At 71.1% G+C, this 55,881-nt stretch carries 51 protein-coding genes and 1 tRNA gene (2 of these 52 only partly in view); 14 read left to right on the top strand and 38 right to left on the bottom strand.

What is annotated here, in order from left to right; all coding sequences use genetic code 11:
- Positions 1 to 297, top strand: partial view of a MarR family winged helix-turn-helix transcriptional regulator gene (locus tag ACIQM3_RS33300; RefSeq protein WP_401631003.1) — the 3' portion only. Its footprint begins 201 nt before the window's first position; the window shows 297 of its 498 coding nt (coding positions 202-498); the start codon falls outside the window, past its left edge; its stop codon occupies positions 295 to 297.
- Here ACIQM3_RS33300 and ACIQM3_RS33295 read toward each other — a convergent pair.
- The 4 genes from ACIQM3_RS33295 to galT all read right to left on the bottom strand — a co-directional run bounded on the left by ACIQM3_RS33295 (position 256) and on the right by galT (position 4,639).
- A complete protein-coding gene (locus tag ACIQM3_RS33295; protein WP_401631002.1) occupies positions 256 to 1,050 on the bottom strand; it encodes a LuxR C-terminal-related transcriptional regulator in 795 nt (264 codons plus the stop codon). The two genes, ACIQM3_RS33300 and ACIQM3_RS33295, sit on opposite strands and share 42 nt — an antisense overlap.
- Positions 1,051 to 1,446: 396 nt before the next feature.
- Positions 1,447 to 2,622 (bottom strand): galactokinase, encoded by a 1,176-nt coding sequence (gene galK / locus ACIQM3_RS33290; RefSeq protein ID WP_401631000.1) that lies wholly within the window; start codon positions 2,620 to 2,622, stop codon positions 1,447 to 1,449.
- Positions 2,619 to 3,599, bottom strand: coding sequence for a UDP-glucose 4-epimerase GalE (galE, locus tag ACIQM3_RS33285; protein ID WP_401630998.1), 981 nt, complete (start codon positions 3,597 to 3,599; stop codon positions 2,619 to 2,621). The genes galK and galE overlap by 4 nt, the downstream gene beginning before the upstream one ends.
- Positions 3,596 to 4,639, bottom strand: a complete 1,044-nt coding sequence (gene galT, locus ACIQM3_RS33280) for a galactose-1-phosphate uridylyltransferase (protein WP_401630996.1) — start codon at positions 4,637 to 4,639, stop codon at positions 3,596 to 3,598. The genes galE and galT overlap by 4 nt, the downstream gene beginning before the upstream one ends.
- 238 nt (positions 4,640 to 4,877) lie before the next feature.
- On the opposite strand from galT, the gene ACIQM3_RS33275 reads away from it, so the two are divergent.
- Positions 4,878 to 6,548 (top strand): sodium:solute symporter family protein, encoded by a 1,671-nt coding sequence (locus ACIQM3_RS33275; RefSeq protein ID WP_401630994.1) that lies wholly within the window; start codon positions 4,878 to 4,880, stop codon positions 6,546 to 6,548.
- Between the two features lie 15 nt (positions 6,549 to 6,563).
- On the top strand, positions 6,564 to 6,851 hold the full coding sequence (locus ACIQM3_RS33270; RefSeq protein WP_393758707.1) for a hypothetical protein: 288 nt from the start codon (positions 6,564 to 6,566) through the stop codon (positions 6,849 to 6,851).
- 35 nt (positions 6,852 to 6,886) lie between these two features.
- Here ACIQM3_RS33270 and ACIQM3_RS33265 read toward each other — a convergent pair whose 3' ends face one another.
- The 4 genes from ACIQM3_RS33265 to ACIQM3_RS33250 form a co-directional block, all read right to left on the bottom strand.
- Positions 6,887 to 7,582 (bottom strand): LuxR C-terminal-related transcriptional regulator, encoded by a 696-nt coding sequence (locus tag ACIQM3_RS33265; RefSeq protein WP_401631270.1) that lies wholly within the window; start codon positions 7,580 to 7,582, stop codon positions 6,887 to 6,889.
- 249 nt (positions 7,583 to 7,831) lie between these two features.
- Entirely contained in the window at positions 7,832 to 9,703 is a 1,872-nt protein-coding gene (locus ACIQM3_RS33260) for a PQQ-binding-like beta-propeller repeat protein (RefSeq protein WP_401630992.1), read from the bottom strand.
- 58 nt (positions 9,704 to 9,761) lie between these two features.
- Entirely contained in the window at positions 9,762 to 11,609 is a 1,848-nt protein-coding gene (locus ACIQM3_RS33255) for a PQQ-binding-like beta-propeller repeat protein (protein ID WP_401630990.1), read from the bottom strand.
- Positions 11,610 to 11,999: 390 nt separating this feature from the next.
- A complete protein-coding gene (locus ACIQM3_RS33250; RefSeq protein ID WP_401630988.1) occupies positions 12,000 to 13,817 on the bottom strand; it encodes an ABC-F family ATP-binding cassette domain-containing protein in 1,818 nt (605 codons plus the stop codon).
- Between the two features lie 147 nt (positions 13,818 to 13,964).
- Between ACIQM3_RS33250 and ACIQM3_RS33245 the strand changes: the two genes are divergently transcribed.
- Positions 13,965 to 14,615: a lipoprotein gene (locus tag ACIQM3_RS33245; RefSeq protein WP_401630986.1), complete on the top strand. Its 651-nt coding sequence runs from the start codon at positions 13,965 to 13,967 to the stop codon at positions 14,613 to 14,615.
- Positions 14,616 to 14,628: 13 nt separating this feature from the next.
- Here the strand turns inward: ACIQM3_RS33245 and ACIQM3_RS33240 are convergent, their stop codons facing one another.
- The 7 genes from ACIQM3_RS33240 to rsmI all read right to left on the bottom strand — a co-directional run bounded on the left by ACIQM3_RS33240 (position 14,629) and on the right by rsmI (position 20,870).
- Entirely contained in the window at positions 14,629 to 15,942 is a 1,314-nt protein-coding gene (locus ACIQM3_RS33240) for an acyltransferase (protein WP_401630984.1), read from the bottom strand.
- Between the two features lie 73 nt (positions 15,943 to 16,015).
- On the bottom strand, positions 16,016 to 16,915 hold the full coding sequence (locus tag ACIQM3_RS33235) for a 4-(cytidine 5'-diphospho)-2-C-methyl-D-erythritol kinase (RefSeq protein ID WP_401630982.1): 900 nt from the start codon (positions 16,913 to 16,915) through the stop codon (positions 16,016 to 16,018).
- Complete coding sequence (gene rsmA / locus ACIQM3_RS33230) at positions 16,912 to 17,784, bottom strand: 16S rRNA (adenine(1518)-N(6)/adenine(1519)-N(6))-dimethyltransferase RsmA (RefSeq protein WP_104786588.1); 873 nt, start codon at positions 17,782 to 17,784, stop codon at positions 16,912 to 16,914. Before rsmA ends, ACIQM3_RS33235 begins: the two co-directional genes overlap by 4 nt.
- Positions 17,785 to 17,793: 9 nt before the next feature.
- Positions 17,794 to 18,375, bottom strand: a complete 582-nt coding sequence (locus ACIQM3_RS33225; protein ID WP_401630980.1) for a ubiquitin-like domain-containing protein — start codon at positions 18,373 to 18,375, stop codon at positions 17,794 to 17,796.
- A gap of 132 nt (positions 18,376 to 18,507) precedes the next feature.
- The gene (locus ACIQM3_RS33220; protein ID WP_401630978.1) at positions 18,508 to 19,374 is read right to left on the bottom strand and encodes a TatD family hydrolase; all 867 of its coding nucleotides are present in this window, start codon (positions 19,372 to 19,374) and stop codon (positions 18,508 to 18,510) included.
- Between the two features lie 31 nt (positions 19,375 to 19,405).
- On the bottom strand, positions 19,406 to 19,801 hold the full coding sequence (locus ACIQM3_RS33215; protein ID WP_401630976.1) for a hypothetical protein: 396 nt from the start codon (positions 19,799 to 19,801) through the stop codon (positions 19,406 to 19,408).
- A gap of 172 nt (positions 19,802 to 19,973) precedes the next feature.
- Positions 19,974 to 20,870, bottom strand: a complete 897-nt coding sequence (gene rsmI, locus ACIQM3_RS33210) for a 16S rRNA (cytidine(1402)-2'-O)-methyltransferase (protein ID WP_401630974.1) — start codon at positions 20,868 to 20,870, stop codon at positions 19,974 to 19,976.
- A 53-nt stretch (positions 20,871 to 20,923) separates the two neighbouring features.
- Here rsmI and ACIQM3_RS33205 point away from each other — a divergent pair, with 53 nt between their 5' ends.
- Together ACIQM3_RS33205 and ACIQM3_RS33200 are read left to right on the top strand one after the other, a co-directional pair.
- Complete coding sequence (locus tag ACIQM3_RS33205; protein ID WP_401630972.1) at positions 20,924 to 22,690, top strand: dolichyl-phosphate-mannose--protein mannosyltransferase; 1,767 nt, start codon at positions 20,924 to 20,926, stop codon at positions 22,688 to 22,690.
- A 62-nt stretch (positions 22,691 to 22,752) separates the two neighbouring features.
- Complete coding sequence (locus ACIQM3_RS33200) at positions 22,753 to 23,961, top strand: TetR/AcrR family transcriptional regulator (RefSeq protein WP_401630970.1); 1,209 nt, start codon at positions 22,753 to 22,755, stop codon at positions 23,959 to 23,961.
- Positions 23,962 to 24,042: 81 nt separating this feature from the next.
- Here ACIQM3_RS33200 and ACIQM3_RS33195 read toward each other — a convergent pair whose 3' ends face one another.
- Complete coding sequence (locus ACIQM3_RS33195) at positions 24,043 to 25,251, bottom strand: oxygenase MpaB family protein (RefSeq protein WP_401630968.1); 1,209 nt, start codon at positions 25,249 to 25,251, stop codon at positions 24,043 to 24,045.
- A 335-nt stretch (positions 25,252 to 25,586) separates the two neighbouring features.
- Here ACIQM3_RS33195 and ACIQM3_RS33190 point away from each other — a divergent pair, with 335 nt between their 5' ends.
- From ACIQM3_RS33190 to ACIQM3_RS33180, 3 genes are all read left to right on the top strand, one after another.
- Positions 25,587 to 27,221 carry a penicillin-binding transpeptidase domain-containing protein gene (locus tag ACIQM3_RS33190; RefSeq protein WP_401630966.1) on the top strand — a complete coding sequence of 545 codons (1,635 nt, stop codon included), beginning with the start codon at positions 25,587 to 25,589 and terminating at the stop codon, positions 27,219 to 27,221.
- Positions 27,222 to 27,431: 210 nt separating this feature from the next.
- Positions 27,432 to 27,941 carry a YbaK/EbsC family protein gene (locus tag ACIQM3_RS33185; protein ID WP_401630964.1) on the top strand — a complete coding sequence of 170 codons (510 nt, stop codon included), beginning with the start codon at positions 27,432 to 27,434 and terminating at the stop codon, positions 27,939 to 27,941.
- Positions 27,938 to 28,789: an EamA family transporter gene (locus tag ACIQM3_RS33180; protein WP_401630962.1), complete on the top strand. Its 852-nt coding sequence runs from the start codon at positions 27,938 to 27,940 to the stop codon at positions 28,787 to 28,789. The genes ACIQM3_RS33185 and ACIQM3_RS33180 overlap by 4 nt, the downstream gene beginning before the upstream one ends.
- A 21-nt stretch (positions 28,790 to 28,810) precedes the next feature.
- Here ACIQM3_RS33180 and ACIQM3_RS33175 read toward each other — a convergent pair whose 3' ends face one another.
- The 6 genes from ACIQM3_RS33175 to ACIQM3_RS33150 all read right to left on the bottom strand — a co-directional run bounded on the left by ACIQM3_RS33175 (position 28,811) and on the right by ACIQM3_RS33150 (position 33,941).
- Positions 28,811 to 29,293, bottom strand: coding sequence for a GNAT family N-acetyltransferase (locus ACIQM3_RS33175; RefSeq protein ID WP_401630960.1), 483 nt, complete (start codon positions 29,291 to 29,293; stop codon positions 28,811 to 28,813).
- Between the two features lie 33 nt (positions 29,294 to 29,326).
- Positions 29,327 to 30,121: an SDR family NAD(P)-dependent oxidoreductase gene (locus ACIQM3_RS33170; protein ID WP_401630958.1), complete on the bottom strand. Its 795-nt coding sequence runs from the start codon at positions 30,119 to 30,121 to the stop codon at positions 29,327 to 29,329.
- Entirely contained in the window at positions 30,118 to 31,278 is a 1,161-nt protein-coding gene (locus tag ACIQM3_RS33165) for a serine hydrolase domain-containing protein (RefSeq protein ID WP_401631267.1), read from the bottom strand. Before ACIQM3_RS33165 ends, ACIQM3_RS33170 begins: the two co-directional genes overlap by 4 nt.
- Before the next feature lie 77 nt (positions 31,279 to 31,355).
- Entirely contained in the window at positions 31,356 to 32,126 is a 771-nt protein-coding gene (locus ACIQM3_RS33160; RefSeq protein ID WP_401630956.1) for an energy-coupling factor ABC transporter ATP-binding protein, read from the bottom strand.
- Positions 32,123 to 32,884 (bottom strand): cobalt ECF transporter T component CbiQ, encoded by a 762-nt coding sequence (gene cbiQ, locus ACIQM3_RS33155; protein ID WP_401630954.1) that lies wholly within the window; start codon positions 32,882 to 32,884, stop codon positions 32,123 to 32,125. Before cbiQ ends, ACIQM3_RS33160 begins: the two co-directional genes overlap by 4 nt.
- A 1-nt stretch (position 32,885) precedes the next feature.
- Entirely contained in the window at positions 32,886 to 33,941 is a 1,056-nt protein-coding gene (locus ACIQM3_RS33150) for an energy-coupling factor ABC transporter permease (protein ID WP_401630952.1), read from the bottom strand.
- A gap of 177 nt (positions 33,942 to 34,118) precedes the next feature.
- Between ACIQM3_RS33150 and ACIQM3_RS33145 the strand changes: the two genes are divergently transcribed.
- The gene (locus tag ACIQM3_RS33145) at positions 34,119 to 34,481 is read left to right on the top strand and encodes an SsgA family sporulation/cell division regulator (RefSeq protein ID WP_401630950.1); all 363 of its coding nucleotides are present in this window, start codon (positions 34,119 to 34,121) and stop codon (positions 34,479 to 34,481) included.
- Positions 34,482 to 34,606: 125 nt separating this feature from the next.
- Here ACIQM3_RS33145 and ACIQM3_RS33140 read toward each other — a convergent pair whose 3' ends face one another.
- Both ACIQM3_RS33140 and ACIQM3_RS33135 read right to left on the bottom strand, forming a co-directional pair.
- Positions 34,607 to 36,823 (bottom strand): MMPL family transporter, encoded by a 2,217-nt coding sequence (locus ACIQM3_RS33140; RefSeq protein ID WP_401630948.1) that lies wholly within the window; start codon positions 36,821 to 36,823, stop codon positions 34,607 to 34,609.
- A 118-nt stretch (positions 36,824 to 36,941) separates the two neighbouring features.
- The gene (locus tag ACIQM3_RS33135) at positions 36,942 to 37,514 is read right to left on the bottom strand and encodes a TetR/AcrR family transcriptional regulator (protein ID WP_401630946.1); all 573 of its coding nucleotides are present in this window, start codon (positions 37,512 to 37,514) and stop codon (positions 36,942 to 36,944) included.
- A 178-nt stretch (positions 37,515 to 37,692) separates the two neighbouring features.
- Here ACIQM3_RS33135 and ACIQM3_RS33130 point away from each other — a divergent pair, with 178 nt between their 5' ends.
- Positions 37,693 to 41,085, top strand: a complete 3,393-nt coding sequence (locus ACIQM3_RS33130) for a S41 family peptidase (protein ID WP_401630944.1) — start codon at positions 37,693 to 37,695, stop codon at positions 41,083 to 41,085.
- Between the two features lie 210 nt (positions 41,086 to 41,295).
- Here the strand turns inward: ACIQM3_RS33130 and ACIQM3_RS33125 are convergent, their stop codons facing one another.
- From ACIQM3_RS33125 to ACIQM3_RS33110, 4 genes are all read right to left on the bottom strand, one after another.
- Positions 41,296 to 41,517: a hypothetical protein gene (locus ACIQM3_RS33125; RefSeq protein WP_401630942.1), complete on the bottom strand. Its 222-nt coding sequence runs from the start codon at positions 41,515 to 41,517 to the stop codon at positions 41,296 to 41,298.
- A gap of 86 nt (positions 41,518 to 41,603) precedes the next feature.
- On the bottom strand, positions 41,604 to 42,488 hold the full coding sequence (locus ACIQM3_RS33120) for an SDR family oxidoreductase (protein WP_401630940.1): 885 nt from the start codon (positions 42,486 to 42,488) through the stop codon (positions 41,604 to 41,606).
- On the bottom strand, positions 42,485 to 43,441 hold the full coding sequence (locus ACIQM3_RS33115) for an alpha/beta fold hydrolase (RefSeq protein ID WP_401630938.1): 957 nt from the start codon (positions 43,439 to 43,441) through the stop codon (positions 42,485 to 42,487). The genes ACIQM3_RS33120 and ACIQM3_RS33115 overlap by 4 nt, the downstream gene beginning before the upstream one ends.
- A complete protein-coding gene (locus ACIQM3_RS33110; RefSeq protein ID WP_401630936.1) occupies positions 43,438 to 44,958 on the bottom strand; it encodes a flavin-containing monooxygenase in 1,521 nt (506 codons plus the stop codon). Before ACIQM3_RS33110 ends, ACIQM3_RS33115 begins: the two co-directional genes overlap by 4 nt.
- 169 nt (positions 44,959 to 45,127) lie before the next feature.
- Here ACIQM3_RS33110 and ACIQM3_RS33105 point away from each other — a divergent pair, with 169 nt between their 5' ends.
- A complete protein-coding gene (locus ACIQM3_RS33105; RefSeq protein WP_401631264.1) occupies positions 45,128 to 45,757 on the top strand; it encodes a MerR family transcriptional regulator in 630 nt (209 codons plus the stop codon).
- A gap of 25 nt (positions 45,758 to 45,782) precedes the next feature.
- Here the strand turns inward: ACIQM3_RS33105 and ACIQM3_RS33100 are convergent, their stop codons facing one another.
- The gene (locus tag ACIQM3_RS33100) at positions 45,783 to 46,598 is read right to left on the bottom strand and encodes an exodeoxyribonuclease III (protein WP_401630934.1); all 816 of its coding nucleotides are present in this window, start codon (positions 46,596 to 46,598) and stop codon (positions 45,783 to 45,785) included.
- Positions 46,599 to 46,648: 50 nt separating this feature from the next.
- Here ACIQM3_RS33100 and ACIQM3_RS33095 point away from each other — a divergent pair, with 50 nt between their 5' ends.
- The gene (locus tag ACIQM3_RS33095) at positions 46,649 to 47,137 is read left to right on the top strand and encodes a GNAT family N-acetyltransferase (protein WP_401630932.1); all 489 of its coding nucleotides are present in this window, start codon (positions 46,649 to 46,651) and stop codon (positions 47,135 to 47,137) included.
- Here the strand turns inward: ACIQM3_RS33095 and ACIQM3_RS33090 are convergent.
- From ACIQM3_RS33090 to galU, 8 genes are all read right to left on the bottom strand, one after another.
- Positions 47,134 to 47,919, bottom strand: a complete 786-nt coding sequence (locus ACIQM3_RS33090; RefSeq protein ID WP_401630930.1) for an SAM-dependent methyltransferase — start codon at positions 47,917 to 47,919, stop codon at positions 47,134 to 47,136. The two genes, ACIQM3_RS33095 and ACIQM3_RS33090, sit on opposite strands and share 4 nt — an antisense overlap.
- A gap of 240 nt (positions 47,920 to 48,159) precedes the next feature.
- Positions 48,160 to 48,233, bottom strand: a tRNA-Ala gene (locus ACIQM3_RS33085).
- Positions 48,234 to 48,320: 87 nt separating this feature from the next.
- Positions 48,321 to 49,472 (bottom strand): gephyrin-like molybdotransferase receptor GlpR, encoded by a 1,152-nt coding sequence (glpR, locus tag ACIQM3_RS33080; RefSeq protein WP_401630928.1) that lies wholly within the window; start codon positions 49,470 to 49,472, stop codon positions 48,321 to 48,323.
- A 124-nt stretch (positions 49,473 to 49,596) separates the two neighbouring features.
- Entirely contained in the window at positions 49,597 to 50,226 is a 630-nt protein-coding gene (locus tag ACIQM3_RS33075) for a GNAT family N-acetyltransferase (RefSeq protein WP_401630926.1), read from the bottom strand.
- A gap of 17 nt (positions 50,227 to 50,243) precedes the next feature.
- Complete coding sequence (locus ACIQM3_RS33070) at positions 50,244 to 50,768, bottom strand: molybdenum cofactor biosynthesis protein B (RefSeq protein ID WP_401630924.1); 525 nt, start codon at positions 50,766 to 50,768, stop codon at positions 50,244 to 50,246.
- Positions 50,765 to 51,265 carry a cyclic pyranopterin monophosphate synthase MoaC gene (gene moaC, locus ACIQM3_RS33065; protein ID WP_362927882.1) on the bottom strand — a complete coding sequence of 167 codons (501 nt, stop codon included), beginning with the start codon at positions 51,263 to 51,265 and terminating at the stop codon, positions 50,765 to 50,767. The genes ACIQM3_RS33070 and moaC overlap by 4 nt, the downstream gene beginning before the upstream one ends.
- A gap of 126 nt (positions 51,266 to 51,391) precedes the next feature.
- On the bottom strand, positions 51,392 to 52,702 hold the full coding sequence (glp, locus tag ACIQM3_RS33060) for a gephyrin-like molybdotransferase Glp (protein WP_401630923.1): 1,311 nt from the start codon (positions 52,700 to 52,702) through the stop codon (positions 51,392 to 51,394).
- A 4-nt stretch (positions 52,703 to 52,706) separates the two neighbouring features.
- Positions 52,707 to 53,609, bottom strand: a complete 903-nt coding sequence (gene galU / locus ACIQM3_RS33055; protein ID WP_401630921.1) for a UTP--glucose-1-phosphate uridylyltransferase GalU — start codon at positions 53,607 to 53,609, stop codon at positions 52,707 to 52,709.
- Between the two features lie 106 nt (positions 53,610 to 53,715).
- On the opposite strand from galU, the gene ACIQM3_RS33050 reads away from it, so the two are divergent.
- A complete protein-coding gene (locus ACIQM3_RS33050) occupies positions 53,716 to 54,309 on the top strand; it encodes a 5-formyltetrahydrofolate cyclo-ligase (RefSeq protein ID WP_401630919.1) in 594 nt (197 codons plus the stop codon).
- On the opposite strand, the gene ACIQM3_RS33045 is transcribed toward ACIQM3_RS33050, so the two are convergent.
- Positions 54,306 to 55,881, bottom strand: partial view of a penicillin acylase family protein gene (locus ACIQM3_RS33045; protein ID WP_401630917.1) — the 3' portion only. It continues 1,169 nt past the right edge of the window; only the last 1,576 of its 2,745 coding nucleotides appear in the window; its start codon lies off the right edge, out of view; the stop codon is at positions 54,306 to 54,308. The genes ACIQM3_RS33050 and ACIQM3_RS33045 overlap by 4 nt on opposite strands.

The raw sequence follows: 55,881 nt of genomic DNA, 5'->3' as shown, positions 1-55,881 counted from the left end.
TACCAGCTCTCCCCCGGCCAGCTACTGACCCAGACCCTGGTCACCTCGGGCACGATGACGAACCGCATCGACCGGCTGACCAAGAAGAATCTGGTGGAGCGGCTGCCCGACCCGAGCGACCGCCGCGGTGTCCTCGTCCGGCTCACCGACCTCGGACGCGACAAGGCCGACCAGTCGCTGGCCGGGCTGCTCGACCAGGAGCGGGCCATCCTGGGCGAGCTCTCCCGCCGGCAGCGGTCCGAACTGGCCGGACTGCTACGCCAGCTGACCGCCCCGTTCGACAACATCCCCGGTTAGCGCGGCCGGGCCCACCCCGGCCCGCCGGGCCAGCGCCACGGCTGCCAGCGTCGAGTGCACGCCCAGCTTCCCCAGCACGTTCTGCATGTGCGTACGCACCGTGTGCGGGGAGAGGAAGAGCCGCTCCGCGACCGCCTTACGGCCCAGGCCCGCCACCATGCAGCGCAGCACCTCGCGCTCGCGTGGCGTCAGCGACTCGACGAGCTGCTCGCTCTCGGTGCGGTGCTTGCGGGTCGCGGTCAGCTCCCGCAGGACACCGGTGAGCAGCGCGGCAGGCAGATGCGTCTCGTCGCGCAGCACACCCCGTATGACCGTCAGCAGCCGTTGCAGCGAGCAGTCCTTGGCGACCCAGCCCGAGGCACCGGCCTGCAGGGCCATCGCGGCCCGGCGCGGGTCGTCCTTCTCGGCGAGCACCACCGTACGGATCTGGGGCTGGCCCGAACGCACCCCCGCCACCAGCGATATGCCGTCCACCGGAGCGGTGGCGGGCGCGCCCTCCGGTGTGCCGCGCGGCGCGGGAACGGTGCGGGTGCCGCCTGTGGCGAGGATGCCCAGTTCGGCGTCGACCAGCATCACGTCGTAGCGGCGCCCCTCGGCGGCCGCACGCTCCAGACACCGCAGCGCGGCGGGGCCGCTGCCCGCCGCGGACACGTCGACGTCCGGTTCGGCCGCCAGGGCCGCCGCGAGGGACTCGGCAAAGATGCGGTGGTCGTCGACCACCAGAACCCGGATACGAGCCACAGACACCCCCATGCTGTGTGAGCTCCTGGGGCGCCCCGTTCATGGCCGGCCCCGACGGGGACGGACCACGGCGGATACGGCGCCCGGAGCACTCCGGTGGACCGTCGGCGCACGGCCGCCGCCGTGTGCCGGCCGGCCACCCGCTCCGGGCGCCGTACCCGACTGTCTCGTCCCCTGAAACGGCACCGGCCCCCACCGGTGCTGCGCATCAGCCTACGGCGGGCGGTGGGCGGCGGAAGGCGATTCGCAGAACTGACCGCCCCAGGTGTTCAGGGTGTTGTTCATGTTCCGTGTCGAGACCGAAGCAGACAGAGAACGTCGTATTCTGCCGGATCGTCGGCCTCGGCCTCGGCGCGCGGCTGCTCGCCGAGGCGGAGCGCCTCCCGGGTCTCGTGGATTTCATCCTGCTCAGGCAGCTGGAGCGATCCGCCTGCCCCCCGCCGAGGGAACCGCCGGGAAGATCCCCGGGGCGGCGTGACCGGCCGAGGTGAAGGCCTCGGAGACGGCCTTGGCGACGGTGTCCTCCATCGCCTCCTCCACCAGCACGATCGCCGAGCCGCCGAAGCCGCCCCCGGTCATCCTGGCTCCGAGCGCCCCGGCGTCGTTCGCCGCGGAGACCACGAGGTCCAGCTCCGGGCAGGAGACCCGCAGGTCGTCGCGGAGCGAGGCATGGCCCTCGTTGAGGACCGGGCCCGCCGCGCGCACCTCGCCCGCGTCGAGCAGCGCGATGACCTGCTCCACCCGGTGGTTGTCGCTCACCACATGGCGGACGTAGCGCACGACCGACTCGTCCTCACCGGCCGCCACGAGGGTCTCCAGCGCGGCGTCCAGGTCCTCGTAGGGAAGGTCGCGGAGGGTTCCGATGCCGAGCGCGCGGGCTCCCGCCTCGCAGCCGGCCCGGCGTTCGGCGTACGCGCCGTCGCCCAGGGCGTGCTTGACGCGGGTGTCGACGACCAGCAGCTTCAGTCCGTGCGCGGCCAGGTCGAAGGGGACCTGGCGCAGGGTGAGGTCGCGTGTGTCGAGGTGCAGCGCGTGGCCCTCGGTGCAGCACGCGGAGGCCATCTGGTCCATGACGCCGCAGGGCACACCGACGAACGCGTTCTCGGCCCGCTGTCCGAGCACGGCGATCTCGGGGGCGCTCAGGCCCAGCTGGAAGACGTCGTTCAGGGCGAGCGCGGTGACGACCTCCAGGGCGGCCGAGGAGGAGAGGCCCGCGCCGACCGGGACGGTGGAGGTGAGCTGTATGTCCGCGCCGGTGACGTCGTGGCCGGCCTCGCGGAGAGCCCAGACGACGCCGGCGGGGTAGGCGGCCCAGCCGTGGCCCGAGTGCGGGGTCAGTTCGTCGACGCGCAGGGAGACGACTCCGCCCGGTACGTCGGTTGAGTGCAGGCGCAGCAGTCCGTCGGTGCGGCGGGCGACGGCCGCGCGTGCGGTGTGGGGGAGGGCGAGCGGCATGACGAAGCCGTCGTTGAAGTCGGTGTACTCACCGATCAGGTTCACTCGTCCGGGTGCGGCCCAGATCCCTTCGGGGGCGGTCCCGTAGAGCTCGGTGAAGGAGGCGGTGAGCTCGGCGTTGTCGGTCATGGCGCGGTGGGCTCCTCTCGGCGGGCGAACGTCCACGCGTCGGCGACGATGGCGGCCAGGTCGGCGCGCGACGGCTGCCAGCCGAGCCGCTCCCTGGCGGTGGCGGCGGAGGCGACGAGGACGGCCGGGTCGCCGCCGCGCCGGGGTGCGGCGGTCTCCGGGACGGGGTGGCCGGTGACCTGGCGGACGGTCTCGATCACCTCGCGTACGGAGAAGCCGTTGCCGTTGCCGAGGTTGCAGATGAGGTGTTCGCCCGCGGCGGCCGCTTCGAGGGCCAGCAGGTGGGCCTCGGCGAGGTCGGCGACGTGGATGTAGTCGCGTACGCAGGTGCCGTCGGGGGTCGGGTAGTCGTCGCCGTAGACGGAGATCGACTCGCGCTGCCCGAGGGCGACCTGGAGGACCAGCGGGATGAGGTGCGACTCGGGGTCGTGGCGTTCGCCGTGGCTGCCGTAGGCCCCGGCGACGTTGAAGTAGCGCAGGGAGACCGCCGCCAGGCCGTGCGCGGCGGCCTCACCGGTGATCATGTGGTCGACGGCGAGCTTGGACGCGCCGTACGGGTTGGTGGGCGCGGTGGGGTCCGACTCGGTGATGGGGCTGGAGACGGGTTCCCCGTACGTCGCCGCGGTGGAGGAGAAGACGAGGGTGCGCACCCCGGCGTCGCGCATGGCGGCGAGGAGGGCGGTGGTGCCGCCGACGTTGTTGACCCAGTACTTCTCCGGGTCGACGACGGACTCGCCGACCTGGGAGAAGGCCGCGAAGTGCAGCACTCCGTCGTAGCTGGCGTCCAGCCACTTCGCGGCGTCCTGGATGCGGCCCCTGATGAACTCGGCGCCCTGCGGGACTCCCTCGCGGAAGCCGGTCGACAGGTCGTCGAGGACGGTCACGGTGTGACCGGCCTCCAGCAGATGTGCGGCGACGACACCGCCGACATATCCCGCGCCGCCCGTCACCAGGTACTTCTTGCCGGTGTTACTCACTCGCTCGCTACCTCTCGCAGTCGCTGGGCCGCGGCCTCCGGCGGCACGTCGTTGATGAAGACGCCCATGCCGGACTCGGAGCCCGCGAGGAACTTCAGCTTGCCGGTGGTCCGCCTGATGGTGAAAAGCTCGAGGTGCAGCCCGAACTCCTCACGCCCGGGGACCCTGAAGGGTGCCTGGTGCCAGGCGGAGATGTACGGGGTCGGCGGCTCGCCGGGGCCGAAGATCCGGTCGAATCGCCTCAAGAGTTCCAGATAGAGCTGTGGGAATTCCGTGCGTGCGGCCTCGTCGAGTTCCCGCAGGTCGGGGACGCGGCAGCGCGGGTGGAGGTGGACCTCGTACGGCCAGTGGGCTGCGTACGGCACGAAGGCGACCCAGTGCTCGCCCTCCAGGACGATGCGGTCGCCGTCGGCCAGCTCGCGGGCGACGACGTCGTCGAAGAGGTTGCGGCCGGTCTCGGCGCGGTGGGTCTCCATCGAGCGGAGCATCTGCTCGGTGCGCGGGGTGACGAAGGGGTAGCCGTAGATCTGCCCGTGCGGGTGGCCGAGGGTGACGCCGATCTCGGCGCCCCGGTTCTCGAAGCAGAACACCTGGGTGACCTGCGGGAGCTCGGCGAGGTCGGCGGTGCGGTCGGTCCAGGCCTCCAGGACCAGGGCGGCCTGTTCCTCGGTGAGGCCGGCGAAGGAGACGTCGTGGTCGGAGGTGAAGCAGACGACCTCGCACCGGCCGGAGTCACCGGCGAGGGAGGGGAAGCGGTTCTCGAAGACGGCGACGTCGTAGTCGGTGTCGGGGATCTCGCTGAGCCTGCCCTCCTGCGAGGGGCAGAGCGGGCACTCGTCGGCCGGCGGGTGGTAGGTGCGCCCCTGCCGGTGCGAGGCGATGGCGACCGAGTCACCGAGCAGCGGGTCGCGGCGGATCTCCGAGGACGTCGAGACGGCATCCAGCGGCCGCAGGTCGACGGCGTCGCGGACGGTGTCGTCCGCGGAGTCGTAGTAGATCAGCTCACGGCCGTCGGCGAGGGTCGTAACCGTCTTCTTCACCAGGCTCCTCCATGTAACGCCCTCCAAACATAACCGCACATAACAAATCACAACTCAACACGCCAGTCAATGCTGACGAGCCCTGTGGGCAGCCTGTGCGCGAAGGTCGGCCAGACCCGGACATTTCATACTGCGCGATCACGATCAAACAAAGAACGTCATGTGACCTGTTCATTTTCTGAACACATAGGCGTAGGTTCCGACGGGTTCAGTTCGCGCAACGAAGCGAGTACCCCCCATGCAATATCTGGCCGAAGGGCTCCGGCTCCCTACGAACGGGCTCGATTACACAATCCTGGCGATCTACTTCGTCGTGGTGCTCGGCATCGGCTTCGCCGCCCGGGCCAGTGTGAAGACGAGCCTCGACTTCTTCCTGTCCGGACGGTCCCTGCCTGCCTGGGTGACCGGCCTGGCCTTCGTCGCGGCGAATCTCGGGGCGACCGAGATCCTCGGAATGGCGGCGACCGGCGCGCAGTACGGCGTCGCGGTCGTCCACTGGTACTGGATCGGCGCCATCCCCGCCATGGTCTTCCTCGGCCTGGTGATGATGCCGTTCTACTACCGGTCGAAGGTCCGCTCCGTACCGGAGTTCCTGCTGCACCGCTTCGACAAGTCGGCGCACCTGCTGAGCTCCATACTCTTCGCCTTCTCGGCGATCCTGATCGCGGGCGTGAACCTCTACGCCCTGTCGATCGTCGTGGAGGCGCTCCTCGGCTGGCCGCAGTGGGTCGCGATCGTGGTCGCGGGCCTCTTCGTGCTGATCTACATCACCATCGGCGGTCTCTCCTCGGCGATCTACAACGAGGTGCTGCAGTTCTTCGTCATCCTCGCCGCGCTGATCCCGATCACCCTGCTGGGCCTCAAGCGCGTCGGCGGCTGGGACGGCCTGAGCGGCTCGCTGGAGAAGCAGCACGGCGCCGACTTCATGACCGCCTGGGGCGGTACCGGCATCGGTGACGCCAACCCGCTCGGCGCCAACTGGCTGACGATCATCCTCGGCCTCGGCTTCGTGCTCTCCTTCGGCTACTGGACCACCAACTTCGCCGAGGTGCAGCGCGCCCTGTCCGCGAAGAACCTCTCGGCCGCCAAGCGCACCCCGCTGATCGCCGCCTTCCCGAAGATCTTCATCGTCTTCGTGGTGATGATCCCGGGTCTGGTCGCCGCCGTGATCGTGCCCAAGATCGGCACACCCGGCTCGGACCTCACGTACAACGACGCCATTCCGCTGCTGATGCAGGAGCTCCTGCCCAACGGTGTGCTCGGCATCGCGGTGACCGGTCTGCTGGCCGCGTTCATGGCCGGTATGGCCGCCAACGTGTCGTCGTTCAACACGGTGTTCACCACGGACATCTGGCAGCGGTACGTGAAGAAGGACCAGCCGGACGCGTACTACCTGAAGTTCGGGCGGCTGATCACCGCGGTGGGTGTGCTCGCCTCGATCGGCACGGCGTTCATCGCGGCCAGCTTCTCCAACATCATGACGTACCTGCAGACGCTGTTCTCCTTCTTCAACGTCCCGCTGTTCGTCGTCTTCATCATCGGCATGTTCTGGAAGCGCGCCTCGATGAAGTCGGGTGTCTGGGGCCTGCTGGCGGGCACCACCGCCGCGATGGTCAACTACTTCGTGATCTACAAGCAGGGCATCATCGACATCCCGTCCGACCAGGGCGCCAACTTCGTCTCCGCCATCGTCGGATTCGTCGCCGGTGCGGTCGTCATGGTCGCCGTCACCCTGTTCACGGCCCCCAAGCCGGAGGCCCAACTGGCCGGTCTGGTCTACGGCACGGAGTCCCCGGATGCCGACGAGGCGCCGGACGAGGGCGACAACGCCTGGTACCGCAAGCCCGCGCTGCTCGGCTGGGGCGCCATCGTCCTCGCCACCCTCTGCTACCTGCCCTACTCGCTCTGATCGGAGGCACTCACCATGTCCGACCTGCACAAGGAAGTCTCCGAGCTGGAGCGCAAGTCCGCGACCGCGGCCCGGCTCTTCGACATCCGGCGGATCATCGGCGGTCTCTTCGTGGTCTACGGAGTGATCGTCACCATCGCCGGCATCAGCCCGTCCGACGCCGACCTGAAGAAGGCCGAGGGCGTCCACATCAACCTCTGGACCGGCCTCGCCATGCTGGCGCTCGGGCTCTTCTTCCTGATCTGGATGAAGCTGCGCCCGACCCAGGTGCCCGACGAGGCACCCGGCACGCCGGAGAGCTGACCTCGGCAACCCGCGGGGGCCGGACGATCACGCGTTCACGCGAGGCCGTCCGGCCCCTGCGGCGTTCCCGCCGCGGCTCGGTCGAGCAGCCCCGTGCGGGCCGCCAGCGCGGCGGCCTCCAGCCGGGACCCGACGCCGAGCTTCATCAGCACCCGCTGCACATGGGTCCGCGCGGTGCTCGGCGCGATCCTCATCCCGGCCGCGATCAGCCGGGTGTCCTCGCCCTCGGCGACCCGCACCAGCACCTCGATCTCGCGCGGGGTCAGCATCCGCAGCAGCCGCTGGCCCTCGTCGTCCGGCTGGGCCGCCGGATGCAGCAGCTCCGCGAAGGCGCCCCGCAGCAGCTGGGGGGCGACCGCGACCTCTCCCGCCCGGGCCTTGATCATGGCGCGCTCGACGCCCTCTATGCGCTCGTCGTGCCGGACGTAACCGGCCGCTCCCGCCGCGAAGGCGGCGGCGATCCCCCGCGGGCTCGGCACCGGGCCCAGCACCACCACGGCCACCTGCGGGCGCTCCCGTCCGATCCGCACGATCGGGTCGAAGGCCCCGGGCTCGGCGGGCGCAGCCGTGCCGAACAGGCAGACCTCCGGCGCCCTGCTGACGACCAGTTCCGCGGCCCCGGACGTCGGCGCGGCTGCCGCGAGCACGCGGTGCCCACGCAGTTTCAGTGCCGAGGCGAGTGCCTCGGCGAGCAGTCGGTGGTCATCGACCACCATGAGCCGCACGCCCATCGAGATAGCCCCCATGTGTGCAGCGCACCGGCGCTGCGTAACCCTGAACAGGCCCCCCGGCCCCTCTGACCCGGCAAGTTACACGCTTGTTCGACGCCGCGCGCCCTCTACCGGGCAGAAGCCCCCCAGAATGCCGAATTCTGCGTCATTCGGGGCCGCTTGCCCGTCGGAAAACGATCGGCCCTGCCGGTCGGATGATCAACCGGCAGGGCCGTCACAGCCGGTCCGTGAACGGGCCGGGCGGGTGGGTCAGTCGGTGCTGAAGGAGACGACGAGGTACTGCTTGTCGTCCAGCGAGCTGGACTTGCTGGGCTCACTGACCATCTGCTCGGAGATGAACAGCCGGCCCTTCTCGTAGATGAACTCGGCGTAATCGACGGAGAAGCTCGTCTCCGCGTCGCGGACCGACTCCTCGTCCGGGTTGACCATCAGCACGGTCTGCTCGAAGGTCGAGCCGTTGATGGAGACGATCTGGCCGCCCTTGTCGTAGGGGGGCTCCTTGTACGCGATGACGTTGGAGCCGTCCATGCGCAGCGGGGTCAGCGTGTAGCGGTCACCCGCGTCCGCCCTGCCGCCGACGAGCTTTCCGGTGGTGAGGTCGAAGGCCACGATCTCGTTGGTCTCGCCGTACTCGCCGCCGCCCTCGTGCCTCTCGGTCGGCACGTAGAGCTTGTTGTTGCCGACGGCCAGGGCGGAGCACTCCTCGACCTCGGTGGAACCGCAGTCCCCGGCGTACTTCTCCGCGTCGGCCGAGATCCGGACGATGAGTTTGCCGGTGGCCGCGTCGATGGAGAAGAAGTCCGAGATGCTGCTGCCGTCGCCGGCGGTGTCGCCGACGTCGGCCGCGACGACGAGCGGCTTGGTGGAGACGATGCTCGCGTACTCGACGCCGGCCGGCATGTTGTACGAGGAGAGCGGTGCGCCGGTGGTCGGGTTCAGCGCCTGGATGGTCAGCTGCGGTTCGTCGTAGCTGCCGCACTTGCGGACCACGGCGAGGGCCTCGCCGCCGCCGTAGCCCATGTCGTAGCAGTTGTTGGTGTCGGCCTTCGGCTTCCAGAGCTCGGCGCCGTTCGCGAGGTTGAAGGCGGCGCCGCCGCTGGTGCCGCCCGCGGCGACCGTGGTTCCGCTGAGCGTGACCTCGTTGAACCTGACGGCCTCGTCACCGCTGGACGCGGAGGTGACGGACTTGCTCCACATGAGCTTTCCGGTGGCCAGGTCGAGCGCGCCGATCTGGGTGCAGGAGGGGTACTTGTCCTCGGCGCTCGGCTTGCCGTCCTCGAAGGCGATGGCCGCCTTGTAGTCCTTGCTCATGTGCCGGGAAGCGGCGCAGACCTGGCCGGTCAGCGGGATCGTCCAGAGCTTGGTGCCGTGTACGAGGTCGTAACCGACGACCTCGTACACGCCGGTCTTGACGTACACCTTGTCCGTCACCCAGGAGCCGGCGACGTTCGTGGTGTCGGTGACCTTCGGGTGGGGAAGCTGGAAGCCGACCTTGGACTTGGTGTCGGCCGGGGCCTTCTCGGTGCCGCCGGCCAGGCCGCCGCCCTCGCCGCCCTTGCCCTCGCCGTCCTTGCCCTCGGTTCCGGCCGAGGACGCCTCGTCCTGCTTGCCGTCGTCACCGCTGCTGGAGGCGTAGAAGACGCCACCGCCGACGATCAGCACCACGGCGACGACCGCGGCGACGATGATCTGCATCTGGGTGTTGAACTTCTTGCTGCCGCCCGGCTGGGGTGCGACGTACTGCGGCTGCATCGGGGCGGTCGGGTAGCCGTACCCCTGCTGCGGGGGCATGCCGGGCTGCCCGGGCGGGGGCCCCTGCGGGAAGCCGTAGCCGGGCTGGGCCGGCGGCTGGCCTGGGGGCGGCGCCTGCGGATAGCCGTACGCGGGATTCTGCGGCGGCTGCTGCCCGGGCGGGGGCGGGCTGCCGTAGCCACCGGCGGGCGGGGTGGGCGGGCTGCCGTAGCCGCCCGCGGGCGGGGTGGGCGGCGCGGGCGGGGGCTGCTTGCCGAACGGGTCGGCGGGCGGCGGGGTGGGCGCGCCGAATCCGCCGGGCGGCGGGTCCTGCGGGGCGCCGAACCCGCCCTGGGGCGGTTCGTTGGGCGGCTGGGGCGGCTGGCTCATGGCGTACGTACCTCTGCGGGGTCTGAGAAGGAAGGGCTGGGGATGCCGTCGTCGGCCGTCACTTGCCGAAGGCCATGATGGTCGTCTCGCCCTCCGAGTCGTCGTTGCCGCTGACGCGGTCGCTGACGACGAAGGAACGGCCGCCCGCGTAGACGGTCTTGGACGAGTAGAAGTTCTCGATCTGCGCGGTCGAGTCCAGGTGCTGGAGCAGCACCTTCGGCGCGCCTCCGGTGGGTGCGATCGTCGCGATCGCCCCGCCCTCCTCGTACGAGGGCTCCACGTAGACGAGGACGTTGCCGCCCTCCATGCGGAGCGGCTTCATGGTGTGCTCGGCGGGGGCGGGGGCCTTCCACTTGACCTTGCCGGTGTTCAGGTCGAACGCGACGACCTTGTTGGTACGGGCGGCGCCGCTGGTGTCGTCCCCGGTCATCATGTAGAAGCTGTTCGCGTCGGCGGCGAGGCCACCGCAGCCCTCCATCGTGTCGGCGAAGTCGATGAGGCCGCCACCGCACTCGACGCTGATCTTGTCCTCGTCGTCACCGGCCAGCTGGGAGCGGAGTGTTCCGTTCTCCTTGAGCGCGACGACGCCCCACTTCTTCTCCTCCTGCTGCTTCAGCGAGACGACCAGGGGGCTGACCGAGTAGACCTTGTCGACCTCCCAGCCACGCTTGACCTGGTAGGTCCACTTGGCCTTGCCGGTGGTCGGGTCGAGCTCCTGGACCTGCTGCTGCGGGTTCTCCACGTCGCCGGTGCTGCAGTTGACCGCGGCGATCAGCTTGGGGCCGCCGGCGAACGAGTACGGCTTGCAGTTGCCCGACGGGTTGCCGAACAGCTCCTTGCCGTCGCTGACCCGGTAGGCGCTGGAGTAGCTCGTACGGCCGACGGTGACGGTGTCACCGCTGACCGCCAGGCCGATGTTGGACAACAGGTCCCAGATGCCCTTCTTCGTGACCGTCTTCTTCCATCCGGCCTTGCCGGTGTTGAGGTCGATCATCTGGAGTACGGAGCAGTCGGCCTTGTCCGTGGTGCCGCTCATCACGCCGACGACGATCTTGCCGTCGGCCGTGGTCGTCGCGGGTGCCGCGCAGATGTCCGCGGGCAGCGGGAGGCTCCACTTCTGCTTGCCGTCGCCCACCGAGAGGCCGACGACCGAGCGGTACATGCCCTTGACGAGGGTGTCCCCGACGATCCACGGGCCGTAGACGTCCGCGCCGTTGCGCGGCAGGTCGATGTCGTTCGTCGTGGTCCAGAGGACCTTCGCCTCGCCGTCCTTGCGTCCGGCGTTCAGGTCGTCGTTCGCCTCACGCCCGTCGCCCTTGCCGTCGCCCTGGTCGACGCCGGTCGAGCCGCTCGGGTCCGGGGCGCCGCTGCTGGACTTGGCGACGGGCTTCTCCGGGTCGTCGTCGCCACCGCTCGTGGCGAAGAAGATGCCGCCGCCGACGACGAGGAGCACGGCGAGCGCCGCACCGATGATGACGGCGGGCTTGCCCTTGAAGGGACTGCCGCCGGAGCCGCCGGGCGTGGGCGCGGGAGCGCCGGGGTACTGCTGCTGCGGGTAGCCGTAACCGGGCTGCTGACCGTAGGGGCCGGGCTGCTGGCCGTACGGACCGGACGGGGCGCCGTAGGGGCCGGGCTGCTGGGCGTACGGGCCGGGGGCCGCCTGGCCGGGTGCCTGCCCGGGTGCCTGGGGGTAGCCGTAGCCGGGCTGCGCCCCGGGGGCCTGCGGGTAGCCGTAGCCCGGCTGCGCGGGCGGAGGCGTCTGCGGTGCCCCCGGCGGCGGGGTCTGCGGTGGTGCGGGCGGCATCTGCGGTGGGGCCGCCGGTGGCGGCGGCTGAGGAGTGCCCTGCGGATCCTGCGGAGCCCCGAAGCCCCCCTGCGGCGGTTGCTGGCTGGGCGGCTGGGTCATCAGCACGTCCCCCTTCGTGCGGTCCGGTGCCCGGTCCGGTCTCCCCCGCGATTCCGCTGGGCTCAGAGGATCAGGTACAAGAAATCTCTGAATTCCCCCCGGAAAGGAGCGAATCGGGCATGGCTTCCGCGGCGTTACGACAGTCGAGCGGGGCTTCTTTGTACCACCCGCACCACACCGGGTACCGGATCGGTCCACCCCCTGTTCCCAAGGGAGAACCGGGCCGTGATGCCGTCGTTACGCGCTCCTCGCGGCATCCGGGGCGCACTTTTCCCGACACCCCGTCAACTGTGCCCAGGAAGGGCCGCTTTCACGGGATTCGGCCCCCGCCCGCCCGCCCGCCGGCCCGGACGCGGCGTCCTGGCCGGCCCGGGCACCTCAGGCGTTCGCTCAGGCGTCCTCGGCCAGTTCGAGCCAGCGCATCTCCAGCACGTCCCGCTCCGCGACCAGTTCACGCAGCTCGGCGTCGAGCGCGGCGACCTTCTCGAAGTCGGTGGCGTTGTCGGCGATCTGCGCGTGCAGCGTCGTCTCCCTGGTCGACATCTTGTCGAGCTGCCGCTCGACCTTCTGGAGCTCCTTCTTGGCCGCACGCGCGGCCTGCGGCGATACGGCCTCGGCCGGCGCCGCCTTGAGCGCCGAGGACCCGGCGGCGGAGGCGGGCGTCGCCGTCTCCTCCATGCGCTGCCTGCGCTCGATGTACTCGTCGATACCGCGCGGCAGCATCCGCAGCGCGCGGTCGCCGAGGAGCGCCATCACCTTGTCCGTGGTCCGCTCGATGAAGAACCGGTCGTGGGAGATCACGATCATCGACCCGGGCCAGCCGTCGAGGAGGTCCTCCAGCTGGGTCAGCGTCTCGATGTCCAGGTCGTTGGTGGGCTCGTCGAGGAAGAGGACGTTGGGCTCGTCCATCAGCAGCCGCAGGATCTGCAGCCGCCTCCGCTCACCACCGGACAGGTCGCCGACGGGCGTCCACTGCTTCTCCTTGACGAAGCCGAACTGCTCGCAGAGCTGGCCGGCCGTCATCTCACGGCCCTTGCCGAGGTCGACCCGGTCGCGCACCTGCTGGACGGCTTCGAGCACGCGCAGGTTCGGGTTGAGCTCCGCGACCTCCTGGGAGAGATAGGCGAGCTTCACGGTCTTGCCGACGACGACCTTGCCGTCCGCGGGCTGCACGTCGCCCTGGCTGCGGGCCGCCTCGGCGAGCGCCCGCAGCAGCGAGGTCTTGCCCGCGCCGTTCACGCCGACCAGGCCGATGCGGTCACCGGGGCCGAGCTGCCAGGTGAGGTGGGTGAGGAGCGTCTTGGGTCCGGCCTGGACGGTCACGTCCTCCAGGTCGAAGACGGTCTTGCCGAGCCGGGCGTTGGCGAACTTCATCAGCTCGCTCGTGTCGCGCGGCGGCGGCACATCGGCGATCAGCTCGTTGGCGGCCTCGATGCGGTAGCGCGGCTTGGACGTACGGGCGGGGGCGCCCCGTCGCAGCCAGGCCAGCTCCTTGCGCATCAGGTTCTGCCGCTTGGACTCCTCGGTCGCGGCGATCCGCTCCCGCTCGGCCCGCGCGAACACGTAGTCGCTGTAGCCGCCCTCGTACTCGTGGACGGCTCCCCGCTGGACGTCCCACATGCGGGTGCAGACCTGGTCCAGGAACCACCGGTCGTGGGTGACGCAGACGAGCGCGGAGCGCCGGGTCCGCAGGTGTCCGGCGAGCCAGGAGATGCCCTCGACGTCGAGGTGGTTGGTGGGCTCGTCGAGGACGACCAGGTCCTGCTCGGCGATGAGCAGCTTCGCCAGCGCGATCCGGCGCCGCTCGCCGCCGGAGAGCGGGGCGATGACGGTGTCCAGGCCGTGCTCGAAGCCGGGGAGGGCGAGGCCGCCGAAGAGCCCGGTCAGCACGTCGCGGATCTTGGCGCTGCCCGCCCACTCGTGGTCCTCGAGATCGCCGATCACCTCGTGCCGGATGGTGGCGTTCGGGTCCAGCGAGTCGTGCTGGGTGAGGACACCGAGGCGCAGCCCGCCGTTGTGGGTGACCCGGCCGGTGTCCGCCTCCTCGAGCTTGGCGAGCATCCGGATGAGCGTCGTCTTGCCGTCGCCGTTGCGGCCGACGACGCCGATCCGGTCGCCCTCGGACACCCCGAGGGATACACCGTCGAGCAGGGCACGGGTGCCGTACACCTTGCTGACCTGCTCGACATTGACCAGATTGACGGCCATTTCACTCCTGCCTCGGGGGTCCTTGCGTCGGGGACCGCTCGATGTCCCAGAGTAGTCGCCGTGCGGGGTGCGATAGCGTGCGGCGATCGATCATGGGGAGTAACCCCAGGTCGGAGCGGTTCGGAACATCTCTGGGGTGGGGACTTCATGATGCGTGGCTCGGGGCGGGCCCTGGTTTCGGCAGTCGTGGCGACGGTGGCGCTGGCCGGCTGTTCGTCGTCGTCCGGCGGCGGCGGAACGGCCGCGGATACGGGCAAGAACGGGGACAGCGCCCCCTCGAAGGCCGCGGGGAGCGCCGCCGCGGAGAAGGGCGTCACGCTCGGTGGCCCGGGTTCGGCCTGCGAGCTCCCGGTGACCTTCGATCTGGCGGCGGACTGGAAGCCGGCGGCCGTCGAGGTCGAGCCCGGCTCCGACCTGGCCGCGCTGGGCGAGCAGGGCCCGGTCACGATGGTCTGCGAGGTGGACGCGAAGCCGGCGGGGAACATCGGCTACCTCCGGGTGTGGCAGGGCGAGCCCTCCGACGACGCCCCCCGCGCGGTGCTGGAGGCGTTCGTGACGGCCGATCCGAACGCGGGCAAGGCCACGTACACCGATTTCCGCGCGGGCTCCCTGGCCGGGACCGAGGTCGACTACACCGTGGACGGCGAGCTGCTGGACGAGCCCAAGGACGAGCGTGCCTTCGCCGTCACGACGCCCGACGGCCCGGTCGTGGTGCACCTGGGCGGGCTGGACTCCCAGGAGCACCGGGAGATGCTCCCGGCGTACGAGCTCGCGAGGAGGACTCTGAAGCTGAGCTGACGGTAGGGGCCGGTCACCGCCCCGCCCGTTCGACCAGCAGCCAGCCGCCGAGCGCCATCGCGACGGCCGCGGGAGCGCTGACGTGGACGGCGATCAGCAGGGCGGTGTGCCCCTCCAGCAGTCCCGCGTAGCCCACCATGGACAGTCCCAGCACGCCGAGCAGGGCGAGGGTCACACCGATCGCCGAGACGGCTCCCGCGCCGATCGCGGCCCGGCCGGGGGCGACGCGGACCGGCCGCTCGAACGTACGGAAGGCCGCGACCAGGGCCGCGGTGACCCCGGCGGCGACCACGATCCGCACCGGCACCTGCGCCCACCAGGCGCCGGTGGCCGGCTCGGGCAGCGGGGCGCCGAGGGCGAGCATCGCCCCGTACACGCCGAGCATCGCGGTGAGGTGCCAGAGGAACGCGCTCATGGCGACGCCGTTGGCGGCCACGACCGCGCGCCAGACCCGGGGCCGGGCCACCAGCCGGGCCCCCGGAGCGCGCAGCAGCTCGACCGCACCGACGAGCCAGAGGCCGTGGCAGAGCAGTGCGAGGGTGGGCGGCGCCATGTTGCTGATCTTCTCGCCGGGCATGCCGACCATGGACAGCGGATACGGGCCGAGGGCCACCAGCGCTGCCGCGGCGGCCAGTCCGCCGCCGGCGAGGAGAGCGGGGCGGCGGACCCGGCCGTCGGCGCGCAGGAAGCCGAGCTGGTGCACGGCGAGCCAGACGAACGCGAAGTTGAGGAGTTCGAGGTAGGGCACCCCGGCGGCGAACCTCAGCAGGTCCACCGCGGCGGCGGCCCCCGCGAGCGCGGCGAACGCGCCCCAGCCGTAGCGGTCGTGCAGCTTCAGCAGCGGCGGGGTGAACGCCACCATCGCCAGGTAGATCCCGATGAACCAGAGCGGCTGGGTCACCAGGCGGAGCGTGACACCGATCAGCCCGCCGCCCCCGCCGAGCAGTTGGACGAGCAGCGCCGCGGCACCCCACACCAGGACGAAGACCATGGTGGGACGCAGCAGCCGCTGGAGCCGGGCCCGCAGGAACGCCGCGTAGACGGAGTCCATGGAGCCCTCGGGCCGCTTACGGAGCAGCGAACGGTAGGACAGGGCATGGGAGAAGCCCCCGACGAAGAAGAAGACCGGCATGACCTGGAGCACCCAGGTCAGCGGTTGCAGGCCGGGGACGACGGCGAGGAGGTTGCCGACCCCGTCAGTGGTGACGGCGGCCATCAGCCAGTGGCCGAGGACGACCGTCCCCAGCGAGGCGACCCGCAGCAGGTCGATGTAGCGGTCCCGGGTGGCGGGCGTCGCCCCGGCCAGTTCACGAACACTTGATCCCATGGGAGTACGGTCGCGTCGAGCGGCAGGGCCGCGGCAGCGCGACCGTACTCAATTCCCGTCTGAGTACCGGCTGTCAGACGACGGTCGCACCCGCCGCCGGGGACACCGCCACCCGCGCGTCGCGGCAGGTGCCGGACGCCAGCAGCGCGTCGGCCACCTTCCGCGCCGACTCCTCGTCGGCGGTCAGGAACGCGGTGGTCGGCCCGGACCCCGAGACCAGCGCGGCCAGGGCGCCGGCGGCGGTGCCCGCCGCGAGGGTGTCGGCCAGCGAGGGGCGCAGGGAGAGGGCGGCGGCCTGGAGGTCGTTGCCGAGGGCGCCCGCGAGTGCGGTGGTGTCCCCCTTGCGCAGGGCGGCCAGGAGCGCGGGGGAGGCGGCCGGCTCCGGTACGTCGGTGCCGGCGGTGAGCCGGTCGAACTCGCCGTAGACCGCGGGGGTGGAGAGCCCGCCGTCGGCGACGGCGAACACCCAGTGGAAGCTTCCGCCGACCTCGACGGGCGTCAGCCGCTCACCGCGTCCGACGCCGAGTGCCGCCCCGCCGACCAGGCTGAAGGGCACGTCGCTGCCCAGCTCGGCGCAGATCGCCAGGAGTTCCTCCTGGGTGGCGCCGGTGGCCCAGAGCGCGTCGCAGGCCAGCAGGGCGGCGGCACCGTCGGCGCTGCCGCCCGCCATGCCGCCGGCGACGGGGATGTCCTTGGCGATGTGGATGTGCACATCGGGGGCGATGTCGTGCCGGGCACCCAGCGCGATCGCGGCGCGGGCCGCGAGGTTCGTGGCGTCCAGGGGGACCTGATGGGCGTCCGGCCCGGAGCAGGTGACGCGCAGGGTGTCGGCGGGGGTGACGGTGACCTCGTCGTACAGGCCGACGGCGAGGAAGACGTTGGCCAGGTCGTGGAAGCCGTCGGGGCGGGGGGCGCCCACCGCGAGCTGCGCGTTGACCTTGGCGGGGACGCGGACGGTGACGCTGCGGGTCATGCGGAGGGCTCCGGCTTGTTCTCGGCGATGGCGGCGAACTCCTCGACGGTCAGGGCCTCGCCGCGGGCCTGCGGCGAGATCCCCGCGGCCGTCAGGGCGGCCTCGGCGGCGGGTGCGGAGCCCGCCCAGCCCGCCAGGGCGGCGCGCAGCGTCTTGCGGCGCTGGGCGAAGGCGGCGTCGACGACGGCGAAGACCTCGGTCCTGCTCGCGGTGGTACGGATCGGTTCCGTGCGCCGGACGAGGGACACCAGGCCCGAGTCGACGTTGGGCGCGGGCCAGAACACCGTGCGGCCGATCGACCCGGCGCGCTTGACGTCGGCGTACCAGTTGGCCTTGACCGACGGCACGCCGTAGACCTTGTTGCCGGGCCGGGCGGCCAGCCGGTCGGCGACCTCGGCCTGCACCATCACGAGCGTCCGCTCGATGGTCGGGAAGCGCTCCAGCATGGTGAGCAGGACCGGCACGGCGACGTTGTACGGCAGGTTGGCGACGAGCGCGGTCGGTGCGGGGCCGGGCAGCTCCGTGACCAGCATCGCGTCCGAGTGGACCAGGGCGAAGCGGTCGGCGCGCTCCGGGAGCCGTGCGGCGACCGTGGCCGGCAGGGCGCCCGCGAGCACGTCGTCGATCTCCACGGCGACGACCCGGTCGGCCGCCTCCAGCAGGGCGAGGGTCAGCGAGCCCAGACCGGGCCCGACCTCGACCACCACGTCGTCGGGCCGCACCTCGGCGGTCCGTACGATCCTGCGGACCGTGTTGGCGTCGATGACGAAGTTCTGACCGCGCTGCTTGGTGGGGCGTACGCCCAGCGCTGCGGCCAGCTCGCGGATGTCTGCGGGGCCCAGGAGGGCGTCGGGCTCTGTGGTGCTCACCCGTTAAGCCTACGGCCGCCGCGGCAGCCAGGGAGCGCCGCCCGGCACGGGCCCGAAGCCGCGTGTCTCCCGGAGGACGACGATCTCGTCGCCGTTGTCCAGGGCCGTGGCGGGGGCGGGGGCGACGGTGTCGCGGGTGCCGACCGTGACGCCCTCGGCCTCCAGGAGCTCCCCGACGTCGTCCGCGAAGGTGTGCAGGGTGTGTGATGTCCCGTCGACATCGACACGGACGGCCTTGTCCTGGGCGAGGAACCCGGCGGTGCCGCCCGCCAGGACGGCGACGACCAGTGCGCGCGGGACGATACGCCACAGGCTCTCCGGAGCGCCGGCACCGATCGGACGCCGGTGGCGCCGGGCCGCCCGGTGTCCGCCGGTCTCCCGCCGCGGGGCCGGCCGCCGGGGCACCAGCGGGGTGTCCAGCACGGTGGGGTCATGGACCGGCAGGGGGCCGGGGCGGAGCCCGGCGACGATCGTCCGCTCCTCGTGGAGGGAGCGCGGCGGCGCCGGGGGCGGGGACGGGGCCCGCGCCGGGACCTGCCTCGTACGCCGACTGCCGCGCGCCGCGCGGTGACTGCCCTGTGAATGGCCCACGACGCTCCAGACGTTCCGGCCTGCCGTCCCCGTTGCGCGGGCACGATAGCGGACCCCTCGTAACCGTACAAAGTCGTACGATTACCCAACGTGTCGACCGGAGCGCCCGGCACCCCTCAGAACCGGCACCCCTCAGAAGTCGAACGCCCGCGCGGTGTTGTCGTAGACGGCGGCGGCCAGGGTGTCCTCGTCGGTGCCCCTCACCTCGGCCATGGCACGGAGCGTGACCGGGATCAGATAGGGCGCGTTGGGCCGTCCGCGGTACGGGGCGGGGGTGAGGAAGGGGGCGTCCGTCTCGACGAGCACGAGCTCGGCGGGGGCGACGGCCAGCGCGTCGCGCAGCGGCTGCGCGTTCTTGAAGGTGACGTTGCCCGCGAAGGACATGAAGTATCCGGCCGCCGCGCAGATCCGGGCCATGTCGGCGTCCCCGGAGTAGCAGTGGAAGACGGTCCGCTCCGGCGCGCCGGCCTCGGCGAGGATCCGCAGCACGTCCGCGTGGGCCTCGCGGTCGTGGATGACCAGGGCCTTGCCGTGCCGCTTGGCGATCTCGATGTGGGCGCGGAAGGACTCCTCCTGGGCGGCCATGCCCTCGGGGCCCGTACGGAAGTAGTCCAGGCCGGTCTCACCGACGGCGCGTACGTGGGCGAGGGCGGCCAGCGCGTCGATCTCGGCGAGCGCCTCGTCGAGGGCCGCCTTCCCGCCCGGCTCCCTGCCCCCCTGCCGCGCGGTGCCCTCCGGGTCCCCGTGCACGATGCGGGGCGCCTCGTTGGGGTGCAGGGCGACGGAGGCGTGCACGGACGGGTGCGCGGCGGCGGTCTCGGCGGCCCAGTGGGAGCCCTTCACGTCGCAGCCGACCTGGACGACGGTGGTCACGTTGACCGCCGCGGCCCGGGCCAGTCCCTCCTCGACGGTTCCGTCCTGCATGTCGAGATGGGTGTGCGAATCGGCGACCGGAACCCTGAGGGGTTCGGGGAGCGGCGGGGCTTCGGTACGGCTCATGCCTCGACTCTACGAGGGCATGAACCTCCTCTCACCGCCGGTGGAAGGGGCGGAGCAGATCGGACAGCTGCCAGTGGTGCGATCCCGATCCGGCCGCGGGGACGGCGGTGGCCACGGACATCTCCTCACGGGCCTCGTCCCGGCCCGCCATCACGGGACGTGTCAGTTCCCGGGGCCTGAGCAGCTGCTGGACGGTGGAGACCCGGCCGGCGCGCATGATCCGCACCACGTGGCCGCCGCAGTTCGCGCAGGACGGGGTGGACAGCGGCGACGGCACTCGCTGCCCGTCCGCCTTGTACACCACGAACGCGTTGCCCGAGCCGTCGACGTGGTGCTCTATCTCGTAGGCCTGTTCCCAGCCGTGCCCGCACCTCATGCACGCGAAGGCGTACGCCTCGTGCACGGTGCCTGCTGCGATCTCACTCATGCCTGCTCCTCTTGTCCGCTGGACAAGCACTCCGGACAAGCACTCCGGATGGTGCGTTCCACCCTCAAGTGGACGCCTTCGCCGACGGCGATGCACCAGGTCTGCCGAGTGTTGGAACGCTTTTGGCCGTTTCGTGGCCGAACGGCCCGGTACGCGGCTCAGGCTTTACATTTCAGGTTAGTCCTTTGCCCTGCTCCTGGCCGGTCCGAGCCGCGTTCTTTGCCGCGACCACCGCATCGAACACCTCGCGCTTGGGCAGCCCCGCCTCGGCGGCGACCGCGGCGATGGCCTCCTTGCGCCGCTCCCCCGCCTCCTCGCGCACCTGCACCCTGCGCACCAGCTCGGCGGCGTCCAGTCCCTCGTCACCGGAGTCCGTCGCACCCTCGACCACGACGGTGATCTCGCCGCGCACACCCTCGGCGGCCCAGACCGCCAGCTCGCCCAGGGGGCCGCGCTTCACTTCCTCGTACGTCTTGGTCAGCTCCCGGCACACGGCGGCCCTGCGGTCCGCCCCGAACGCCTCGGCCATCGCGGCCAGGGTGTCGTCCAGCCGGTGCGGGGCCTCGAAGAAGACCATCGTGCGGCGCTCGTCCGCGACCTCGCGCAGCTTCCCCAGCCGCTCGCCGGCCTTGCGCGGCAGGAAGCCCTCGAAGCAGAAGCGGTCCACGGGCAGCCCGGACAGCGCGAGCGCGGTCAGCACGGCGGACGGGCCCGGTACGGCGGTGACCTTGATGTCCTGTTCGACGGCGGCGGCGACGAGCCGGTAGCCGGGATCGGAGACGGACGGCATCCCGGCGTCCGTGACCAGCAGGACGCGCGCGCCGCCGGCCAGGGCCTCGACGAGTTCGGGCGTACGCGCCGACTCGTTGCCCTCGAAGTAGGACACGACACGCCCTGTCGTGCGGATGCCGAGCGCCTGGGTGAGCCGGCGCAGCCGCCGGGTGTCCTCGGCCGCCACGACATCGGCCGTCTCCAGCTCGGCGGCGAGCCGTGGCGGGGCGTCCGCCACGTCGCCGATGGGGGTCCCTGCGAGTACGAGCGTTCCAGTCGTTCCAGTCACATCGGCCATCCTCCCAGCACGGGCGGCACCACTCGCACAGATGCGTTCCCTACGATGGCGCGGTGACGAGTACTGCGCCCGAAGCCCAGCAGGGCAACGACGCCGGGGATCACACCGGCGACCAGCCGCCTTCCTGGCAGCAGCGGCTGCGCCGCTTCGGCCATTCCCCACGGCCGGAGACGGGGCTGCGCGAGCGCCTCGATCCGCCCTACGCGCGCCCCGGGCGCCAGTTCTGGCAGGTGCTCGCCGTGCCGCCGGTCCTCGCCGGCCACCTGGTGCGCTGGTCCGCCTGGGGCGGGCCGCTGCTGGTCGCCCTGGTCGCCGGGGTGCTGCGGTTCTGGAACCTGGGCAGCCCGAAGGCGGTGATATTCGACGAGACGTACTACGCCAAGGACGCCTGGGCACTGGTCAACCAGGGATACGAGGGCTCCTGGCCCAAGGACGTCGACAAGCTGATCCTCAGGGACCCGTCCTCGGTGGACATCCCGGTGGACCCGGGTTACGTCGTCCATCCGCCGGTCGGCAAGTGGATCATCGGGTTCGGCGAGCAGCTGTTCGGGTTCACCCCGTTCGGCTGGCGTTTCATGGTGGCGCTGCTCGGCACGCTCTCGGTGCTGATGCTGTGCCGCATCGGCCGCCGGCTGTTCCGCTCGACGTTCCTGGGCTGCCTGGCGGGCACCCTGCTGGCCGTGGACGGGCTGCACTTCGTGATGAGCCGCACCGCGCTGCTCGACCTGGTGCTGATGTTCTTCGTGCTGGCGGCCTTCGGCTGCTTCCTCCTCGACCGCGACCGGTCCCGCCGCAGACTGGCCGCGGCGCTCCCGGTCGACGAGGACGGGGTCCTGCGCCCGGACGCCCACATCGCCGAAACGCTCCGCCTCGGGTGGCGCCCTTGGCGGATCGCGGCCGGCCTGATGCTCGGTCTGGCCTTCGCCACGAAGTGGAACGGGCTCTACATCCTGGCCGCGTTCGGTGTGATGGCGGTGCTCTGGGACGTCGGCGCGCGGCGCACGGCGGGCGCCGTGCAGCCGTACCGGGCCGTGGTCCTCAGGGACCTGCTGCCCGCGTTCGTCTCCACGGTGCCGGTCGCGATCGGCACGTACCTCGTCTCGTGGACGGGCTGGATCGTCACGGACAAGGGCTACTACCGCAACTGGGCGGCCACCGAGGGCAAGGGCGGCAGCTGGACATGGCTGCCGGACTGGCTGCGCAGCCTCTGGCACTACGAGAACCAGGTCTACGAGTTCCACGTCGGCCTGACCTCCGGCCACACCTACCAGTCCAATCCGTGGAGCTGGATCGTGCTGGGCCGCCCCGTCTCGTACTTCTACGAGGAGAAGACGGGCTGCCTGGAGTCCAGCAGCGGCAAGTGCGCCCGCGAGGTCCTGGCGCTCGGCACCCCGCTGCTCTGGTGGGCGGCGTGCGTGGCGCTGCTGTACGTGCTGTGGCGCTGGGCCTTCCGCCGCGACTGGCGGGCCGGCGCGATCGCGTGCGGGGTGGCGGCGGGCTGGGTGCCCTGGTTCTTCTACCAGGAGCGGACGATCTTCCTCTTCTACGCGGTCGTGTTCGTGCCGTTCCTGTGTCTGGCGGTCACGATGATGATCGGCGCCCTCCTGGGCCCTGCGGCCGGCACGGGCACCAAGCACCGTCTCGGCATGGACACCGCCGATCCCACGGGGGAGCGCCGACGCACTCTGGGCGCGATCGCGGCGGGCGTCCTGGTGCTGCTGATCGTCTGGAACTTCATCTACTTCTGGCCGATCTACACGGGCACGTCACTCCCGGACGACTCCTGGCGCGACCGGATGTGGCTGGACACCTGGGTGTAGCGGGGCAGTTGCGGGCCAGGGGCCGCTCCGATGGAGCCCCGATCCCCCGTGTGCGCGTGTGATTGACTCCTCCGCATGGCCCCGTCTCCGCTTCCGCCGGTTCGGCCGTGACCGATCCGGCCGCGGCCACCCGGCCCCGCAACCGCAAGCAGCTCATCGTCGAGGCGGCCGGCCGGGTCTTCAGCGAGCACGGGTACCACGCCGCGTCCATGGAGAAGATCGCGGCCGGCGTGGGTATCACCGCGGCGGCCCTGTACCGGCACTTCCCGAACAAGTACGCGCTGTTCGCCGAGTGTGCCGACGTCACGGCGGAGCGGCTCGTCGCCGCGCTCGACGAGGTGCCGTCCGGGGCCCCCTTGGCGGAGGTCCTCGACGCCGTCACCCGCGTCACCGTCGCCCATCGCGCGTCGGGCGGCGTCTACCGGTGGGAGGCCAGGTACCTCGGGGCCGAGGACCGCCGGCGCCTCATGACGAAGTTCGGGTACGTCGTCGGGCGGGTCGACGAGGCGGTGCGGCGCGCCTGCCCGATGCCCGGCGGGCGCCTGCGGGCCATGGCGGCCCTCGGTGCGATCGCGTCCATCACGATGCATCACACCTCGATCGCTCAACGCCGGGCCGAGGACCTGCTGTCGGCGTCCGCCCTGCGTGTCGCCGCGACCGACACCGCGGCGGTCCTGAGGAGCGGCGCACGCCCCGTCGAGCTGCCCGCCCGGACGGTGCCGCGCACGCGACGCGCGGAGATCCTCGCGGCCGCCGTCCCGCTGTTCGCACGGGACGGGTTCGCCAGCGTCACGAACGGGCAGATCGCGGAGGCGGTGGGGCTGGCGCCGTCGGCGCTCTACCGTCACTACGAAGGCAAGGTCGACATCCTCGCGGCGGCGTGCCTCCAGGCGGCGGGACTTCTGGCCCAGGGTGTGGAGCAGAGTCTGCACGGGGTGACCGGGCCGCACGACGCCGTAGCCGCGCTGGCGGCGACGTACGTGGCCTACAGCTTCGAGTACACCGCGCTCAACAGCGTCGCCGAGGCCGAGCTCGCCGGCCTGCCGGGCGAACTGCGGCGGCCCCTGGTCCTCGCACAGCGTGAACACATCGCCGTCTGGGAGCAGCAGCTGCGGCTGGCCCGTCCGGAGCTGGACCCGCGCCAGGCCCGGGTGCTGGTGCACGCGGGGTTCGGGGTGGCGGTCGAGGCGGGACGTGGGCTGCGGTGGCGGGACGGCCAGGACCGCCGTGACGCCGTGACCGCCCTGGTCGTGGGCGCCCTGGGCGTCTGAGGGGACCTCGGTGGATGCTCCCGGGTGCCCACCCCTCGGCGCTGCCGCCGAGGGGTGAAGACCTCTGGGACCGGGGGTGGTTCAGCTCGTCGGCCTGTTCCCGGTCGGGATCGTGATCGGGGTGGTCGTCCCGGACCCGCCTTTGTTGAGGAACAGCATGGCCACGGCGCGCAGGAACTGGTCGAACATGTAGAAGGCGCCGGGCATGACGGGCGACAGCCCCTCACGGAACAGGATGAAGGCCGGCCACACGGTGCGGACCAGGGCCGCTGCCGCGTAGTCGCGCGGCAGTTTCAGCCAGTCCCCGACCTCGTTGCTCAGGGCGTAGCGCACGAACTCGTTCAGGAAGCCGCGCGTGACCCCGAGATCGATCTCCGCGGTCAGGCCGAGCAGCACCTCGGCCAGGTCGAGGCCCTCGGGCGTCGGGGCGAGGATCGGGGTGAGCACCTGTGCCGACTGCGCTTCCGCGGCCGCCCAGGTCTTCGGGATGTACTCGGTCGGCACCCCGAGCAGGTAGATGGCGACCTGCCAGGAGTGCAGGAACGCCTCCTCGTCCGCGGCCGACATCGGGATCTTCCAGTCACGCATCTTCCTGTGCACGAAGGTGCCCAGGCTGTGGAAGGTGACCAGGATGTCGGCGACGCTGATCGGGATGGTCTGGTCGGCGCCGTTCTTCCAGTGCGGCGACTGCGGCAGCAGGTGACGTACCGCTCCGTGCACCAGCCGTGTCTTGTTGGCGGTGACGATGAACTGCCCGCTCGGCTCGAAGGCGCGCGTCTGGGACAGGTCGTAGCCGAAGGTGAACGTCTTGGCCGCACGGTCCTTCATGTCGGCGCCGCCGAAGGACCAGTAGACGCTTCTGGCCTCCCGCGGGATCACGGTGCTCATGATGCCGCTGCCGAGGCCGTAGAGCATGAACAGGTAGGTGTCCTTGCGCCGGTTGAAGTCGGCGGCGCGGGTCAGCTTCGCGGTGTCGGCCCAGGCGGGCAGCTTGTTGAAGGTCCGCAGATGTGTGGTGAGGGCGGCCGGCAGCCCACTGGGCAGTGGGTCACCGTTGTTCACCCACTTCTCCATCGCGGCGTTGACCGATGGGATCTGGCCGTTCTCGAGCAGCGACACCATGAGAGGGTCCGTCGCGCTGTCCCAGACGTACTCCGGATCGGCTCCCGAGCCGGTTCCGGCCACCGAGTCCGCCGACGCCCACGCCCACGCCTTGGCGGGGGCCGCCACCCCCACGAGGCCGAGCGCGGCGCCGAGGGACAGGATGCTTCGCCTGTTGAGATCGTGCATTTACTTACCCACTTCCCAGCTGGACCAGAAGACGCTGTGTGCCGTTTCTGGCTTGCGAGTTGCACTGCCACCACGTTCCGGATCGTGCTGAGTGATGTGATTCTCGATTAACATAGCGACCCGTGCCATCGCGGGCAATGGTCGTGACCGACACCGCGCGACCGAGCCTCGGCGATGTGGGTCCGCGCCGAGGTCAGGGCGTCGAGGCGCCACCTCCCCAGCGCATCCCGGTCCGGTAACAACCCCTCAGGACCCACTCCCGTCCCGTAAAGTGCCGAGGGAACGCCCTTCTTGAACATGTTCAAGAAGGGCTCCTGGGGAGGGGGACTGCACAGATGCGCAGTGGAGCGAAGGTCGCCGTGGTCGGCGGAGTGTTCGTACTGGTGGCCGGAGGACTCGGCTACGGCGTGTACGAGGTGGTGCTCGGAGGGAGCGAGTCCGGGGGGATAGGGAACGCCTCCGAGTCCTCCGAGGTGAAGACGGGGCCTCCGGACAAGGAGGAGACCGAGGAGACGGCCAAGGGCTTCCTCGATGCGTGGGCGTCGGGTGACGCGTCGGCCGCCGCCCTGCTCACGAACAACGAGTCCGTCGCCGAGCCGCTGCTGGCCGGTTACGCCGACGAGGCCCACGTCACGAAGGCGGTGATCACGCCGGGTGCCGCCGTCGGCACGAAGGTGCCGTACACGGTCAAGGCGACCGTCTCCTACGACGGGAAGACCAAGCCCTGGTCGTACTCCTCCGAGCTGACCGTGGTGCGCGGCCTGACCACCGGCAAGGCGCTCGTCGACTGGCAGCCCGCGGTGATCCATCCGCAGCTGACCGAGGGGGCGTCGCTGAAGACCGGCGAGTCCTCCTCGGCGGCGATCGAGGCCGTCGACCACAACGGCAAGGTGCTCGACAAGGAGACGTACCCGTCGCTCGGGCCGATCCTGGACTCCCTGCGCGAGAAGTACGGCGACAGGACGGGCGGTTCACCGGGGATCGAGACCTGGATCGAGCCGGCCGACGAGCAGCTCCCGGACACCACGCTGCTGACGCTCGCCAAGGGAAAGCCCGGCAGGCTGCAGACGACGCTCGACGCGGGCGCCCAGGCGGCGGCGGAGAAGGCGGTCAAGCAGTTCAGCGGGGCGTCGGTGGTCGCCGTGAAGCCGTCCACGGGCTCCATCCGCGCCGTCGCCAACAACCCGGCGACCGGCTTCAACGCGGCGATGCAGGGCAAGCAGGCGCCCGGCTCCACGCTGAAGATCATGACCGCGGCGATGCTCCTGGAGAAGGGCCTGGTCACGGCGGGCGGGGCGGCGGAGTGTCCGAAGGAGGTGCGGTACTACGAGAGCACGTTCCACAACCTGAAGAACTTCGAGCTGCCCGCCTCCAGCAGCTTCACCACCAGCTTCGCCCGCTCCTGCAACACGGCCTTCATCAAGAAGATCGACGACGTGGAGGACGACGCCGCACTCGCCAAGGAGGCCCGTGAGGTCTTCGGGATCGGCCTCGACTGGAAGACCGGCGTCGTGTCGGTCGACGGCAGCGTGCCCGAGGCCACCGGCGGGGTGGCGGCGGCGCAGTACATAGGCCAGGGCACCGTCCAGATGAACGCGCTCAACATCGCGTCCGTCACGGCGACCGCCCGCACAGGAACGTTCCACCAGCCCGTGATCGTCCCGCAGTCCCTCGACGACCGTCAGCTCGCCACCGCGTCCCGTTCGCTTTCACAGAACGTCACCGGGCAGCTGAACGACATGATGCGGGCCACCGCCTCCTGGGGCACCGGCAAGGCGGCCATGGCCTCGGTCGGCGGCGACAAGGGCGCCAAGACGGGCTCCGCCGAGGTCGACGGGCAGTCCACGTCCAACAGCTGGTTCACCGGCTTCAGCGACGACCTCGCGGCAGCGGCGGTCGTCCAGTCCGGCGGCCACGGCGGCGACGCGGCCGGCCCGGTGGTGGCGGCGGTGCTGCGCGCGGGGTCCTGAGGCTCGGGTGCGCCCGGAACGGAAGAACCCGCTCCGGGCGCACGCACATACCGGCCCCGGTCCGCACGGCCGCGGTCAGGATGCTTCGAGCCTGGCCGATTTGATCGGGGACAGGTTCGGTTACCGGCCGCGTGTCCGCCACGGGTGAGGATCGGCACAGCCGGGGGGACGCCGTGGTCCGACCCCAGGACCGTTCAGTAGCGTGCGCCTATGAGCACTTCCGGGACCACCCCCTCCACGACCTCGTCCGATGCCCACCCCCGGTTCGCCGAAGCACTGCGGGAGCTGGGCCTGGACGTCGAGGTACGCCGCTTCCCCGACGCCACACGCACCGCGGTCGAGGCCGCCGCGGCGATCGGCTGCGAGCTCAGCCAGATCGTCAAGTCCCTGATCTTCGAGGCGGACGGTGTCCCCGTCCTGGTCCTGATGGACGGCTCCTCCCGGGTGGACGTCGAGCGCGTGAGGGCCGAGCTCGGCGCCGGAGAGGTCAAGCGGGCCGGAGCCGATCTGGTCCGGGAGACCACCGGGTACGCGATCGGCGGGGTCCCGCCCTTCGGGCACCGTACGAAGACCCGGGTGCTGGCCGACCGGGGGCTGCTCGGCCACACGACGGTCTGGGCGGCCGCGGGCACCCCGCACACGGTCTTCCCGCTCGACCCCGGGAGCCTGGTCGAGCTCGCGGGCGGCACTCTCGTGGACGTCCGCGAGCGAACCGCGTGACCCCCCTGGTGGCGGCGGCCGTCCTGGCCGCCGCGATCACGCACGCCAGCTGGAACGCCATCGCCCACGCCATACGTGACCAGTTGGTGTCCTTCACCCTGATCTCCGGCGGCGGGGCGCTGATCGGGCTCCTCCTGGCCTGTTTCGCCCCGCTCCCGGCCGCCGGTGCCTGGCCGTACCTGCTCGTCTCCGCGGGTCTTCACGTGGCGTACATGCTGCTGCTGATGCGCTCGTTCACCCTGGGCGACTTCGGCCAGATGTATCCGATCGCCCGGGGCACGGCCCCGCTCGTCGTGACGGTCCTTGCCGCCGTGTTCGTCGGGGAGCGCCCGGACGGCTGGGCGACGGCGGGTGTCGCCGTGGCCTCGGCGGGGCTCGTGGGGCTGGCGCTGTGGGGCATCCGGGGCTCCGGCAAGCGCCCCCACTGGCCGGCGATCCTGGCGGCCCTCGCGACGGGTCTGGCCATCGCCGGCTACACGACGGTCGACGGTGTGGGGGTGCGCGCCTCGGGAACACCGTTCGGCTACATCGCCTGGCTGATGATCCTGGAGGGGATCGCCATCCCCGCCTACGCGTTCTGGCGCCGCCGGGGTGAACTGTTCCCCCAGCTCACCCCGTTCGCCGCGCGGGGGCTGCTGGGAGCCGCCCTGTCGGTCGCCGCGTACGGTCTCGTCCTCTGGGCGCAGACGAAGGCGGCTCTCGCCCCGATCGCCGCGCTCCGCGAGTCCTCGATCATCGTGGGCGCCGCGATAGGGACCCTGTTCTTCAAGGAACGGTTCGGGGCTCCGAGGATCGCCGCGGCCGGGCTGATGGTGGTCGGCATCGGCCTGATGCTGCACACGAGTTGAGCGGGGCGGGCCGGCGGGACGTCACCGTACGGCCGATGCCGCCAGCTCCACGACCACCTCGCCGTCCTCCTCCTCGCCCGTGGGCCGGAAGCCGAGCGAGGTGTAGAGCTCTCCGGCCGCCGTGTTGACGGGATCGTAGGAGAGCCGGAGCACCTCGCAGCCCTCCTGCTCCGCCAGCCACCCGGCCAGCGTGCGTACGACGGCGCGGCCGACGCCCCGGCCCTGTTCGGGGCCGTCGACGAGCATTCCGCCGATCCAGTACGAGCCGTCCTCGTCCCTGGCCCACATCACGTGTCCGGTCACGGCGTCGTCCCCGTACACCGCGAGCGAGTGCCAGGTGTCCTCGCGCAGGGTCAGCAGCAGATAGCGGGCCGCCAGTGCGGGAGCGTGGGCGCGCTGGGCGTCGAGGGGCGCGATGTCGGCGACCGCACGCCAGTTGGCGTCGTCGACCGGGCGCAGGGTGACGCGCCGGCCGGTCCGGTCCATGAGTCCGTGGTCGATCATCCGGGCAGGGTAGGCAGCGGGCCGGGGCTCCGGCTACCGGGTTTCCTGGTCCCCGTTCATCGCCGCGCGGAAGGCCGTGTTGACGGCGAGCAGGCCGCCGTCGACCCGCAGTGTGGTGCCGGTGATCCAGGCCGCGTCCTGGGAGGCGAGGAAGGCGACGGCGGACGCGATGTCGTCCGGCTCGCCGACCCGCCCGAGCGGGTAGAGCGCGGCGGCCCGCTCCAGCTCGGCCTCGCGGCCCGCCCAGGCGTCCGTACGGACCGTGCCGGGCGCGACGAGGTTGACGCGGACGCCGCGGGGTCCGGCGTGGCCGGCAAGGGTGCGGGTCAGGCTGGCCAGGCCCGCCTTCGCGGCGCTGTAGGCGTGGCCGCCGAAGTCCTGTTCTCCGTTGACCGAGCCGATGTTGACGACGGAGCCCCGGCCGGAGGCCACCAGGTGCGGCAGTGCGGCGCGGGAGCAGCGGTAGGGGCCGGTCAGGGTGATGTCGAGGCTGCGGGCCCAGACCTCGTCCGCCTCGTCCTCGAAGAGCGGGGCGTCCACATGGTCGGCGTAGGCGTTGTTGACCAGGACGTCGAGCCTCCCGAAGGCGGCGGCCGCGTGGGCCACCGCTGCCTCGACCGCCGCCCGGTCGCCCACGTCGCAGGCCAGGGCTTCGGCGGTGCCGCCCGTCGCGCGTATCCCGGCCGCCGTGCGCTCGGCGCGGTCTGCGTCCAGGTCGGTGACGAGGACGGCCGCCCCCTCGGAGGCGAGCCGGCGGGCGGTGGCCGCCCCGATGCCTTGTCCCGCGCCTGTGAGGAGGGCGGCGTATCCGTCGAGGCGAGGAGTCATAGCGCCGACCGTACTGCCCGGACCAGGGCCTGGGCACGGGGATCGGCGGTAACTCCCTTCTGCAGACCGTTCGTCACATAGCCGAGCGCTATGCCCGTTTCGGGGTCGGCGAAGCCCAGCGAACCACCGCGCCCGGGGTGTCCGAACGATCCTGGGGCGAGCAGCGGCGCCGCAGGGCCGTGCAGCATGTAGCCGAGGCCGAAGCGGGTGCTGACGACCAGCACACGGTCCGGCCCCGCTGACTCCTCGGTGCGGGCCAGGGTGAGGGTGGCGGGGGCGAACAGCCGCTCCCCGTCGACCTGGCCGATCATCGCGGCGTAGCAGCGGGCGAGGCCGCGCGCGGTGGCGATGCCGTTGGACGCGGGGAGTTCCGCCGCGCGGTAGTCCGGGGCGTTCTCGTCGGGGAAGGGGTCGATCGCTCCGAAGGCGCGGCGGGTCAGCGAGGCCGGATCGGCGTAGGCGTCGACGACGGAACGCTTGGGGCGCATGCGCAGAGCACCGCTGCCCTCGGCCGGCGGGGGTTCGACGGGGCCGATCCGCCCGATGCGGTGCGCCTCGTCGGCCGGGAGCCCGAACCAGAAGTCCAGGCCGAGCGGGCGTGCGATCTCCTCCGCGACCCAGCGGCCGATGGTGCGCCCGGTGACCCTGCGCACCAGTTCGCCGACGAGCCAGCTGTAGGTCTGGGCGTGGTATCCGTGGTCGGCGCCGGGCTCCCACTGGGGCCGCTGGGCGGCGACGGCCGCGGCTCCGGTGGTGCCGTCCGCCGCCTCCTGGGGTGTCAGCGCCCGGTCGAGAGCGGCCAGCCCGGCCCGGTGGGCCAGGAGGTGGCGTACGAGGACGCGCTCCTTGCCGTTCGCCTTGAACTCCGGCCAGTACGTGCCGACGGGGGCGTCGAGGTCCACCTGTCCGCGCTGGTGCAGCAGCAGCGGCACGGCGGCGGCGACTCCCTTGCCGGCGGAGCGGACGATCTGGACGGTGTCCACGGCCCAGGGTTCGGTGCCGTCGACATCTCTCGTACCGGCCCACAGGTCCACGACCTTGCGGCCGTGGCGGTAGAGGGCCACGGCCGCGCCCCGTTCCCCGCGCTGTTCGAAGTTACGGACGAAAGCGTCCCGTACCGCCTCGAATCCCGGCGCCACCGTGCCCCGTACGTCCACACCTGCTACCGCGCTCCCGCTCATCCCCCCATGGTGCATCGCGCCGCAGGTGGAACGGGTGGCGGGTCACCTCCTGTTCACGAACGCGGCACGGACACGGAACGCGGGTCGAAGCCGAAGGGCAGCTCCAACCGGTGCCTGCGCATGAGGCCTTCGTCGCACAGGAGGTCGTGCGTGCGGTCGTCGGCGGCGATCACCCCGTCGCTGAGGATGACGGCGCGTGGGCAGAGTTCGAGGGCGTACGGCAGATCGTGGGTGACCATCAGCACGGTGACGTCCAGGGAGCGCAGGATGTCGGCGAGTTCACGGCGGGAGGCCGGGTCCAGGTTCGAGGAGGGCTCGTCCAGGACGAGGATCTCCGGCTCCATGGCGAGGACGGTGGCGACCGCGACCCGGCGGCGCTGGCCGAAGGAGAGGTGGTGCGGGGGCCGCGCCGCGTACTCCTCCATGCCGACCTGCTCGAGCGCGGTCATGACCCGCTCCTCCAGCTCGGGGCCGCGCAGGCCGGCCGCCGCGGGCCCGAAGGCGACGTCCTCGCGGACGGTCGGCATGAAGAGCTGGTCGTCGGGGTCCTGGAAGACGATGCCGACACGGCGGCGGATCTCGGCGAGGTGCCGCTTCTCCACCGGCAGCCCGGCGACCCGGACGGTGCCGGCGCCCGCGTCGAAAATGCCGTTGAGGTGGAGGACGAGGGTGGTCTTGCCCGCGCCGTTGGGGCCGAGCAGCGCCACGCGTTCACCGCGGGCCACGGTCAGGTCGACGCCGAAGAGGGCCTGATGGCCGTCGGGGTAGGCGTAGGCGAGGCCGCTGACCTCGAGGGACGGCGCGGGGGCGGTGGGCAGGCTCATACGGTCCATCCCAGCAGACATACGACAAGGGCGAGCACGGGGAGTGCCGCGGCGTGCGCCCACTGGGTGCGGGACGCGGTCACCTCGTCGATCACCGGCATGGTGCCGGTGTAGCCGCGGCTGACCATCGCGAGGTGGACGCGCTCGCCGCGCTCGTAGGACCGGATGAAGAGGGCGCCCGCCGTCTTGGCGAGGACGCTCCAGTGCCGCACCCCGCTCGCCTCGAAACCCCGGGAGCGCCGTGCGATCGACATCCGGCGCAGCTCGTCGGTGATGACGTCGCCGTACCGGATCATGAAGGACGCGATCTGGACGAGCAGCGGCGGCAGCCGGAGCCGCTGGAGGCCGAGCAGCAGGGAGCGCAGCTCGGTGGTCGAGGCGAGGATCACCGAGGCGGCCACGCCGAGGGTGCCCTTCGCGAGGACGTTCCAGGCGCCCCAGAGGCCGGGGACGCTGACGGAGACACCGAGCAGCTCGGTCTGCTCCCCCGGCACGACGAACGGCATGAGCAGCGCGAACGCCACGAACGGCACCTCGATGACCAGCCGCTTCAGCAGGAATCCGGCGGGGATCCGGGCCACCGCGGCGACAGCGGCGAGCAGCACGGCGTACAGCCCGAAGGCCCAGACGGCCTCGCGCGGGGTGGAGACGACGACCACGACGAAGCAGAGGACGGCGGCGAGCTTGCAGTGTGGCGGCAGGGCGTGGACCGGCGAGTGCCCGTGCCGGTAGAGCTTGTGGGCGTGTCCGGCTCCCATGTCAGACGGACTCGGTGGTGCGGGGCTCGGTGGCCTCCGGCGCCCGGCGTCGGCGCACGGCCCAGAAGACGCCGCTGCCGACGGCGACGGTGGCACCTACGCCGATCACTCCGGCGAGGCCGCCGGAGAGGCGGGCGTCGGTGATGTCCTTGACGCCGTAGTCGGCGAGCGGGGAGTCCGCCGCACCGTGTTCCCGGACCTTCTCGTCGATCCCCTTGTCGGCGGCGACCTTCTCCAGGCCGTCGGGGTTCGCGGAGGCGTAGAAGGAGACGAAGCCCGCGAGGACGAGCGCGGCGGCCAGGCCGGTGGCCCACACCTTGCGGGTGGATCGGGCGGCGACGGGGGCGGGCGAGGGGGCGGCCGCCGGTGCGTCGACGAGTTCACCGCCGATGCGGAGCTTGAGCGGGGCGCTGAGACCGCGCGCACCGTGCACCAGGTCGGGGCGCACAGCGATCACGGCACCGACGGTCAGCGCGGTGATCGCCGCCTCCCCGATGCCGATCAGGACATGGACGCCGACCATCGCGGTGAGCACCTTGCCGATGGGTACGTCGGTGGTGCCGCCGATCGCGTATATGAGGGTGAACGCGACGGCGGCGGCCGGCACCGAGACGAGCGCGGCCACGAAGGCGGCGGCGGTCGTCGAGCGGCGGGTGCGGGGCAGCACACGGGTCAGCCCGCGGAAGAGTGCGTAGGCGACGACGGTGGTGACGACCCCCATCACCGTGATGTTCACGCCGAGCGCGGTGAGGCCGCCGTCGGCGAAGAGGATCCCCTGCATCAGCAGGACGACCGCTATGCAGAGCAGCCCCGTGTAGGGGCCGACAAGGATCGCGGCCAGGGCCCCGCCCAGGAGGTGTCCGCTGGTGCCCGCCGCGACCGGGAAGTTCAGCATCTGCACGGCGAAGATGAACGCGGCCACGAGCCCCGCCAGCGGGGCGGTCCTCTCGTCCAGTTCACGCCGGGCACCGCGGAGACCGACGGCGACCGCGCCTGCGGCGACGACACCTGCGACGGCGGAGACGGGTGCGTTGATGAAACCGTCGGGTACATGCATGGAGTGGCTCCGCTTCGGGCGTTACTGCTGGCGGGGTCGGGAAACGCTCCATGATAGAGCCCTGTTGCAAATAATTCGCAAGAGCGCAGGGACGACAACTACCCCAACCCCCAACATGCCCAAATAGGAATATATGGGACATTAGGGGGAGAGTTTTTCGCACAGGAGGAGCCGGCCATGTCCCTCGTGATCCAAGAACACGCCCGAGCCCGGCTCATCATCGATGGCCCGGACCCCCGGCCGGTCCCCGTCGAACTGCGCTGCGACCCCGAGGATCCGGGGACCGTCCGTGTCCGGCTCCCCGGAGGCGCCGACCGGACCTTCGACCTCGACCTCCTGGAACGCGGGGTGCGCTCCCCTATCACCCGCGGCGACATACGGATATGGCCGTGCGGCCGGGCCCAGCTGATTTTGGAACTGCACTCCACGGACGGTGTCGCCGTCCTCCAGTTCGACATCGCCCCCGTCATCCGCTTCCTGTCGCGGATCCGCGCACAGACGGCGAAGCGCCCGCCGGCCGCCACCGCCACCCCCGCCTGAGCAGGGATGAGCCCCCGTGCCGTGTGCACGGGGGCTCATCATCGCCCCGGTCCCCCGTCCCCACAGGTAACCGGCGCTCCGGGGCCGCGCTCCGCTCGGACGCGGGCCCCGGGGTCTCGGGCGGGTCAGACGCGGACCAGCTCCCGCTCCCCGCCGCCCTCGGCCGGACCGTCCTCGGAGAGGTCCTTGCGCAGGCCCTCGCCCTCTACGTCCACGTTGGGCAGCGCACGGTCCAGCCAGCGCGGCAGCCACCAGGCACGCCTGCCGAGCAGGGCGAGCACCGCCGGCACGATGGCCATCCGTACGACGAAGGCGTCGAAGAAGACGGCGATGGCCAGCGAGAAGCCGATCATCTTGATCATCTGCTCCGAGGAGCCGATGAAGCCGGCGAAGACGGCCATCATGATCACGGCGGCCGCCGTGACCACCCGGGCCCCGTGCTTGAAGCCGGTGACGATCGCCTGTCCGGGCGTCTCCCCGTGGACGTACGCCTCACGCATCCGTGTGACCAGGAAGACCTCGTAGTCCATCGCGAGACCGAAGACCACACCGACCATGAAGATCGGCATCATGCTCATGATCGGACCGGTCTGCTCGACCCCGAAGAGCGATCCGAGCCAGCCCCACTGGAAGACCGCGACGACGGCACCGAGAGCCGCGACCACCGAGAGCAGGAAGCCGAGGGCCGCCTTCAGCGGGACGAGAACCGAGCGGAAGACCACCATCAGGAGCAGGAAGGCCAGACCCACGACGAGCGCCAGGTAGGGCAGCAGCGCGTCGTTCATCTTCTGCGAGAAGTCGATGTTCATGGCCGTGGCGCCGGTGACCAGCACCTCGGCACCGGTGTCGCTCTTGACGTCCTCACCCGCGTCACGGATGGCGTGGACCACGTTCTCCGTCTCGACGGAGCTCGGCCGGTCCTTGGGGATGACCGTGATGGTCGCGGTGTCGCCGGCCTTGTTGAAGGTGGCCGGGGTGACGGCGGCGACTCCGCCGGAGCCTTCGATCTCGTCGGAGACCCGGTTCACCGCGGCCTTGCCGTCGGAGCTGTTCGTGGTGTCGACGACGACCATCAGCGGACCGTTGAACCCGGGACCGAAGCCGTCGGAGAGCATGTCGTACGCCTGGCGCTGCGTGGTCGACTTCGGCTGGGCGCCGTCGTCCGGCAGACCCATCTCCAGCGAGGCTGCCGGTACGGCGATGGCGCCGAGGCCGATGACGCCGGCCAGCAGGACCCACACAGGCCTGCGCAGCACGAACCGTGCCCAGCGGGTGCCCATGTTCGGCTTCGCCTCGGGCTTGTTCTCCGCCTCGGCGGCCTTGCGCGCCCTGCGTCCCATGACCCGCTTCCCCGCGAAGCCCAGCAGCGCCGGCACGAGGGTCAGCGCGATGAGGACGGCGACGGCGACGGTGCCCGCGGCGGCGAAGCCCATCTTGGACAGCATCGGGATGTTCACGACGGCGAGGCCGACCAGAGCGATGACCACGGTGAGGCCCGCGAAGACCACCGCGGACCCGGCCGTTCCGACGGCACGTCCCGCCGCTTCCTCACGCTCCCGGCCCTCGGCCAGTTCGGCCCGGTAGCGGGAGACGATGAAGAGCGCGTAGTCGATGCCGACCGCGAGGCCGATCATCATCGCGAGGGTCGAGGTGGTGGAACCCAGGTCCAGGACGTTGGCCAGCGCGGTGATCGTGGAGACCCCGATGCCCACCCCGATGAGCGCGGTCAGCAGCGGCAGCCCGGCTGCGATCAGCGAGCCGAAGGTGATGACGAGCACGACGGCGGCGATGGCGACGCCGATGATCTCGGTGACGCCCGTCTCCGGCATCACCTGGAGCGCGTCACCACCGATCTCGACCTTCATGCCGCTGCTCTGCGCGTCGTGGCCGGCGTCCTCCAGAGCCTCACGCGTCCCGTCGGTGAGCTCCATGGAGCTCACCTTGTAGGAGACGGAGATGTACGCGGTGGAGCCGTCCTTGCTGACGGCGTTCGCCTGGTACGGGTCGGCGACCGAGGCGATCTGGTCCGAGCCGGACTTCAGCTTGCCGACGATCTCCTGGATCTCGGCCTTGTCGGCGGCCGCGGTGACCTTCTCGCCTTCGGGCGCCTTGAAGACGACCCGGGCGGTCGCACCGTCGGCGCTGCCTCCGGGGAAACGTTCATCCAGCAGGTCGAAGGCGCGCTGGGCCTCCGTGCCGGGGATCGAGAAGGAGCTGGAGGTGGCGGTGGCCGCGGAGGTGGCGCCGAATCCGGCCAGCGCCAGCAGAGCCACCCAGATGAGGGCGACGTAACGGCGGCGCCGGAAGGCGAGCCGTCCCAGTTTGTACAGGAATGTAGCCACGGAGGGGTACTCCCGGTCAGGTCGTTGAGTGGAAGAGGGCGTGAGGAACCAGCCCGACGACGAGAGCGGCGTGTCAGGTGGAGCGTCGGGGAGACGGTCTTACGGGTAAAGGGGGACGTCAGACGCCGAGGGCGGGGAACACCACGGCTTCCGCGTAGTCGGTGAGGAAGGCCTGGTCGACAGGCCGGTCCTCGACCAGTTCACGAGCGGCGAACGCGCCGATCATCATGTGCGGTACATAGGGAAGCGCCGGATGGTCCGCACGCACTTCGCCTCTGTCCACGGCTCGCTGGAGCATCGATCCGAGACCGGTGATCTCCGGCTCGATCAGCAGCTCGCGCAGCGCCTGGAAGAGATCGGGGTTGTTGTGGACGGCATGGCTCAGACCCCGCAGCAGCGCGGAGTTCTTCTCCATCTTGCAGTCGTCGGTCTGCCCCATCACGGCGAGGAAGTCACCGCGGAGCGAACCGGTGTCGACATCGGCAAGGTGCACCGGCTTGTCGTTCCGGAGTGCCTTGACGACCAGCTCGGCCTTACTCCCCCACTGGCGGTAGAGGGTGGCCTTGCTGGAACGGGTGCGGGCGGCCACGGCGTCCATGGTCAGGGCTTCATAGCCGACCTCGCCGAGCAGGTCGAGCACGGCGGAGTACAGCTCGCTCTCGCGTTCGGGCGTGAGCCGGCTGCGCGCCATGGGTCGACCTCCTCTTCCTCGCGTCCGCTGGATCGTACGTCAGCCGAAGATCAACTAACAGAACGAAACTGTTTCGTACACCTTGAAGGTACTCCCCTACCCGAGCGAAACGGGACAGTTTCTCTTGTGTCCTGCACCACAAGTTGCCGCGGGCCCTCCACACGGAAAGCATTGGAGGGTGAGTGACGACGTCGCGTATCTCCGTTTCCCGCACCTCCACAAGGACTTGCTCTGCTTCGCGGCGGAGGACGACCTCTGGGTCGCCCCTCTCGCCCCGGCGGGGCAGCGGCCCGGCCGGGCGTGGCGGCTGACTGTCGACCGGACCAGGGTCAGTCATCCGCGCTTCTCGCCCGACGGGGGCCGTATCGCCTACACGACTTGGCGCACGCTGGATCCAGAGATCCACCTCGCCCCCGTCGACGGCGGGCCCGCCCGCAGACTCACCTATTGGGGGTCGACCGACGCCCGGGTCTGCGGCTGGAGCCCCGATCCGGGGGACTCGTCCCAGATCCTCGCCGTGTCCTCGCACAATCAGCCGTTCTCGTACTTCTCCTGGGCGTACAGCGTCCCCACCGACGGCAGCCCCGGTGGCAAGCTCCCCTGGGGGCCCGTCTCCGACATCGCGGTCGCCGACATCGACGGCGAGCGCCGCACCCTTCTGCTCACCGGGAAGCCGCCGCACGAGCCGGCGGCCTGGAAGCGGTACCGGGGCGGCGCCACCGGCCGGCTCTGGCTCCACGGCGAGCGGCTGCTGCCGGACATCGGCGGGCACCTGGACGCGCCGATGTTCGTCGGGCGCCGGATCGCCTTCCTCTCCGACCACGAGGGCGTCGGCAATCTGTACTCCTGCCTGATGGACGGCAGCGACCTGCGCCGGCACACGGACCACGACGCGTTCTACGCCCGGCACGCCTCCAGCGACGGCAGCAGGGTCGTCTACCAGTGCGCCGGTGATCTGTGGCTGGTCGAGGACCTGGAGTCACCGGACGCGGTACCCCGGAAGCTGGAAGTGCGGCTCGGAGGCCCCCGCACCGGTCGGCGTACGTACCAGGTGCCGGCGTCCAGCCATGTCGACTCGCTGTCCGTCGACGAGACGGGCCGGGCCAGCGCCGTCTCCGTGCGCGGCAGCCTGTACTGGCTCACCCACCGTGACGGCCCCGCCCGCACGATCGCCGACACCCCTGGGGTGAGGGTCCGGCTGCCGGAGATGCTCGGCAGCAGCGGCCAGGTCGCGTACGTCACGGACGCGGAGGGGGAGGACGCGGTCGAGATCGCCTACCTCCCCCGGGCCAGCGGCGACCGCCCGCCCCGCCGGCTGGCCGCCGGGCGGCTGGGCAGGGTCCATGAGCTGATCTCCGACCCGGAGGGCGAGCGGCTGGCCATCGCGTCGAACGACGGCCGGCTGCTGCTCCTGGACACGGCGGACGAGGCTGAGGCCGGGGTCGTCGAAGTCGTCGAGGTCATCGAGGACCTCGAGAGCGGGCGCGTCGAAGGCAGCATCGTGGAGGCCGAGGCCAAGGACGTGGGGGTCACGGACACCGGGGCCGGGGTCACCGAGCTCATCCGCTCCGTGAACGGCCCGGTCCGCGATCTGGCGTTCTCCCCCGACGGACACTGGCTGACCTGGTCGCACCCCGGTGTCGGCCGGTCGCTGCGGCAGATCAAGCTCGCCCGGATCACCGGCCCGGACGCCCCGGTGATAGTCGATGTCACCAACGGCCGCTTCGAGGACGAGAACCCCGTCTTCACGGGCGACGGCCGCTATCTCGCCTTCCTCTCCTGGCGCGGATTCGACCCGGTGTACGACGTCCACACCGGCGACCTCTCCTTCCCGCTCGGCTGCCGCCCGTATCTGGTCCCCCTCACTTCCGCCACCCCCTCCCCCTTCGCCCTGCTCCCGGACGGCAGGCCAGCGGCGGGCGGCCTGGACCCGGTGGACATCCCCGAGGGCACGGTCGAGGGGCCGACGGTCATGGTGGAGTTCGAGGGGCTGGAGAACAGGGTGACCCCGTTCCCCGTCTCCGCGTCGAAGTACTCGGGACTCCAGCCGGTCAGCGGCGGCGGCCTCGTCTGGCTGCGCTGGCCGATCTCCGGGGCGCTGGGCGAGACCTTCGCGAACCCGGCGGACATGTCGGGCCGGCCCACACTGGAACACTTCAACATCGCCAAGGCCCGCAAGACCGAACTGGTCGGCCACCTCGACTGGTTCGCGGTCAGCGGCGACGCGACGCGGCTGGTCGTCATGGACGACGGCGAGCTGCGCGCCGTGCCGTCCAACGAGCCGGGCGACAACGACACGACCGTCTTCCTCGACCTGCGCCGCATCCTGCACGACGTCGACCCGGCGGCAGAATGGCGCCAGGCGTACGGGGAGGCGGGACGCATCACCCGGTCCTACTTCTGGGAACCGGACATGTGCGGCATCGACTGGGAGGGCGTACTGGAGCAGTACCGCCCGCTGGTCGAACGGGTCGCCTCCCCCGACGAGTTCGCCGACCTGCTGCGCGAGGTCCTGGGTGAGCTGGGCACCTCCCACGCGTACGTCTCCCCCGCCCGCCGCAACGAGGGCCCCCCGCACTACCAGCGGGCGATCGGGCTGCTGGGCGCCAACCTCGTGTGCCGGGACGGGGACTGGACGGTGCAGCGGATCCTGCCCGGCGACTCCTCCGACTCCAAGGCCCGGTCGCCGCTGGCCGGTACGGGGATCCGGGAGGGCGCCGTACTCACCCATGTCGACGGCCGGCCGGTCGACCCCGTGGCGGGGCCATACCCGCTGCTGACGGCCGCCGGCGGCACCACGGTGGAGCTGACGTTCCGCCCGGCCGGGGGCGAGTGCGGCGGCCGGTCCCGGCGCATCGCACTCGTCCCCCTGGTCGACGAGCGCCCGCTGCGTTACCAGGACTGGGTGGCCAAACGCCGCGAGGTCGTACGGGAGTTGAGCCACGGGAAGTGCGGGTATCTGCACATCCCCGACATGGGCGGCTCCGGCTGGGCCCAGTTCAACCGTGATCTGCGGCTCGAGGTGTCGCGCCCCGCGCTGATCGTGGACGTACGGGGCAACGCGGGCGGCCACATCAGCGAGCTGGTCGTCGAGAAGCTCACCCGCGCCATCCTCGGCTGGGACCTGACCCGCAACGCCCAGGCCGTCAGTTACGCGTCCAACGCGCCCCGGGGGCCTGTCGTCGCCCTCGCCGACGAGGCCACCTCCTCCGACGGGGACATGATCACGGCCGCGTTCCGGCTGCTGAAGATGGGACCCGTGGTGGGACAGCGCACCTGGGGCGGCGTGGTCGGGATGACCGGCCGGCACAAGCTCGGCGACGGCACGGTGATCACGGTGCCGATGAACGCGGCCTGGTTCGACACGTACGGCTGGTCCGTCGAGAACTACGGCGTCGAGCCCGACCTGGAGGCGCTGCGCACCCCGCTGGACTGGGCGGAGGGCCGCCACGCGGTGCTGGACGACGCGGTCAGGATCGCCCTGGACCTCCTGGCCGCCCACCCGGCGTCCACACCCCCCTCCTACGACACGGCCCCGAACCTGCGCCGACCGCCCCTGCCCCCGAGATAGCGCGGCCGAGCCGTAGTCAGCCCCTTGGGGGTCCCCCCGGACGAAGTCTGGGGGAGATTGAGGAGCGGGGTCCGGGGCGGAGCCCCGAGACCCGCGCCGCGCAGGCCCGCCCTGTCACCGCACGCGCACCGCACCCTGCGCACGCGGAAGGGGCGTACCCGGAAACCCGGGTACGCCCCAACAGACCGCGGACGCTAGACGCGTCAGCCGTCAGCGCTCAGAACGCTCACGCGTCCGGTCCGCAGCGTCCTGCGCGCGGTCCCGCGCCTCGGGCCGACGGCCCTGGGCCTGGCCCTGGGCCTTGCCCTGGGGACGGCGCGGGGCGTCGGCGGAACGCTCACGCGCCTCGTCCCGCTTGCCGCCCGCCTTCTGCTGCTTGGCCTGGTCGGCGAGCTCCTGCGCCTTGTCCTTGAACTGGTCTGCGATGCCCATGCTGTTCACTCCTATGTGGGTGCGTGGGGTCGGCCCCGGTGGGACCTCGCTCAGACTTACACACCCGGACATTCACCGCATTTCGATCATCCGCGCTGCACTCGCGCCTTCTGGTCGGCCTCGCCGCCGGCCCCCACGAGCCCCTTGCCGACACCGTCCAGCCGGGACCCGAAGCGCTTCATCTCGCGCTGTCCGACCGCCCCTATCACTGCCGGGAGATACCCCCGGATCGACTGCATCCCCCGCAGCCACCACTGGGCGTACACATGCGCGGAGCGCCGTTCGATCCCGGCCACGATCCGGTCGACCGCCGGGCCGAGGGGGTACGTGCGGTTCGTCGGCCACGGCAGCCGCTGCCTCAACTCCCGCATGACGTCGTCCTCGTCGGCACCGCGCACCATGTCCGTGTCGGTCCAGGACAGGTAGCCGACCCCGACCTTCACGCCCCGGTAGCCGACCTCGCCGCGCAGGCAGTGCGCGAACGCCTCCACACCCGACTTGGACGCGCAGTACGCGCTCATCATCGGCGCCGGGGTGATGGCCGCCAGCGACGCTATCTGGAGGAAGTAGCCACGGCTCTCGATGAGCACCGGCAGGAACGCCCGCGCCGTCACGGCGCCGCCTATCAGGTTGACCTCGATGACCCTGCGCCACGCCACCGGGTCGGAGTCCACGAGCGGACCTCCGGTGGCGACGCCCGCGTTGGCGACCACGACGTCGATCTTCCCGAAGCGCGCCTTGACCTCTTCGGCGACCCGGCTCATCGCCTCATGGTCGGTGACGTCCGCGTGCCAGTGGTCGCTCGGTGAGTGCAGCCGCTCCGAAACCTTCTTCAGCTCGTCCGGCTCCAGGCCGACGAGCGCCAGCGTGGCGCCGCGCGCCGACAGCTTGCGGGCCAGCAGCTCACCCACGCCCCGCGCCGCGCCCGTGACGACGACGACCTGTCCTTCGAGACTCCGCCTGCCGCTCATGCGACCTCCTCCTCGCTCACGGCTTCCGCCGCACTGCCCGCACCGTCCACAGTGACGTACAAGGCCACCAGCTCGCGTAGCTTCGCCGTGACCGCCTCCGGCGCCTCCACGGGCGTCATGTGGCCCATGCCCGCCAGCTCGGTGAGCCCGAGGCTCTGCGGCAGCGCCGCCTCGATGGCCCTCGCGTGCACGGGCGGCGTCAGCCGGTCCTCCGCACCCGCGATCACCGCGGTAGGGAGCCGCAGTTCCCGCAGACGCGCCTCGAGGTCGAGCTCCGCGAGCACATGCCCCCAGGCGACACGTGCCCTGCGAGGACACGCGTGAACGATCCTGGCACAGGCATCCACCCGTTCCGGGGCAGAACCGCGCCCCATCGTGGCGTACTTGAGAATCCGCCTCGACACCGCGTTGACGGGCCCGAGCGGCGCGCTCGCACCGAGGACCGCCGCGGTCATCCGGGTCCGGAGGGCGCCGGCCCGCAGCGGGAGCACCAGCGACTCCGCCGTCAGGCGCGAGCTTCCGGTGCTGCACAGCAGCACGGCCGCCCCGTGCTCCCGTACGGCGGCGCGGCCGGCCGCCGCCATCAGCGTCATCCCGCCCATGGAGTGTCCGCCGAGCACGGCCTTCTGCCCCGGGGCGAGCGTGGCCTTCAGCACCGCCTCCAGGTCGTCGGCCAGCGCCCGCGTGCTGTAGCCGCCGGGGCCGGGGTCGGGCGTACGCCCGTGGCCCCGCTGGTCGTAGACGACGACCCGGTGGTCCACCGCGAGGTCCCGCACCTGGGCGTCCCAGAAGCGGGTGTTGCAGGTCCAGCCGTGGGCCAGGACCACGGCGGGGGCGTCCTCGGGTCCGTGCAGTTCGACGTGGATGCGAGACCCGTCGGCGGAGACGACGCTCAGTTCGCGTGCGGCCACGGGTATGAGCGGGGTCTCCGCCCGCTGGGTCAGCCTGCTCATCGTGCGGCCTCCTCGGTCACGGCCTGTGCCGCGGAGTGGACGGCGGGAGGACGGACGACGTCGTACTCGCCCAGGTCGACCGAGCGGGTGGCCCGCCGGAACTCCGCCGTGGTGCCCGGCCAGACCGTGGTGTTGCGCCCGTCGGCGTCGAGGTACCAGCTGGTGCAGCCGCCGGTGTTCCAGACGGTCCGCTTCATCCGTTCCTGGACCCGGTGGTTCCAGGCGCCCACGGCGGCCGGCCGCGCGTCGAGCGCGACGCGCCCGCCCAGGACGTCCAGCTGGCGCATGAAGTCGGCCATGTAGTTCAGCTGGGACTCGATCATGAGGATCATCGAGGAGTTCCCGAGCCCCGTGTTGGGGCCGATGATCGTCATCCAGTTCGGGAAGCCGGCGGCGGTCGCACCCCGCAGCGCCTGCATCCCGTCCTTCCAGGACTCGGCGAGGGTGATGCCGTCGGCGCCGACGACCCGGGTCGCGATCGGCATGTCCGTCACATGGAAGCCGGTGCCGAGGATGATCACGTCGGCCTCGGTCTCCGTGCCGTCCGACCCGACCAGCGTGGAACCCCGCACCTCGGAGAGGCCGGAGTCGACCACGTCCACATTCGGCTGCGCGAGCGCCGGGTAGTAGGCGTTGGAGAGCAGGATGCGCTTGCAGCCGATGCGGTACGAAGGGGTCAGCTTGGCCCGCAGCGCGGGGTCCTTGACGGCCCGCGCCATGTTCGACTTGGCTATCGTCTCGACGAGTCCGAGCTGGTTGGGGTGCTTGGTGAAGGCGCCCACCTGCAACTCCCGGATGCCCCACAGGAGTCCGCGCCGCGCGGTGGCCGTGAAGGGGAGCGCCCGGTGCAGCCACTTCTCGGCACCGCTGATGGCGCGGTCCATGCGGGGCATGACCCACGGCGGGGTCCGCTGGAAGAGGGTGAGCCGGCCGGCCTTCGGCTGGATCTCCGGGACGATCTGGATCGCGGAGGCACCGGTGCCGACCACGGCGACGCGCTTGCCGCTGAGGTCGTAGTCGTGGTCCCACTGCGCGGAGTGGAAGACCTTGCCGGGAAATTCGGCGAGCCCCGGTATGTCCGGCAGCTTCGGGTCGGAGAGCGGACCGGTGGCGGACACGACGGCGTCGGCCGTGATCGTGGCGCCGTTGGCCGTCTCGATCACCCAGTGCAGCTCGTCGTTGTCCCAGCGCATGACCGAGACTTCGTGGTTCAGCCTGATGTGCGGGCGCAGCCCGAAGGTGTCGGCCACGTGCTCCAGGTAGGCGCGGATGTGCTGCTGCCCGGAGAAGGTGCGCGGCCAGTCGGGGTTGGGCGCGAACGAGAACGAGTACAGGTGGGACGGGACGTCGCAGGCGCAGCCCGGATAGCTGTTGTCCCGCCAGGTGCCGCCGACGGCACCGGCGCGTTCGAGGACCAAGAAGTCGGTGATGCCTTCGCGGCGGAGCCGGACCGCGGCTCCGAGGCCCCCGAATCCGGATCCGATCACCGCCACTCGTACATGCTCGTGCTGGGCCATGCTGCCGCCTCCCCGCGGTACGTGACACGACTCTGCCAGCAATCACTGGCATTGTTGGGAGAGTAGGGCAGTGCCGTACCGATGGGTAGGGGTAGGACCGAGGAAAGTTACCGGCGGTACAACATAGGGTGCGGGTGTGGCTGAAGGACGCGAGCACCGTGAGTACCGCATGGAGGAGCTGGCCGAGGAGGCCGGCATCACCGTGCGCACCCTGCGCTTCTACCGGGAGCGCGGCCTGATCCAGCCACCTCGCCGCGAAGGCCGCATCGCCTGGTACGACGACCACCACCTGGCCCGGCTGCGCACCGTCACCGGCCTGCTGGAGCGGGGCCACACCCTGAACGGCATCGCCGACCTCGCCAGCACCTTCGACAGCGGCCGCGACGTCGCCGAGGTGCTGGGCCTGGGCGAACCGACCGAGGAGACCCCGGTCCGGCTCACGCCCGAGCAGCTCGCCGACTACTTCCAGGACCAGGCCACGGCGGAGAACCTCGCCGCCGCCATGGAGCTGGGCTATCTCGGCATCGACGGCGACGAGATCGTCCACATCAGCCGCCGGCTGCTGGAGGCGTCCTCCGAACTGGTGCGGGCCGGGGTCCCGCTCGATGCCGTACTCACCGCCGGTCGCCAGGTCCGTGAGCACGCCGACGCCCTCGCCGACCTCTTCGTACGCGTCCTGCGCACCCACACCGCACAGACCGAGCCCGAGCAACTGCGCACGCTCGCCCAGGCGGTGGTGGACGCCGAGCTGTCGATGGCCCTGGACCGGCGGCTGCGCGAGGACGATCAGAACCCGTAGGCGGCCGTCACCGGCGCGTGGCCGGTCAGCGCTCGTAGGTGACCGTCACCGGCGCGTGGTCGCTCCACCGCTCGCCGTGCGTCTCGGCGCGCTCCACCCACGCCTTCACCGCGCGCCCGGCAAGACCGGGGGTCGCCACGTGGTAGTCGATGCGCCACCCGGCGTCGTTGTCGAACGCCCTTCCTCGATAGGACCACCAGGAGTAGGGCCCCTCCTCCTCCGGGTGCAGCGCGCGGACCACATCGACGTACGCGGCCTCGTCGAACACCCGGGTCAGCCACTCCCGCTCCTCGGGGAGGAAGCCGGAGCTCTTCCTGTTGGCCTTCCAGTTCTTGAGGTCGGCCTCGCGGTGGGCGATGTTCCAGTCGCCGCACACGACCACCTCGCGCCCCTCCGCCGCCGCCCGCACCTTCAGGCCCTGGAGATAGGGGAGGAAAGCCGCCATGAAGCGCTCCTTCTCCTCCTGCCTCTCCGTGCCGACCTCACCGGACGGCAGATAGAGGCTGGCGACCGTCACACCCGGCAGGTCCACCTCGACATAGCGGCCGGAGGTGTCGAATTCCTCACACCCCGGCACGTCGAACCGGCCGAACCCGATCTGGACGCGCTCCGGCGCGTGCCGGGTGTAGACGGCGACCCCCGCACGCCCCTTGGCCGCAGCCGGGGCGAACACGACGTGCCAACCCTCGGGCTCACGCACCTCTTCGGGGAGCTGCTGCGCCTCGGCGCGGACTTCCTGAAGGCAGATCACATCGGCCTCGGTCTGCCCCAGCCACTCGACGAAGCCCTTCTTCGCGGCGGCACGGAGCCCGTTCACGTTCACGGTGGTAACAGTCAGCATCCAGGTACAGTACCTACACATAGCGACTGCATACATGTACTATGGCGCGCATGAATATCCACCCTCGGCCCTTCGACCACCCCGACGCCGTGAAACTCAACGACCAGGTGCAGCTCGAATACGCCGAGCGCTACGGCGACGAGGGCGACATCACACCGCTCGACGCCACCATGTTCGATCCGCCTCGCGGACTGTATCTGCTCGCCTACGACGAGCAGAACCGTCCTGTGGCCACCGGCGGCTGGCGCGGCCAGGAGCAGAACGACGAGGGCTACTCCGACGGCGACGCCGAGATCAAGCGGATGTTCGTCATCCCCGAGGGCCGCGGCCGGGGTCTCGCCCGCCGTATCCTCGCCGCCCTGGAGGAAGACGCCCGTGCGGCCGGCCGCACGCGCATGGTCCTGGAGACCGGCGACCAGCAGCCCGAGGCCATCGCGCTGTACACCTCCAGCGGCTACACGCCCTGCGAGAAGTTCGGGCACTACCGTACGTACGACAGCAGCATCTGCATGGCCAAGCCGCTGGGACAGCCCTCCTAGGGGACCCGCGCCACACCCACGTAGAACCCGCTCCGCTCGTACGCCGGCGCGGGCTCCTCCTGGTACCACTCGGGAGCCGTGACCAGCCCCGGCTCGACGAGCTCCAGCCCCTCGAAGAACGGCTCGACCTCCGCGCGTGAACGCATGCGCAGCGCGATCGCACCCTTCCTGTACGCGGACTCCGTCTCCTGCTTGAGCTCAGGATGCTGATCGGCGGTCCCGTGCGACAGCACGAGGAAGCTCCCCGGAGGCAGCGCCCCGACCAGCGTGCGGGTGATGCCGTACGGATCCTGCTCGTCGGGCAGGAAGTGCATCAGCGCGATGAGGGACAGCGCGACGGGTTTCCCGAAGTCGAGTGACCGCGCCGCCTGTTCGAGAATCGCCTCCGGCTGCCGCACATCCCCGTGGATGTAGTCGGTCGCGCCGTCGGGGTGGCTCACCAGCAGCGCTTCCGCGTGACGCAGCACGATGGGGTCGTTGTCCGCGTAGACGACCCTGGCACCCGGGGTGACGGCCTGGACGATCTGATGGAGGTTGGGCGAGGTGGGGATGCCGGTCCCGATGTCCAGGAACTGACCGACACCCTGCTCGGCCAGCCAGGCGGAGGCCCGGCGCATGAAAGCCCGGTTACGCGCCGCGTTCGCCCGCGCCTCGGCGGGCAGCTTCTCCGCGACCTCCTGATCGACCGGGTAGTTGTCCTTCCCGCCGAGCAGCCAGTCGTAGACCCGTGCCGGGTGCGGCTTGCTGGTGTCGATGCGGGAGCTGGGTATACCGGCTGTCACAGTGCGCCCTCCTACGGAACCACGAACAGGCACCCCCGCCACCTGACCCGCGCAGCCCTCAACAGCGGTCACCGGAAGGGCGGGTGAGCGAGGAAGGCCCAGGTTACCGGGTGGTCGGCCGGGCGGGCGCCGGGCCGGGGGGCACCGGCTCGCCGCTCTCCGGGGGACCTCGAGAAACACCACCGGAAAACGACGAGATCCCGCCCGATCTTGCGATCGGACGGGATCTCGTGTGTGCGGTGGACCTGTGGGGATTTGAACCCCAGACCCCCTCGATGCGAACGAGGTGCGCTACCAGACTGCGCCACAGGCCCTTGCAACGAGTGAAACTCTAGCACCCTCATCGGGGTGCTCGGAAATCCGTATCCCGGCAGGTCACCGAGCCGGGTTCCCCGCCGGGCTCACTCGTTGGCCGCGCGCGGCCGGTCCTCGTCGTCGTACTGGTCGAAGAGGGGCGTACGGCCGCGGTCACGGGTGCGCTTCGCCGGGTTGCCGCGGCGGCGGGGGGCCGGTTCGGCGTCGGGCGTGGCGGTCTCCTGCGTGCCCGTCCGGGTCGGCTCCGCCGGGCTGGAGCGGGCGGCGCTCCAGGTCTCCGGGTCGCCGACCTCGACCCCTCCCGTGGCGCGCGGGGCGACCGGGGCGGTGACGTAGGTCGGCAGCGGGACCGGGACCGGCTCCCAGCTGTCACCCTGGGCCGGACCGCGTTCGCGCTGCTGGTCGACCCACTCGGCGTGGTCCGTCTGCTCGACGAGGGCGCGGCGGCCCGCCTCCTGGGGGGACACCGTGGGGACGGGGACGGCCGCTTCGGGTTCCTCGTCGGCCTCGGCGGGAGCCGAGGACGCGGGCTGGTGCCTGCGGGGCCGGTTCTCGCGCAGCCGCTGCGCGGCCACCTCAGCCCGGCGCCGGTCCATGGTGAAGACGAACCGACGGCGCTCCTGGGCCCGCAGATGCACGATGTACGAGCTCAGCAGCACGGCCGGAACGGCCGGCGCCCACAGGAAGCGGAGTCCGCCCACCGCCGCGACGACCGCGCCGAGCGTGAACGCCATGAACAGGATCGTGGTGGTACGCCGACGGCGCGCCAGGACCTGCGAGCGCCGCCGGCGCTCGCGCTCGGTCTCGGCGCCGGAAGGCCGCCGCCCCTCCCGCCGGCCGGACTCCGGACGGGAGGCCCGGTCCTGCGGGCGCTCCTGGTCCGGCCTGCCGGGGGCCGGGAGGCGCAACCGCGCTTCCGTATGGGCCGGAGGCGCGGAAAAGGCCCGGACGTCGACGGACTCCAATCGGTCCGTGACGGCATCCGGGTCCACGTCGCCAGGCGCCTCCTCGGCATCCCGCTCCCGCAGCTCCTTGGCGTAACGGCGCTCCATGGCCGCCCGTCCGGACAGCAGCCGGATGGCGGTGCTGAAGCGTTCCGTCGGACGGGCTTCATTGAGCTCGTCCTGCCTGCGGAGCCACATCGGCACCAAGTAGGCGGCCCAAGCACCGACGATGACTGCGTAGATGAGGCCGCTGCTGCTCACTCTCACACCGTAGAGGGGTTTGCACGGCGGCATCCGCCAATTGGCCCGGTGTGTCGCACGATCCGGCTGATATGACGGACTTTTTTTTCGATTGTTCGGGTCAACAGTCGCCGAAAGTGAGGTTCATTACCGTCAGAGAGCGATCAAATTCGAACACTTATTTTATTTCTCCGGGTGTGCGCGGCGTTCCCGGAGTACCTGGCCGCATCCTGCGCCAACGCCGCAGCAGGCCGTCGGGCACTTCCTCGGCGGTGAGGGCGAAGATCAGATGATCCCGCCACGCACCGTCGATGTGCAGATATCGTGGACGTAGTCCTTCCGCACGGAATCCGAGTTTCTCCACGACCCTTCGGCTGGGGGCGTTCTCGGGCCGAATGCATACCTCGATCCGGTGCAGTCCGACCGTACGGAAACAGTGGTCGACGGCGAGAGCCACCGCGGTCGGCATCACACCGCGGCCCGCCACGGCCTGGTCGACCCAGTAGCCGACATGGCCCGAGCACATCGAGCCCCAGGTGATGCCCGCCACCGTCAACTGCCCGACGAGACGCCCCTCGTACTCGATGGCGAAGGGCAGCATCCGCCCGGCGTTCGCCTCGGCACGCAGGTGGCGGATCATCTGACGGTAGGTGGGGCGCTGGGCCACCGGGCCGCCCGGGGCGGGCGGCGGGACGGTCGCCTCCCAGGGGCGCAGCCAGTCGCGGTTACGGCGGTTGACCTCACGCCACATGCTCTGGTCACGCAGCTTTATCGGGCGGAGGGTGACGGCGCCGTCGGTCAGGATCACCGGCCAGGTCCGGACGTTCAGCTCGGGCTCCCCGGTCGGGGGTGATCGCCGCCGCGCAGCTGGTCGACGGCGTGCACCAGGAGCCTGCTCAGGACCGCGAGCCCGTCGCGTACGCCACCGGTCGAGCCCGGCAGGTTCACGACGAGTGTGCGGTCCGCGATGCCCGCGAGGCCGCGGGAGAGTGCGGCGGTGGGGACCTTGTCGCGTCCCTCGGCCCGGATCGCCTCGGCGATGCCCGGGATCTCACGGTCCAGGACGCGGCGGGTGGCCTCGGGCGTGCGGTCGGTGGGCGAGATGCCCGTACCGCCGGTGGTGACGATCACGTCGTAGCCCGCGGCCGCTCCCGCGCGAAGGGCCGCTTCCACCGGATCTCCGTCGGGCACCACCTGGGGGCCGTCGACGGCGAACCCGAGACCGGTGAGGGCCTCGGCGATGAGAGGGCCGCCCTTGTCGGCGTAGACACCGGCGGAGGCGCGGTTGGAGGCGGTGACGACGAGGGCGCGGTATCCGCCGGTGGCAGGGGTGCTGCCGGGCGCGGTCATACGTCCGCCCCCTCCGGCGCGGGGCGCCGGTAGTCGCCGGACTTGCCGCCCGATTTCGCCTCGACCCGGACGTCCGTGATCACCGCGCTCTTGTCGACCGCCTTGATCATGTCGATCACCGTGAGCGCGGCGACCGACACGGCGGTCAGGGCCTCCATCTCGACGCCCGTGCGGTCCGTGGTCTTCACGGTGGCCAGGATCTCCACCGCGTCGTCGGCGACGCTCAGGTCGACCTTCACGCCGGAGACGGCGAGCGGGTGGCAGAGCGGGATCAGGTCCGGGGTGCGCTTGGCCCCCATGATCCCTGCGATGCGCGCGGTGGCGAGCGCGTCGCCCTTGGGGACGCCTTCGCCCCTGAGGAGTTCGACGACACGCGGTGACACGAGGACCCGGCCGCTCGCCCGGGCGACACGCGCGGTGACGTCCTTCTCCGACACGTCGACCATGCGGGCGGCGCCCGCCTCGTCGATGTGCGTCAGCCTGTTCTGCGTACTCAACTCACTCCGCCTAGCGGTAGGGCGCCGGTTGCCCGCCCGTCCCGCACCGTGGCGCGGACCGAGGGGACCGGGGGGCTTCCCCCGGTAAGGCACAGCGCCAGATACCGTACCGCCACCGCGCCGAAGTCAGCGGAGGAGGATCACCTCGGCCTCCGTGCCGGGCTCGGCGGAGGTGACGTCCTCGGGCAGCACGATCAGCGCGTCCGCCTGGGCGAGGGCGGCGATCAGATGCGATCCGGGCCCCCCGACCGGAGTCACGGTGCCCGCCTCGGCGTCGTAGGTCCCGCGCAGGAACTGGCGCTTGCCGGACGGCGAGGCGAGCGCCTCGTCGGTCCTGAGCGTGGCCCGCACCTTCGGGCGGTGGACGTCGTCGAGGCCCATCAGCGTCAGGATCGCCGGCCGGACGAACAGCTCGAAGGAGACGTACGAGGAGACCGGGTTGCCGGGCAGCGCCAGCAGCGGCGTGTGGTCGGGGCCGATCGAGCCGAAGCCCTGCGGCTTGCCCGGCTGCATGGCGAGCTTGCGGAAGTCGATGCCCCCGCCGGGCTCGTCCTCGTCGCCCACGGAGGACAGGGCCTCCTTGACCACGTCGTACGCTCCGACGCTCACCCCGCCCGTGGTGACGACGATGTCGGCGCGGATCAACTGGTCCTCGATCGTGGCCCGCAGCGTCTCGGCGTCGTCCGCGACCGCCGGCACGCGGTAGGCGATGGCGCCCGCGTCCCGGGCCGCGGCGGTCAGCGCGAAGCTGTTGGAGTCGTAGATCCGGCCGCCGGTCAGCTCCTCGCCCGGCTGCGCCAGCTCGCTGCCGGTGGACAGCACGACGACACGCGGACGGGGCCGCACCCGCACCGTCGAGCGGCCGATCGCGGCGAGCAGCCCGATCTGCGGCGGCCCTACGACCGAACCCGCGCGCAGTGCCAGGTCACCCGGCTGTACGTCGCTGCCCTTGGCCCGGACGTGGGCGCGCGGCTTGACGGGGCGGTGGACGCGGACCTCACCGCTAGCCCCCTCCGGGGCGTCGCTGTGGGCGCGCATGGCGGAGGCAGGGCCACCGCCCGTGCCACCGTCGGTCCACTCGACCGGGACGACCGCCTCGGCGCCCGCGGGCAGCGGAGCGCCGGTCATGATGCGGGCGGCCTCGCCGGGGCCGACGGACCGGCCGTCGGCCAGACCGCCGTCGCCCGCGGCCACGTCGCCGATGACGGTGAGGACGGCGGGGAACTCCTCGCTGGCGCCCTCGACATCGGAGATCCGGACGGCGTACCCGTCCATCGAGCTGTTGTCGAAGGGAGGCAGGGCGACCTCCACCACGACGTCCTCGACCAGGACGCAGCCCTGGGCGTCCGGCAGTTGCAGCTCGATGGGTTCGAGCGGCTTCACCGCGGCGAGGATGTCGTCCAGGTGCTCGTCCACCGACCAGATCGTGCTGCTCAAGCTGTTACAACTCCTCGTCGACGTAACTGCGCAGCCAGGACCGGAAGTCCGGGCCCAGGTCTTCACGTTCGCACGCGAGTCTGACAATGGCACGCAGATAGTCACCGCGGTCACCGGTGTCGTAGCGGCGGCCCTTGAAGACGACACCGTGCACCGGGCCGCCGGTCTTCTCGTCCTCGGCCAGCAGCTGAAGGGCGTCGGTGAGCTGGATCTCGCCGCCTCGGCCGGGCTCGGTCCGGCGCAGTATGTCGAAGACCGCGGGGTCCAGGACGTAGCGGCCGATGACGGCGAGGTTGCTGGGCGCCTCGGCCGGGTCGGGCTTCTCCACGAGCCCGGTGACCCGGACGACGTCGCTGTCGTTGGTCACCTCGGTGGCGGCGCAGCCGTACATGTGGATCTGCGACGGGTCGACCTCCATCAGGGCGACGACACTGCCGCCCTCGCGCTCCTGGATCTCGACCATCCTGGCGAGAAGAGGGTCGCGCGGGTCGATGAGGTCGTCACCGAGGAGGACGGCGAACGGCTGGTCGCCGACGTGAGGGGCGGCGCAGAGGACGGCGTGGCCGAGGCCGCGCGGGTCGCCCTGGCGCACGTAGTGCATGGTGGCCAGGTCGCTGGACTCCTGGACCTTGGAGAGGCGTTCGGCGTCCCCCTTGCGGGTCAGCGCGGACTCCAGCTCGTAGTTCCGGTCGAAGTGGTCCTCCAGGGGACGCTTGTTGCGACCGGTGATCATCAGTACGTCGGAGAGGCCTGCGGCGACAGCCTCCTCGACGACATACTGGATGGCGGGCTTGTCGACGACAGGCAGCATCTCTTTGGGAGTGGCCTTGGTGGCCGGCAGGAACCGGGTGCCGAGACCTGCAGCTGGGATGACAGCTTTGCTGATCCTGGGGTGCGACTGAGTCATGCGCTGAACTCTAACCGGTGCGTATGGGCGGAAGATGAGCCTCCGGTTAACTTCGTTCTCATACATCCACATAAAAGAACTATGTGAGCACCCGTTGAACTATGACATGTCCCGAAAGACAACACTGCGGCGCGAAATTCTCGCCGCACGGAGGCACCTCACCTCGGAAGACGTCAGAAGAACCGCCGCGGTTCTCGCCTCGGCCGCCGCGGATCTCCCCGAACTGACCGGCGCCCGGACCGTCGCGGCCTATGTGTCCGTGGGGCGCGAACCGGGAACGCACGCTCTCCTGGACGCCCTGCGGGCGCGGGGCGTACGCGTACTGCTCCCGGTCCTCATGGCGGACAACGATCTCGACTGGGCCGTGTTCGAAGGAGCGGAGCACCTCGTGCCCGTCGGCCGGGGGCTGCTGGAGCCGGACGGCGAGCGCCTCGGGCCGCGGGCGGTCCTGGACGCTGAAGCGGTCCTGCTGCCCGGCCTGGCCGTGGACGGGCGCGGGATGCGGCTGGGCCGCGGCGGGGGCAGCTACGACCGGGTGCTGGCCCGGCTCGCGTCGGCCGGGGCGCACCCTGCCCTGGTCGTCCTGCTGTACGACGACGAGGTGGTCGCGCGGGTTCCTGATGAACCGCACGACCACCCCGTGGATGCCGTGGTCACGCCCACCGGAGCGCGGCGCTTCCCGCTCCGGGACCGGACCTAGGGTTTCTTGAGCGTCAGGCTGTCGACGGTGGACTGCTTCACGGCGTCCGCCCCGAAGGACCAGTCGAGCAGTTCGCCCTCGACCCACTTGTCGGTCTGATCGGTGTAGTGCGCGCTGAACGCGTGCCCCGAGGATCCGGTGAGGTTGATCCACCGGGACTTGTCCCAGTCGCCGACGTTGACGACCATCCGCATCGACGGGACCCAGATGACCTCGTAGCCACCCGCCGCGTTCCAGCCGGTCGCGTCGACCGCCGCCTCGCCGCCGCCGAGGTCCCAGGGACCCCGGTTGAGCGCCCGCTGCAGGAGGTCGGGTCCCTCCTTGCCGAGCGTCTGGTTGCGCAGGGTCAGCTGGTGCAGCCTGCCCCAGCTCCAGGTGGACATGTCCTTGCCGAGCTCGGCGGTCAGCTCCCAGCGCGCGTCCTCCATGGCACGGGCGAAGAGCTCGTCACGGCTGTCGACGGCCTCCTCGCGGCCCTTGGCCGGGACCTTCCACCACGCGTTGTCCTGGTCGTCCAGGATGCTCTCGACCACCTCGTACCAGCGGTCGCCGCCGTCCGGCTGCGCCGCGTCCGGGGCACGCTGACCGCATTCGCGTACGAGCTTGTCCTGCTCGTCCACGGGCCCGGTGCCGGGGACCGGCTTCACATAGACGCAGTCGCCCTCGGCCCGCATCTCCTTGGGGAGCTTGTCGCCGAACGCCAGCTTCAGGATGTTGCGCCAGACGCCGTTGAAGTACGCGGCGGCGGCCGAGTCGGACTCCTGGGTGTAGTCCCAGCCCTCCAGCAGCTTCTGCGCCTCGCGGACGCTCTTGTCCTTGATGCCGATCTTCTTCAGCTCCGGCACCAGCTTCGCGGCGATCGCGCTCTGGTTGTCCATCTGCATCGTCTGCATGTCGTCGGTCGAGATCTTCTCGCCGCCGTCGATCTTCTTCTGGATCAGGTCGTTGATCCGCTGGCTGCGGGTGCCGTAGCCCCAGTCCTTGGTGAGCATGTGCTCGTAGTCGTCACCGATGACCGCCTGGTTCGCGGTGACGATGTAGCCGCGGTCCGGGTCGTACTCGTACGGCAGTTCGTCGAACGGGATGGGGTCCTTCTCCCAGCCGTAGGCGGCGGACCAGCCGGGGCTCGGTGTCGTGCCGTCACCCTTGAGGCGGACCGGGATCCTGCCGGGCGCCTGGTAGCCGATGTGCCCCTCGGTGTCCGCGTAGATGAGGTTCTGCGACGGCACCTCGAAGTGCGCGGCCGCCTTGCGGAAACTCGTGAAGTCCTTGGCCCGGTTGAGCTCGAAGACCGCGTCCATGGACTTCCCCGGTTCCAGCGCCGTCCACTTCAGGGAGACCCCGTACCCGTCGCCCCGGTCCGGCGCCGAGGTGGTGACGGGAGCCTTCTTGCCGACCTTCTCCAGCTCACCGCTGCGGTCGGAGACCAGCGGACCGTTGTTGGTCTCGCGGACGGTGATCGTCCTGCTCTTGCCGCCCGCGACCTTGATGGTCTCCTTGCGGGTGATGAAGGGCTCGGTCTTTCCGTCGTACTGGTAGCCGTCGGCCGAGACCTTCTCCAGGAAGAGGTCG

It is taken from the genome of Streptomyces sp. NPDC091271 (assembly GCF_044757505.1).
Taxonomy (GTDB): Bacteria; Actinomycetota; Actinomycetes; order Streptomycetales; family Streptomycetaceae; genus Streptomyces.
The sequence above is the reverse complement of the archived record's forward strand: the minus strand, read 5'-3'. Positions and strand labels throughout refer to the sequence as shown.

Coding starts and splice junctions, on each gene's coding strand:
- ACIQM3_RS33250 (WP_401630988.1), bottom strand. CDS start 13,817: ATGGCCGTCAATCTGGTCAATGTCGAGCAGGTCAGCAAGGTGTACGGC.
- ACIQM3_RS33135 (WP_401630946.1), bottom strand. CDS start 37,514: ATGGCGCGCAGCCGGCTCACGCCCGAACGCGAGAGCGAGCTGTACTCC.
- ACIQM3_RS33235 (WP_401630982.1), bottom strand. CDS start 16,915: ATGACCCGCAGCGTCACCGTCCGCGTCCCCGCCAAGGTCAACGCGCAG.
- ACIQM3_RS33095 (WP_401630932.1), top strand. CDS start 46,649: ATGAATATCCACCCTCGGCCCTTCGACCACCCCGACGCCGTGAAACTC.
- ACIQM3_RS33185 (WP_401630964.1), top strand. CDS start 27,432: ATGAGCACTTCCGGGACCACCCCCTCCACGACCTCGTCCGATGCCCAC.
- glpR (WP_401630928.1), bottom strand. CDS start 49,472: ATGCCGCCGTGCAAACCCCTCTACGGTGTGAGAGTGAGCAGCAGCGGC.
- ACIQM3_RS33150 (WP_401630952.1), bottom strand. CDS start 33,941: ATGCATGTACCCGACGGTTTCATCAACGCACCCGTCTCCGCCGTCGCA.
- ACIQM3_RS33190 (WP_401630966.1), top strand. CDS start 25,587: ATGCGCAGTGGAGCGAAGGTCGCCGTGGTCGGCGGAGTGTTCGTACTG.
- ACIQM3_RS33175 (WP_401630960.1), bottom strand. CDS start 29,293: ATGATCGACCACGGACTCATGGACCGGACCGGCCGGCGCGTCACCCTG.
- ACIQM3_RS33100 (WP_401630934.1), bottom strand. CDS start 46,598: ATGCTGACTGTTACCACCGTGAACGTGAACGGGCTCCGTGCCGCCGCG.
- ACIQM3_RS33120 (WP_401630940.1), bottom strand. CDS start 42,488: ATGAGCGGCAGGCGGAGTCTCGAAGGACAGGTCGTCGTCGTCACGGGC.
- galK (WP_401631000.1), bottom strand. CDS start 2,622: ATGACCGACAACGCCGAGCTCACCGCCTCCTTCACCGAGCTCTACGGG.
- ACIQM3_RS33295 (WP_401631002.1), bottom strand. CDS start 1,050: ATGGGGGTGTCTGTGGCTCGTATCCGGGTTCTGGTGGTCGACGACCAC.
- rsmI (WP_401630974.1), bottom strand. CDS start 20,870: ATGGCCGATGTGACTGGAACGACTGGAACGCTCGTACTCGCAGGGACC.
- ACIQM3_RS33245 (WP_401630986.1), top strand. CDS start 13,965: ATGATGCGTGGCTCGGGGCGGGCCCTGGTTTCGGCAGTCGTGGCGACG.
- cbiQ (WP_401630954.1), bottom strand. CDS start 32,884: ATGGGAGCCGGACACGCCCACAAGCTCTACCGGCACGGGCACTCGCCG.
- ACIQM3_RS33240 (WP_401630984.1), bottom strand. CDS start 15,942: ATGGGATCAAGTGTTCGTGAACTGGCCGGGGCGACGCCCGCCACCCGG.
- ACIQM3_RS33195 (WP_401630968.1), bottom strand. CDS start 25,251: ATGCACGATCTCAACAGGCGAAGCATCCTGTCCCTCGGCGCCGCGCTC.
- ACIQM3_RS33110 (WP_401630936.1), bottom strand. CDS start 44,958: ATGGCCCAGCACGAGCATGTACGAGTGGCGGTGATCGGATCCGGATTC.
- ACIQM3_RS33260 (WP_401630992.1), bottom strand. CDS start 9,703: ATGAGCCAGCCGCCCCAGCCGCCCAACGAACCGCCCCAGGGCGGGTTC.
- ACIQM3_RS33070 (WP_401630924.1), bottom strand. CDS start 50,768: ATGACCGCGCCCGGCAGCACCCCTGCCACCGGCGGATACCGCGCCCTC.
- ACIQM3_RS33170 (WP_401630958.1), bottom strand. CDS start 30,121: ATGACTCCTCGCCTCGACGGATACGCCGCCCTCCTCACAGGCGCGGGA.
- ACIQM3_RS33220 (WP_401630978.1), bottom strand. CDS start 19,374: ATGAGCCGTACCGAAGCCCCGCCGCTCCCCGAACCCCTCAGGGTTCCG.
- ACIQM3_RS33125 (WP_401630942.1), bottom strand. CDS start 41,517: ATGGGCATCGCAGACCAGTTCAAGGACAAGGCGCAGGAGCTCGCCGAC.
- ACIQM3_RS33160 (WP_401630956.1), bottom strand. CDS start 32,126: ATGAGCCTGCCCACCGCCCCCGCGCCGTCCCTCGAGGTCAGCGGCCTC.
- ACIQM3_RS33265 (WP_401631270.1), bottom strand. CDS start 7,582: ATGGGCGTGCGGCTCATGGTGGTCGATGACCACCGACTGCTCGCCGAG.
- ACIQM3_RS33215 (WP_401630976.1), bottom strand. CDS start 19,801: ATGAGTGAGATCGCAGCAGGCACCGTGCACGAGGCGTACGCCTTCGCG.
- ACIQM3_RS33145 (WP_401630950.1), top strand. CDS start 34,119: ATGTCCCTCGTGATCCAAGAACACGCCCGAGCCCGGCTCATCATCGAT.
- ACIQM3_RS33115 (WP_401630938.1), bottom strand. CDS start 43,441: ATGAGCAGGCTGACCCAGCGGGCGGAGACCCCGCTCATACCCGTGGCC.
- ACIQM3_RS33105 (WP_401631264.1), top strand. CDS start 45,128: ATGGAGGAGCTGGCCGAGGAGGCCGGCATCACCGTGCGCACCCTGCGC.
- ACIQM3_RS33255 (WP_401630990.1), bottom strand. CDS start 11,609: ATGACCCAGCCGCCCAGCCAGCAACCGCCGCAGGGGGGCTTCGGGGCT.
- ACIQM3_RS33270 (WP_393758707.1), top strand. CDS start 6,564: ATGTCCGACCTGCACAAGGAAGTCTCCGAGCTGGAGCGCAAGTCCGCG.
- ACIQM3_RS33275 (WP_401630994.1), top strand. CDS start 4,878: ATGCAATATCTGGCCGAAGGGCTCCGGCTCCCTACGAACGGGCTCGAT.
- ACIQM3_RS33050 (WP_401630919.1), top strand. CDS start 53,716: ATGTCCCGAAAGACAACACTGCGGCGCGAAATTCTCGCCGCACGGAGG.
- galU (WP_401630921.1), bottom strand. CDS start 53,609: ATGACTCAGTCGCACCCCAGGATCAGCAAAGCTGTCATCCCAGCTGCA.